Source organism: Alistipes sp. AF48-12 (genome assembly GCF_003477565.1).
GTDB lineage: Bacteria > Bacteroidota > Bacteroidia > Bacteroidales > Rikenellaceae > Alistipes_A > Alistipes_A hominis.
The window spans coordinates 1-57,671 of the sequence record NZ_QUDJ01000003.1 but is presented as its reverse complement, the minus strand read 5'-3'; the positions used below and the strand labels follow the sequence as shown (position 1 = coordinate 57,671).

General features: G+C 55.4%; 50 protein-coding genes and 5 pseudogenes (1 of these 55 running past the window's edge). 18 read left to right on the top strand and 37 right to left on the bottom strand.

Going from position 1 to position 57,671, the window contains the following annotated elements; all coding sequences use genetic code 11:
* From DW082_RS02580 to DW082_RS02505, 18 genes and pseudogenes are all read right to left on the bottom strand, one after another.
* Positions 1-176: pseudogene (locus DW082_RS02580) on the bottom strand (glycosyltransferase family 4 protein); it reaches 975 nt to the left of the window's first position.
* Positions 177-1,308, bottom strand: a pseudogene (locus DW082_RS02575) (glycosyltransferase family 1 protein). It abuts the pseudogene before it with no gap.
* Positions 1,305-2,753, bottom strand: a complete 1,449-nt coding sequence (locus DW082_RS02570; RefSeq protein WP_118457184.1) for a lipopolysaccharide biosynthesis protein — start codon at positions 2,751-2,753, stop codon at positions 1,305-1,307. The pseudogene DW082_RS02575 and the gene DW082_RS02570 overlap by 4 nt, the downstream one beginning before the upstream one ends.
* A gap of 11 nt (positions 2,754-2,764) precedes the next feature.
* A complete protein-coding gene (locus DW082_RS02565) occupies positions 2,765-3,685 on the bottom strand; it encodes a glycosyltransferase (RefSeq protein ID WP_220452627.1) in 921 nt (306 codons plus the stop codon).
* Positions 3,686-3,723: 38 nt separating this feature from the next.
* Positions 3,724-4,335 (bottom strand): DapH/DapD/GlmU-related protein, encoded by a 612-nt coding sequence (locus DW082_RS02560; RefSeq protein ID WP_118457180.1) that lies wholly within the window; start codon positions 4,333-4,335, stop codon positions 3,724-3,726.
* A gap of 5 nt (positions 4,336-4,340) precedes the next feature.
* The gene (locus DW082_RS14860; RefSeq protein ID WP_259335476.1) at positions 4,341-4,538 is read right to left on the bottom strand and encodes a hypothetical protein; all 198 of its coding nucleotides are present in this window, start codon (positions 4,536-4,538) and stop codon (positions 4,341-4,343) included.
* A 61-nt stretch (positions 4,539-4,599) separates the two neighbouring features.
* Positions 4,600-5,529, bottom strand: coding sequence for a glycosyltransferase (locus DW082_RS02555; protein ID WP_259335475.1), 930 nt, complete (start codon positions 5,527-5,529; stop codon positions 4,600-4,602).
* A 9-nt stretch (positions 5,530-5,538) separates the two neighbouring features.
* On the bottom strand, positions 5,539-6,435 hold the full coding sequence (locus DW082_RS02550) for a glycosyltransferase family 2 protein (protein ID WP_118457178.1): 897 nt from the start codon (positions 6,433-6,435) through the stop codon (positions 5,539-5,541).
* Positions 6,419-7,759 carry an O-antigen ligase family protein gene (locus tag DW082_RS02545; protein ID WP_118457176.1) on the bottom strand — a complete coding sequence of 447 codons (1,341 nt, stop codon included), beginning with the start codon at positions 7,757-7,759 and terminating at the stop codon, positions 6,419-6,421. Before DW082_RS02545 ends, DW082_RS02550 begins: the two co-directional genes overlap by 17 nt.
* Positions 7,714-7,881, bottom strand: a complete 168-nt coding sequence (locus tag DW082_RS14435) for a hypothetical protein (RefSeq protein ID WP_182424069.1) — start codon at positions 7,879-7,881, stop codon at positions 7,714-7,716. The genes DW082_RS02545 and DW082_RS14435 overlap by 46 nt, the downstream gene beginning before the upstream one ends.
* Positions 7,882-8,033: 152 nt before the next feature.
* Positions 8,034-8,315: a hypothetical protein gene (locus DW082_RS02540; RefSeq protein ID WP_118457174.1), complete on the bottom strand. Its 282-nt coding sequence runs from the start codon at positions 8,313-8,315 to the stop codon at positions 8,034-8,036.
* 68 nt (positions 8,316-8,383) lie between these two features.
* Positions 8,384-10,066: an exopolysaccharide biosynthesis protein gene (locus DW082_RS02535; protein ID WP_118457173.1), complete on the bottom strand. Its 1,683-nt coding sequence runs from the start codon at positions 10,064-10,066 to the stop codon at positions 8,384-8,386.
* A 3-nt stretch (positions 10,067-10,069) separates the two neighbouring features.
* Positions 10,070-10,714: a TolC family protein gene (locus DW082_RS02530; RefSeq protein ID WP_118457171.1), complete on the bottom strand. Its 645-nt coding sequence runs from the start codon at positions 10,712-10,714 to the stop codon at positions 10,070-10,072.
* Positions 10,715-10,876: 162 nt separating this feature from the next.
* Positions 10,877-12,052 carry a sugar transferase gene (locus DW082_RS02525; RefSeq protein ID WP_118457169.1) on the bottom strand — a complete coding sequence of 392 codons (1,176 nt, stop codon included), beginning with the start codon at positions 12,050-12,052 and terminating at the stop codon, positions 10,877-10,879.
* Complete coding sequence (locus DW082_RS02520) at positions 12,045-12,416, bottom strand: PleD family two-component system response regulator (RefSeq protein ID WP_055206159.1); 372 nt, start codon at positions 12,414-12,416, stop codon at positions 12,045-12,047. Before DW082_RS02520 ends, DW082_RS02525 begins: the two co-directional genes overlap by 8 nt.
* Positions 12,417-12,491: 75 nt before the next feature.
* Entirely contained in the window at positions 12,492-15,251 is a 2,760-nt protein-coding gene (locus tag DW082_RS02515) for an ATP-binding protein (protein ID WP_182424068.1), read from the bottom strand.
* Between the two features lie 62 nt (positions 15,252-15,313).
* Positions 15,314-16,474 carry a hybrid sensor histidine kinase/response regulator gene (locus DW082_RS02510; protein WP_118457166.1) on the bottom strand — a complete coding sequence of 387 codons (1,161 nt, stop codon included), beginning with the start codon at positions 16,472-16,474 and terminating at the stop codon, positions 15,314-15,316.
* Positions 16,471-17,922 carry a PAS domain-containing protein gene (locus DW082_RS02505; RefSeq protein ID WP_182424067.1) on the bottom strand — a complete coding sequence of 484 codons (1,452 nt, stop codon included), beginning with the start codon at positions 17,920-17,922 and terminating at the stop codon, positions 16,471-16,473. The genes DW082_RS02510 and DW082_RS02505 overlap by 4 nt, the downstream gene beginning before the upstream one ends.
* A 356-nt stretch (positions 17,923-18,278) precedes the next feature.
* Here DW082_RS02505 and DW082_RS02500 point away from each other — a divergent pair, with 356 nt between their 5' ends.
* Both DW082_RS02500 and DW082_RS02495 read left to right on the top strand, forming a co-directional pair.
* Positions 18,279-19,226, top strand: coding sequence for a UDP-glucuronic acid decarboxylase family protein (locus DW082_RS02500; protein ID WP_055206167.1), 948 nt, complete (start codon positions 18,279-18,281; stop codon positions 19,224-19,226).
* Between the two features lie 33 nt (positions 19,227-19,259).
* Positions 19,260-20,402 (top strand): hybrid sensor histidine kinase/response regulator, encoded by a 1,143-nt coding sequence (locus DW082_RS02495; protein WP_101573383.1) that lies wholly within the window; start codon positions 19,260-19,262, stop codon positions 20,400-20,402.
* A gap of 186 nt (positions 20,403-20,588) precedes the next feature.
* Here the strand turns inward: DW082_RS02495 and DW082_RS02490 are convergent, their stop codons facing one another.
* Genes DW082_RS02490 through DW082_RS02485 form a run of 3 tightly spaced genes read right to left on the bottom strand, consistent with a single transcriptional unit; the run spans position 20,589 to position 23,881 of the window.
* Positions 20,589-22,094, bottom strand: a complete 1,506-nt coding sequence (locus tag DW082_RS02490; RefSeq protein WP_182424066.1) for an alpha-L-rhamnosidase C-terminal domain-containing protein — start codon at positions 22,092-22,094, stop codon at positions 20,589-20,591.
* On the bottom strand, positions 22,091-22,921 hold the full coding sequence (locus DW082_RS14430) for a hypothetical protein (RefSeq protein WP_182424065.1): 831 nt from the start codon (positions 22,919-22,921) through the stop codon (positions 22,091-22,093). The genes DW082_RS02490 and DW082_RS14430 overlap by 4 nt, the downstream gene beginning before the upstream one ends.
* Before the next feature lie 30 nt (positions 22,922-22,951).
* The gene (locus tag DW082_RS02485) at positions 22,952-23,881 is read right to left on the bottom strand and encodes an NYN domain-containing protein (RefSeq protein ID WP_055206171.1); all 930 of its coding nucleotides are present in this window, start codon (positions 23,879-23,881) and stop codon (positions 22,952-22,954) included.
* A gap of 326 nt (positions 23,882-24,207) precedes the next feature.
* Between DW082_RS02485 and DW082_RS02480 the strand changes: the two genes are divergently transcribed.
* Genes DW082_RS02480 through DW082_RS02455 form a run of 7 tightly spaced genes read left to right on the top strand, consistent with a single transcriptional unit; the run spans position 24,208 to position 29,928 of the window.
* Complete coding sequence (locus DW082_RS02480) at positions 24,208-25,098, top strand: hypothetical protein (RefSeq protein WP_118457160.1); 891 nt, start codon at positions 24,208-24,210, stop codon at positions 25,096-25,098.
* Between the two features lie 5 nt (positions 25,099-25,103).
* The gene (gene rsmI / locus DW082_RS02475) at positions 25,104-25,817 is read left to right on the top strand and encodes a 16S rRNA (cytidine(1402)-2'-O)-methyltransferase (RefSeq protein ID WP_055206246.1); all 714 of its coding nucleotides are present in this window, start codon (positions 25,104-25,106) and stop codon (positions 25,815-25,817) included.
* A gap of 19 nt (positions 25,818-25,836) precedes the next feature.
* A complete protein-coding gene (locus tag DW082_RS02470; RefSeq protein WP_101573389.1) occupies positions 25,837-27,195 on the top strand; it encodes a TIGR00341 family protein in 1,359 nt (452 codons plus the stop codon).
* A gap of 1 nt (position 27,196) precedes the next feature.
* Positions 27,197-27,847 (top strand): inositol monophosphatase family protein, encoded by a 651-nt coding sequence (locus DW082_RS02465; protein ID WP_259335474.1) that lies wholly within the window; start codon positions 27,197-27,199, stop codon positions 27,845-27,847.
* Positions 27,766-27,984 carry an inositol monophosphatase family protein gene (locus tag DW082_RS14855; RefSeq protein WP_259335488.1) on the top strand — a complete coding sequence of 73 codons (219 nt, stop codon included), beginning with the start codon at positions 27,766-27,768 and terminating at the stop codon, positions 27,982-27,984. The genes DW082_RS02465 and DW082_RS14855 overlap by 82 nt, the downstream gene beginning before the upstream one ends.
* Positions 27,981-28,910, top strand: coding sequence for a lysophospholipid acyltransferase family protein (locus DW082_RS02460; RefSeq protein WP_055206178.1), 930 nt, complete (start codon positions 27,981-27,983; stop codon positions 28,908-28,910). Before DW082_RS14855 ends, DW082_RS02460 begins: the two co-directional genes overlap by 4 nt.
* A gap of 7 nt (positions 28,911-28,917) precedes the next feature.
* Positions 28,918-29,928 (top strand): glycosyltransferase family 2 protein, encoded by a 1,011-nt coding sequence (locus tag DW082_RS02455; RefSeq protein WP_118457158.1) that lies wholly within the window; start codon positions 28,918-28,920, stop codon positions 29,926-29,928.
* Between the two features lie 48 nt (positions 29,929-29,976).
* Here the strand turns inward: DW082_RS02455 and DW082_RS02450 are convergent, their stop codons facing one another.
* Genes DW082_RS02450 through prmC form a run of 4 tightly spaced genes read right to left on the bottom strand, consistent with a single transcriptional unit; the run spans position 29,977 to position 33,755 of the window.
* Positions 29,977-30,669: an HAD family phosphatase gene (locus DW082_RS02450; RefSeq protein WP_118457156.1), complete on the bottom strand. Its 693-nt coding sequence runs from the start codon at positions 30,667-30,669 to the stop codon at positions 29,977-29,979.
* Between the two features lie 4 nt (positions 30,670-30,673).
* The gene (locus tag DW082_RS02445) at positions 30,674-32,425 is read right to left on the bottom strand and encodes a M23 family metallopeptidase (protein ID WP_118457154.1); all 1,752 of its coding nucleotides are present in this window, start codon (positions 32,423-32,425) and stop codon (positions 30,674-30,676) included.
* A gap of 2 nt (positions 32,426-32,427) precedes the next feature.
* A complete protein-coding gene (locus DW082_RS02440; protein ID WP_118457153.1) occupies positions 32,428-32,925 on the bottom strand; it encodes a regulatory protein RecX in 498 nt (165 codons plus the stop codon).
* Positions 32,916-33,755, bottom strand: a complete 840-nt coding sequence (gene prmC / locus DW082_RS02435; RefSeq protein ID WP_101573399.1) for a peptide chain release factor N(5)-glutamine methyltransferase — start codon at positions 33,753-33,755, stop codon at positions 32,916-32,918. The genes DW082_RS02440 and prmC overlap by 10 nt, the downstream gene beginning before the upstream one ends.
* 167 nt (positions 33,756-33,922) lie before the next feature.
* Between prmC and DW082_RS02430 the strand changes: the two genes are divergently transcribed.
* Complete coding sequence (locus DW082_RS02430; protein ID WP_118457151.1) at positions 33,923-36,754, top strand: pitrilysin family protein; 2,832 nt, start codon at positions 33,923-33,925, stop codon at positions 36,752-36,754.
* A gap of 70 nt (positions 36,755-36,824) precedes the next feature.
* Here the strand turns inward: DW082_RS02430 and DW082_RS02425 are convergent.
* The 3 genes and pseudogenes from DW082_RS02425 to DW082_RS02415 form a co-directional block, all read right to left on the bottom strand.
* Positions 36,825-37,471, bottom strand: a pseudogene (locus DW082_RS02425) (NAD(P)-dependent oxidoreductase).
* 156 nt (positions 37,472-37,627) lie between these two features.
* On the bottom strand, positions 37,628-39,304 hold the full coding sequence (locus DW082_RS02420; RefSeq protein WP_118457149.1) for a hypothetical protein: 1,677 nt from the start codon (positions 39,302-39,304) through the stop codon (positions 37,628-37,630).
* Positions 39,305-39,310: 6 nt separating this feature from the next.
* Positions 39,311-41,343 (bottom strand): annotated as a pseudogene (locus tag DW082_RS02415) (dipeptidyl-peptidase 3 family protein).
* Between the two features lie 127 nt (positions 41,344-41,470).
* On the opposite strand from DW082_RS02415, the gene panC reads away from it, so the two are divergent.
* From panC to DW082_RS02400, 3 genes are all read left to right on the top strand, one after another.
* Positions 41,471-42,304, top strand: a complete 834-nt coding sequence (gene panC, locus DW082_RS02410) for a pantoate--beta-alanine ligase (protein ID WP_118457148.1) — start codon at positions 41,471-41,473, stop codon at positions 42,302-42,304.
* A 176-nt stretch (positions 42,305-42,480) separates the two neighbouring features.
* Positions 42,481-42,834, top strand: a complete 354-nt coding sequence (panD, locus tag DW082_RS02405; RefSeq protein ID WP_055206200.1) for an aspartate 1-decarboxylase — start codon at positions 42,481-42,483, stop codon at positions 42,832-42,834.
* Between the two features lie 195 nt (positions 42,835-43,029).
* Positions 43,030-43,644: a YggS family pyridoxal phosphate-dependent enzyme gene (locus DW082_RS02400; protein WP_259335473.1), complete on the top strand. Its 615-nt coding sequence runs from the start codon at positions 43,030-43,032 to the stop codon at positions 43,642-43,644.
* 34 nt (positions 43,645-43,678) lie between these two features.
* Here DW082_RS02400 and DW082_RS02395 read toward each other — a convergent pair whose 3' ends face one another.
* The 8 genes and pseudogenes from DW082_RS02395 to serC form a co-directional block, all read right to left on the bottom strand.
* Entirely contained in the window at positions 43,679-44,749 is a 1,071-nt protein-coding gene (locus DW082_RS02395) for a peptidoglycan DD-metalloendopeptidase family protein (protein ID WP_118457144.1), read from the bottom strand.
* Between the two features lie 143 nt (positions 44,750-44,892).
* The gene (locus DW082_RS02390) at positions 44,893-45,450 is read right to left on the bottom strand and encodes a 2-oxoacid:acceptor oxidoreductase family protein (RefSeq protein WP_055206205.1); all 558 of its coding nucleotides are present in this window, start codon (positions 45,448-45,450) and stop codon (positions 44,893-44,895) included.
* A 35-nt stretch (positions 45,451-45,485) separates the two neighbouring features.
* Positions 45,486-46,246 (bottom strand): annotated as a pseudogene (locus DW082_RS02385) (thiamine pyrophosphate-dependent enzyme).
* Positions 46,247-46,251: 5 nt separating this feature from the next.
* Positions 46,252-47,337, bottom strand: a complete 1,086-nt coding sequence (locus DW082_RS02380) for a 3-methyl-2-oxobutanoate dehydrogenase subunit VorB (protein WP_101573453.1) — start codon at positions 47,335-47,337, stop codon at positions 46,252-46,254.
* 16 nt (positions 47,338-47,353) lie between these two features.
* Positions 47,354-47,587 carry a ferredoxin family protein gene (locus tag DW082_RS02375; protein ID WP_118457143.1) on the bottom strand — a complete coding sequence of 78 codons (234 nt, stop codon included), beginning with the start codon at positions 47,585-47,587 and terminating at the stop codon, positions 47,354-47,356.
* A gap of 187 nt (positions 47,588-47,774) precedes the next feature.
* Positions 47,775-49,016: a DUF1015 domain-containing protein gene (locus tag DW082_RS02370; RefSeq protein ID WP_118457141.1), complete on the bottom strand. Its 1,242-nt coding sequence runs from the start codon at positions 49,014-49,016 to the stop codon at positions 47,775-47,777.
* Positions 49,017-49,102: 86 nt separating this feature from the next.
* Complete coding sequence (locus DW082_RS02365) at positions 49,103-50,023, bottom strand: 3-phosphoglycerate dehydrogenase (RefSeq protein WP_055206214.1); 921 nt, start codon at positions 50,021-50,023, stop codon at positions 49,103-49,105.
* Between the two features lie 95 nt (positions 50,024-50,118).
* Positions 50,119-51,192: a 3-phosphoserine/phosphohydroxythreonine transaminase gene (gene serC / locus DW082_RS02360; RefSeq protein WP_101573416.1), complete on the bottom strand. Its 1,074-nt coding sequence runs from the start codon at positions 51,190-51,192 to the stop codon at positions 50,119-50,121.
* A 176-nt stretch (positions 51,193-51,368) separates the two neighbouring features.
* Here serC and DW082_RS02355 point away from each other — a divergent pair, with 176 nt between their 5' ends.
* A complete protein-coding gene (locus tag DW082_RS02355) occupies positions 51,369-52,253 on the top strand; it encodes a YicC/YloC family endoribonuclease (RefSeq protein WP_259335472.1) in 885 nt (294 codons plus the stop codon).
* A 20-nt stretch (positions 52,254-52,273) separates the two neighbouring features.
* Here the strand turns inward: DW082_RS02355 and DW082_RS02350 are convergent, their stop codons facing one another.
* On the bottom strand, positions 52,274-54,148 hold the full coding sequence (locus DW082_RS02350; protein WP_118457137.1) for a beta-L-arabinofuranosidase domain-containing protein: 1,875 nt from the start codon (positions 54,146-54,148) through the stop codon (positions 52,274-52,276).
* A 245-nt stretch (positions 54,149-54,393) separates the two neighbouring features.
* Between DW082_RS02350 and gmk the strand changes: the two genes are divergently transcribed.
* Genes gmk through DW082_RS02325 form a run of 4 tightly spaced genes read left to right on the top strand, consistent with a single transcriptional unit; the run spans position 54,394 to position 57,436 of the window.
* Positions 54,394-54,966 (top strand): guanylate kinase, encoded by a 573-nt coding sequence (gene gmk / locus DW082_RS02340; protein ID WP_101573422.1) that lies wholly within the window; start codon positions 54,394-54,396, stop codon positions 54,964-54,966.
* Positions 54,967-54,977: 11 nt separating this feature from the next.
* Positions 54,978-55,817, top strand: a complete 840-nt coding sequence (gene nadD, locus DW082_RS02335) for a nicotinate (nicotinamide) nucleotide adenylyltransferase (RefSeq protein ID WP_118457135.1) — start codon at positions 54,978-54,980, stop codon at positions 55,815-55,817.
* Positions 55,818-55,874: 57 nt separating this feature from the next.
* Positions 55,875-56,855 (top strand): D-alanine--D-alanine ligase, encoded by a 981-nt coding sequence (locus DW082_RS02330; protein WP_118457133.1) that lies wholly within the window; start codon positions 55,875-55,877, stop codon positions 56,853-56,855.
* Positions 56,852-57,436, top strand: a complete 585-nt coding sequence (locus DW082_RS02325) for a DUF3109 family protein (RefSeq protein ID WP_055206227.1) — start codon at positions 56,852-56,854, stop codon at positions 57,434-57,436. Before DW082_RS02330 ends, DW082_RS02325 begins: the two co-directional genes overlap by 4 nt.
* The last annotated feature ends 235 nt before the right edge of the window (positions 57,437-57,671 follow it).

Here is a 57,671-nt window from a genome sequence, read left to right as displayed (position 1 = left end):
GTTTTGACCTTCGGCGAAAGCGGATAATAGAACGGCTTGTCCTTCTCTTCGGTCAGGATCACCGTCACGTCGTAACCGAACTCGTCGGCCAGATAGTTTGCCTTGAGCGTCAGTACCCGTTCCATGCCGCTCGGAAAATGGAGCCCGGGAATCAGATATACGATTTTTTTTGCCATTTACGCCGTCTTTAACGATTCGTCGAGCACTTTGCGCATCTGATTCTCCCACGAAAGAAACCGCACGGACTCCCGGATCTCCGCGGCAGAGAAACGGCGTCCGGAACAAAAGGCCACCAATGCGCCGACGTCCAGCGGCGACTCGTCGGCCGGCGCTTTCAACACATAAGGCATCCGCTCGAAATCGCTGTCGCACTCGGAATAAACGAACGGGATTCCCCGAACCGCATACTCCCTGTTCTTCAAAGTTTTGATATATGAGATTCCGCTACGGTGCCGCCCGAGACTGCCGACGGCCATATCGGCCCGGTCGAACTCCCGATCCAGCGCTTCTCCGAACAGCGGGCCGGTAAAACGCACCCATCGTTCCAATCCGTTCTGCCGAACGGTCCGGCGCAGTTCGTCGAGCGTCTCAGCCCGGCCGCGGCCCACAATGCTCAGGTACACGTCGGCCGGGCGCTGTTTGCAAGCATAATAAGCCGCCATCCCCCGTACCAAACGGTCGAACCCGTGCCAGAAACTGATATCGGCTACTGCAATCAGATGCACTTCGCCGCGAACCGGATCGTGTTCCCGGCGGACCGGAATGCGTTCGAAACTGACCCCGTTGGATATGCGGATCGTCCGCTGTCCGAAAATCGAGCTTAGATCACTGAATGTCACCACAGCGCGTAATTGGCGGGCCAGCGCGCGCCGGTAAATACGGTCGATCGCCAGTTCCGTTTTTTCTTTCAGCCCCAGCGTCCGGTACTCCTGATCGTAGGGATAAGTCGGAATTTCCATCACCATCGCGATGCCGGCCCGGCGTACACGCCGGGCCATCCGAATCGTAAACGGATTGGCGTTATGATCGGAACGCATGTAAACGAAATCGAAACCGTCCTCTACGATGTAACGGGCGAGCGAACCGTAACGCCATCTTTTTTTTTAATTTCCCGACGATCCCGGCGCCGAGATCCTCCACGACCCGGTCGCCGCCCATGCGTTTCCAGCGTCCCCGTTCGTCCACAGCGAGCGAACCGAGCTCGACCTGATGACCGAGTATCCGCAACGCCTCGATCTGATAGCCGATCTTCTTACTGATTCCGTTGAACGCATCGAAACCGTGGAATACGAGGAACAGGATTTTCATGACGGATTACCTTTACGTTTGAGTTTGGCCAAAATATCATATTCCCCGCTAACCTGCAGGTATACAAACAAAGTTAGTAAAAAAACGGCCCCTTTCGCCAGGATGCCGACAAGTTCCGGAGAATCTTTCGTCAGGGCCGTCGTCGCTCCCAGCAACAGCACGAGTATCCCGCTTACCGCCAGCGGCGAAACGAGCTGTCGGCAGAACCCCGACAGGCGGCTTTTCGCGAACGTCACCCGGTACATCATCCAGTAACACTGCACGAAATTGATCGTAAACGTCACGCAAATGCACCATGCGACCGCCTCCAACGACCGGAAACCGAATATCCCGACCAGAATGCCGGTCACGTTGAGCGCTGCCGAAAACAATCCGCATACGAAAAGGCTCCGCGTATCGTTGGCCGCCTGGAAAATTCCGCCGGACGACGCCAGCACGATCTGCACGCCGACCGAAAGGGACAGGATCCGGAAGACCGGCACCGACGGCGTCCACTGCGATCCGAAAATAATCAGCACGACTTCCTGAGCGGCGAACCACAGAAAAACCGACAGCGGGAAACCGATGAAAGCCAGCAAACGGACAATCTTCTCATACGACGTGCGCACCCGCTGCAAATCGTGCTGGAACTCGGAAAATACCGGATGCATGACCGGACTGATCACATGCGTGATGTTTTGCAGCGGCAGCATCATCAGCCGGTACGATTTCTCGTAATAACCCAGCGCAGTCATCCCCATATACTTACCGATCAACAGTTTGTCCAGGTTCCGGCTGAAATAGTTGATCGCGTTGAACAGGAACTGGTAAGCCGAAAAACTGAATATCTTCCGGATCGCATCCAGCCCGAAGGTCGGCCGCAGCCGCTGCGGGTAGGCCCGGTACGAAAGGACGAACAGCAGGACGCTCGACAGAATCGGATTGACGATCAGCGCGTACAAACCGGCTCCGCACAGCGCCGCTACGATCGAAACCGCTCCGCCTCCAACCTGAACGACCAGATTCCGCACAGCCAGGAAACGGAAACGTTTCGCCTTGTGCAGCAGAGCGTTCGGCACGATATTGACCGAAGCGAACAGCAGGTTGACCGACAGCCACTGACACAGGCTTTTCAGGATACTTTTTTCATAATACGCGGCAATCGGCCACGATGCGGCGAAAAACAGTACGGCCAACAACACGCCCGTCCACACCGTGAACGAGTAAATCTTCGACAGATCTCCGTCGGTCAGGGTCTTGTTCTGTATCACGGCGGCCCCGACTCCCAGATCGCTGAATATGCCGAAAAAACTGATAATTACGGTCGCCACCGCTACGACACCGAAATCCTCCGGCGGAATCAGGCGCGCCAGTACGCCGGCGATCACCAGTGAGACGATCAGGCCCGAATACCGGGCGACCGCCGTATAGAATACCCCCGAAAACAAATCTTTCTTTAGCGACATGCCCCGTTCCTTCAGCGTTTGAACAAAAATACGAATAAGGTTCTCACTTTCACGTAACCGAAATAGAGAAACCCGGCCCGGACGACCCGCCATTTGTCACGCAGCGGCAGCGCATGGGCTTTCCAGATCACCGGATCGACGATATAGGAGAACCACAGCCCGACCAACCGCTTGTCGCCCGGATGCGAGCGTTTCCAAAAGCGCATCTCACGGAACGCCGTGAAATACCCCTCCATATTGCGCCGGGAAATCCGGTTCGTCATAATCGAACCCTCGCGGACCCGGCGCTTGAAAAAAGCGCGCTCGATACAGCCGACTCGCGCGGCATACAGATACAGCATCGGCGTATAAAGTTCGTCCTCGTGCAGCATGTCCGGGTAAAAACGGAGTCCGGATTCCCGCAGCAGACCGAGACGAACGAAACTCAAACAGGCCGAAGGCAGGTAACGCCCTTCGCGCAGCAACAGAGCCAGCAGCTCCCGGCCATCGTAGACACGATCCCGCATCCCCTGCGTTCGTTCGTACCGGATCCCCGGAATATCCGTCCCTTCGTCGGAAAACGCCTCTGCGTCGAAAATCACGAAATCGAGACGCTGTTCCGTACATTTCCGATAACATGTCTCCAAAGCGTCTTTCTCCAACAGGTCGTCGCTGTCCATAAAATAAACGAACTCGCCGGAGGCCCGTGCGATCCCGGCATTCCGCGCCAGGGACAATCCCCGGTTCGGTTGCGAAACGAGAACGATCCGGCCGTCCTCGTCCGCGGCCCGGCGGACGATCTCCGCACTGCAATCCGTCGAACCGTCGTCGATCACGATGATCTCGATTTCGCAACAAGTTTGATTCCGGATGCTCTGCAACGTAGCCTCCAGATACTTTTCCGTATTATAAACCGGAATCACGACGCTCACTTTCGGCTTACCTTTCTCCATTTCGTTTTCCATTCCGAACGGATCCACAGGCCCTTCGGTCAATTTTTTTTCCACAAACCGGCCTCCCGGTCGTAATACTTTACGATCCGCGCCGGGTTTCCGGCCGCCACACAACACTCCGGGACGTTTTTCGTCACAACGGCGCCGGCTGCAACGACGCTGTGAGAACCGATACTGACTCCGGCCAAAATCACGGCGTTGGCTCCGATCCATACGTCGTCGGCGATCACGACTTCCGACGTCGAAACGCCCTGCGCCGCAATCGGAGCGCAAATATTTTCGAAATTATGATTCAGCCCCGACACGGTAATTCCTTGGGCCAGATTGACGTCGTCGCCGATACGCACCGGCCCGATGATCGTATTGCCCAGTCCGATGCGGCTCCGGTCGCCGATACGCACCGCGCCGACCGCATTGTTGACCGTACTGAAATCCTCGATCACCGAACGCGCGCCGAGCGAAAACGGATTGAACGGAACGATATCCAACCGCGCGTTGCGGCAGACGACCGAGCCTTTCCCGCGTTCGGTATAAAACCGCCGGAACAGGCGCAACCATCCCCGCGGCCGAGTTTTGACCGGATGCACCATCGCATTCAGCAGGCGGCGCTTAAGCTCCGGATTCTGCTTTATTTTCTCTTTCAAACTCATAATAATCAGTTTACGACAGATTCGTCACCGTGTTCGGTATGAATAAAACGCTTGTTTACGCCCCGCAACCGGAAGAGGTTCAGCACCATCCCGGCGGCCAAGCCAGGCACCTTCCGCAGCGCCCCGCTCAGTTGCCTGTCCGCATGGGAATCCGGGATCGCCATCGCCACCGCCAACCCGAGCAGCCACAGCAGGATCCCCATTTAATCCCCCAAACGGGATCGGCCGCCGTAAACAGTACCCCGAAAAAGAGAATGCCGGCAATCAGCACCGCCCGCGGCAGCAGCATCCACTGGAACAACTTGTCGGCGTAATCGAAATTACCGCCGGCAATCGCCCCGGGCAGGTCGCGAAGGCCTTTCGCCAACGCGCCGAACTGCGCCGCCAGCCAACGCCTGCGCTGGTTGCCGAACGCCTCTCCGCGCTGGGTTTTCTCGTCGTAGACGGAACGTCCGGCAGGTAATGAATATATATTCCCTGCTTCAACAACAGGGCTTCCAGCTCCTTGTCCTCGCCGGCCGTACACGTTTTGCGGATATTATCGCGAAACCATCCGTAATCGAAAGCCATCCCCGAACCGATCAGCGCCGACGAAAGCCCGCTGCGGATATGCCCGGCCCGGAATACCGCATTGTTGATCTCCTCGCTGACGGCGTCGAGAACGGCCGTCGGCGTATTGCGGTTTTTGGCCTGACGATGCGCTTGGACGGCCCGCGTACCCGTCTCGAACGTTTCGTTCAGCCGTCGCAGGAAATCGGGCTGCACCGTATTGTCGGCATCCATCACTACCGCGACGTCGTACCGTTTCCGATCCAGCTTATCGACGGCGAACATAAGCGCCCGGGCCTTCGAACTGTTTTCGAAATCTACCCTGAGCAGCGTTACCGGCAATCCGGACAATCGTTCGTTCGTCCGATCCTGCATCCGATCCGAGATCACGACCACTTCGTAAGAATCGGCCGGATAATCCTGCCGCAAAAAAGACTCCACAGTCTCTACGATCACACGGTCTTCCTTGTAGGCCGGAAAAAACACGGCGAAACGCCGCTTGCTGCGGACTGGCCGCCGCACGGCGCTCCACGGTCGCAGCATCCCGCCCTTCCAGGCGAAAAACAACAGATACGCGACCTGCACTGCAAACACGATCCACAACAGGATATCGGCCCAACCGGCTATTTCGTACAAAACCGCCATGACATAAAATTATAAGATTTTCCAAAAATCCCGCCACCCCCTCAGCACCGCCGAGACGTTCCGCCGGTCGCCTTTCAACGTCGCCGCAAGGCACGCTTTCGGAACCGCCACCGCCGTCTGATAGAGGATCGAAAGCCACCTGTACGCTCCCTTCAGGTTTCGCCGCGCGAATAGCAGCCGGTTGCGGGTCAGGTAATAAGTCCGCAGCGGACTGTTCTGTCCGGCGGAGCGGCTTTCGCGATGAAATACGGTGGCTTTCGGCTCGTACCACAACAGGTATCCGGCCTGCGCGATCCGAACGCACCAGTCCAGCTCTTCATAGTAGAGGAAATACGCCTCCGGCATCGGTCCGACCCGTTCTACCGTCTCCCGGCGGAACATCATGGCGGCGCCGTGACAATACGGAGTGACATGCGAAGCCTGATATTGTCCCCGATCGGGTTCTCCAAAACCGATCAGCGAATTTCGCAACGTAATGCGGCTGAGCGGAGTATACCCGGCGAACTGAATATCGCGCGGAGAATCGGCAAAACGGATCTTCGGGGAGACGCATCCGATCCGGGAATCGTTTTCCAACACGGCGATCAACTCCCGCAGCGAACCGTCCTCGACGAAGGCGTCGTTGTTCAGCAACAGCAGATAATCGCCCCTCGCCGCTCCGATCCCGAGGTTATTTCCTCCGGCGAATCCGAGATTCCGCTCGCTACGAATCAACACCAGCCGCTCCTCGTCCGGAAAATGCCGGCGGATAGCTTCCGCTTCGTCCGTACGCGAAGCGTTGTCGACGACGATCGCCTCGAACGGAATATCCGCCAGATATTTTCTCAGGGAGTCGATCAGCGCTACCGTATCCCCGTATCCGTTATAATTGACGGTAATGACCGACAGCTCAGGCTTCGTCCCCATGCGACAGTTCCTTTTGTTTCCTTGCGGCCAATTCCCGGTCGTACCAGCAACCGGCGAATACGAACGCTTCGCAGATATAGACCATCGGTCCGTTCGGAAAATTCATGATCTCGTTGGCATAACACCCCGCCATCATTCCCCCGGCCCCGGCCAGCAGGGCTCCCAGCAACCCCTTCAACTGCGGATCCCGTATCCGGAACATGATCCGCCACGCCCCGACCCCGAGAATCAAAGCATGCAGAACCAAGTACAGCACAGCGCCTACGGCTCCGGTTTCGACCCATACCATCACATACCACGAGTCGGTCGCAATCCACGACGTAACGGCCGTGTCGTCGAAACGGCTCGCCTTGCCTCCGCCCAACCCGAGCCCGACCCCGAAAGGCTTATCGGCCATAACCCTCCTCAGCCTTTCCTGATTTTCGAGCCGCACCTGGAAAGAAGCGTCTTCGGTCGGATTGAATGCGGAACGTATCCGATAAATCATGACATTGCCGTCCCCGATATGCGTAAATTTAAAGAAGCCGAACAGGATGGCCAACGTCACGACACCGGCCAACAAGATCCGTTTGTTCTTCGTGGTCAGAATATACAGCGCGTAACCTACGAACGGCACGATCACCGCGCTGCGGGTACCCGACAGTCCGAAACCGTAAGCGGCGGCGACAGCGACAGCCAGATAGTAAAACCGCAGCCACCCCCGGACGTAAACCGAGGCGATCGAAAATACGACCATCGAAAACACCATTCCCGAACCGAAATTCGCCGCATCGGTGAAAAAGGAAAAATAACGGGTTCCCGACCAGATGATGTGCGTACTGGCTCCGCCTTCCTGATACAAAAAAATCTTCTCGGCGGTATCGAATCCGACCGTTTTCTGCCACAGCGCCTTGCATACGGCCGTCAGAGTAAGCAACGAAAAGACGAACAGGAAAATCTTCAGGTCGCGGTACCTGCGGAAAATAATCGGCACCGCGAATACCAGCAGCAAAGGGATAAAAGCGTACAGGTTGATCGCAATCATCCAAGCGTCGAAATGAGCGCTCGGCAGGAAAGCGAGCACCGTACAGTACACGAACCAAATCGTCCAGTAAAGGGTAAGCTGATTGAATCCCCTGCGCCACTCCACCTTTCCGAGCCATTGGCTGACGAACAATACCACCAGCAACAATACGGAGAATTCCATCATCAGCATACCGCCTTTCAGGTCGACGTAACGGGTCAGACCGAGGATGTAATAATTGACGGCGATATAAAGCCACAGCGTGGCATACGGTCTCAGTGCGAAAGCGAAACCCAGCAGCGCGAAAATCGGCAACAGCATGAATGCAACGCCTGTACCGTTCCCGCACGCACCAGCAATTCGTTTACGACCAGTACGCCAAGCAGCAGGACGACGATCACGAAAAAGCGAGGACGCTCTTTTATCGCACCGGACGATTTCATTGCGGCATTTTCTGTTTAAACTCCCGATTCGTTCTTTTTCGTATCCCGAGCGGTAAGCCCGAGCTGGGAAAGCCGGTAAAGCCAGCGACGGAAACGGGAATAAGGCGGCAACAGCCCCGTGAAATCTTCCGTAACGTCCCAGGCCGTCTGATTCAACACCAGGAACAACGGAGTTCCCCGCTCTGCTCGCCCACTTTCTCGAAGACTTCCTGATCGATGGTTGTCCACGTCCTGTCCGAACGGGCGATCATCAGGTTCAGGTTCGCACTTTCCAACAACGGGGACGGCACGCTCTCCTCGGTCAGCGGCTGGTGAACGACCAGCACGATCATCGCGTCGCCCGCCTGACAGTAATCCGTCAAATTGTTCGCCAACAAGTAAGATTCGCTCCGGCAATTGAATTCTTCGCGGTAGGACAGCAGGCCTACCTTCAAACCCGACTTTTGCCAATAGTCGCGCAGGTATTGCGCTACGAAATGCTTGCCGTCGCCTTCTTCGGTACTCAGTATATTGATAACAACCGGTTTTTCCCGTCCGAAATAGGGTACGAGGCTTTAGCCAAGCAATGCATGGCAATCTCTTTGGCCTGCTGATTGAACGGACGGTAACGCCGTGAATTCCGCGGCATGACGCCGAGCACCTTACGGCCGGTAATACGCTCCGCCCGGATGCGGTCGCGCAGCGTGCGGTCGACCAACTCCAGAAACAGAAAATAAGCCACTACGAAAATCGCCGTGCAAACAAAGGCCAGCAGCACCATCATCTTCCGCTTGTGCGGCAGCGGAGATATCGGATAAGACGGTTCATCGGTCACTTTCAGCGTATTGGTCGTCATCTGCAACTGCCTCAACCGCAGGATGGCCGAATTCAAACCTTCCAACAACGAAAGGTAAGTCCTTTCGGTAAAGTCGATTTCACGCTCCTTCGATTTGATCGTGGAACCGATCGGAGCGTAATACGTATATTTTTCGTTCAACTCCCGCCGCCATTTTTCCATCACCTCCTTCTGCGCTTTCGCCTTGGATAATTCCAACGTCTGCGCCAGCCAATCCTGAACGAACCGATCGCTCACGATGCCTTCTTTCGAATACTTGTTTTCATTGATGGTTTTGGTCAATTCGGAGACGCTCCGCTCTTCGGCTTTCAGGGCTTTTTTCAGTGTAGCGAGTTTCTCCAGATTAGCCTCGTTTTTCTGCCCGAAAGCATCTATATTGGTAATCTGCGTCTGCAACTCGGAGATGAGCTTCAACTTCTCCATAAACGCCGAATTACTACGCATATTATTGATATTCATATCAATCCGACCTTCCAACTGCGAAACGGCCGCATCCGCCTTCGCATAGTTCATCAGCACGTCCTGATACTGGATCTCGAACTCTTTGTTGATCGAAGCGACCTCTTTGGTTTCGTCGGTATAATTGATTACCCGTTTTTCGACATTGTAACTGGTCAGCTCGTCTTCGGCGGCTTTCAACTTCGTACCGGCTTCGGCCAGCTCCCTGCGGAAATAAGCGATCGCATCGTTCGTTTCGCCGAAACGCAACGCCTGGTACTGATCGAAAAACTCCTTGACCAGGATCAGTACCGTATTGTAAGTGATCCCCGGATCGCTGTTCTGATACGAAAGTTTCAGCATGTCGCTGGAAGCGATCCGGTCGACGCGGATCTGTTCCAAATCCTTATATCCGAAATATCGGCTGGCTTCCCACATGAACAGGCCGTACAAATGATCTCGGTTGTCGGGTTTCATGTTGTCGAAGAAATTCTCCACCGTCTTGTCTTCGTCGCCTTTTACGATCAAATCCAACACATATTTGGGCGTACGGTCCATCAACCAGCGGTAAGTGTCCGCATTGATGTACGTATTGTTTTTCATCGAATCGCCGTTCATCAGGCAGCGGGCGTACAACCGCATCGATACCCGGCGCAACGTGGCCTCGCTCTTGAGGATATCCATCATATTAACGATCGTGCTGTTTTTCGTATTCCAGTCGGCCTCGCGGACTGACGCCTGCTCGATATCGTACCCCGACACGACGCCCGTATAAACGGTCGTACGCACCTCGTAGTAACGGGCGATATCGCGGGTCTTCCAGATCATATAGCAAGCCGCCAGCACGGGCAGCAGGATCAGCCAGAAACGAATCCGGTAAAAGAACCGGAGAATATACAGCACGTATTTCATAATTTATTTTTTCGAAATGATTTCGGTATTCGACAGAATCTCCAGTTGCAACAGCAAACCGTACAGTTCTGAACGCACATTCTCGTATTCGGTGATGGCCTTAATCTGACGTTCCTTTTCGACATTGATTTCCGACGCTCCGATTTTACTGTTGATAAAATCGTTCTGGCTGATGGCATACTGAGCATCGGCAAATACCCTTTTCTCGGTCGTCGCCTTCAGAATAGGCATGTAACTGAGCACTTTCGAGTAGATCGTTGCGATGGTTACCCGCCGCTCCTCGATCGCGCTCTGCCGTTCGTATTCGACCTTTTCCACCTGTTTGCGCTGACGTTTCACGCTTCCCCGCAAATCGAACAACTTTTCCAGCGGAATCGAAACCGATGCGCCCAGGTTGTAATTGGACTGCGACTGCCGGGAATAGTTTTGCGGAATCGGCATACCGCTCTCATCGTAAAGATGACTGCTCATCGTCCCGTTGCCGTAATAATAATTGGCATTGACGTTCAGAAAAGAGAGGAAATTCCGTTTCTCGCGTTTCAACTGCAACTCCTCGAATTCTTTCTGTTTTTCCAGCGCCAGCACGCCGGGGTTCTGCTCCGCATTGGCATAGAGCTGCTCCAGCGACGGCAGAACGACCTTGCCCAACTCATAGCCCGAGGCCCGAAACCGGCCAGGTCGTCGATCGTATCCGTGGCGGCGGCGCTCGCCGGAACCGCTCCATCCAAACTATCAGGTTGCTGGGCCGTAACCGCCCCGCAACACAAAATCGCGGTCAGCGCGATCAAACCCGAAACTCTTTTCGACATACTATACATTTTCTTTTTGTACGAACGCTGATATCGTTTTTAAGATTATCCGGAAATCCATCCCGAACGAAAAATCCCGGGCATATTCGATGTCCAGTTTCTTCCGCTCTTCGGCGGACATACCGCCCGAATCGCCCCGCTTCTCTACCTGCCATAACCCGGTCAGCCCGGCCGGAGCCATAAAACGGTCGATATATTCGTCGCTGGTCAGCCGTTCGGCTTCGTACAACGGCAGCGGACGGTTCCCCACAACGGACATATCTCCTTTCAGGATATTGATCAATTGCGGAAGTTCGTCGATGCTGTATTTGCGAATGAACCGCCCGACCCGCGTAATCCGCGGATCGTTTTCCAGTTTCACGAATGCATTTTCCTGTTCATAGCTTTTCTGGTCGATGTATTCCTTTTCTAAAATCACCTCGTCATCGGAAACCAACACCACGTCGTCGTCGCCGACCAAAAAATCTCCGGAAATATTCAATTTTCCGCCGTCCTCATCGGTCGTCTTCTCGAATTTATACTGGTTCAACTGCTCGTAATGCTTCAATTGCTTTTCAGCCCCCGCATACATCGACCGGAATTTCAGGAAATCGAATACCCGGTAGTTGCTTCCCACCCTCTTGGAACGATAAACCGCCGCGCCTTTGCTTTCCAGTCGGATTGCCAGCATCGTCAGCAGCAGCAACGGCGACAGCGACAGCAAAGCGACCGACGAGAAACAGATGTCGAAAAGCCTTTTCCATAAAGGCAGGCGAAAATGGCAGATCGCTTCCTGCGACGCTTTCTCCCTTTTTCCGAGAATCATCTCCCGGGTCTGCTGTATAAACGAAAGCCGGCTTACGAACTGTTCTTTCGGAATATGCCGGAGCATGGTATCGTTCACGCCCGCTTTCAGGTATCCGCTCCTCTCGTCCGGCGTCAGTTCATTTCCTATCAGAATCAGGTAAACATTCCCGCGGGTTTTCCGAAAAGCCCTGATCGCGGACAAATCCCTGTCTATCGTCGTTTTTTCCCAAAGAACGACGATTTCGCTTTTCGAATCGCCTGATCCGACCTGTTGCAGGGAATTACTGCCGTCGGCCGCTTCACGAAACGAATACCCGTCGGCAATATCGCGAAAATACTCTTTCAATACGGAATCCGGTCCGACAAAAAGCAGATCGAACTCTTTACTCATTTTCGATGATCTTCCGGATTCTGATTTTCAACTCCATGGGATTAAACGGTTTGACGATATAATCGGAAGCGCCCACTTCCAGCAGGCGTATCCGTTCGGAGGTGCTTTCCTCGCTCGACAGAATAATCACAGGGAAAGATTTGAACAGCTCGTTGTTCTTGACATATTCCAGAAACTCATCGCCGCGCATAACCGGCATCCGAATGTCCGAAATTATCAGATCGGGCTTATTCCCCTCCTGTAGCCACTGAATCCCCTTCAATGCATTGTCGAAATAAACGACATCGTATTCGCCGGATAAATAAACCGCCACCACTTTCGCTATGGACTCCTTATCGTCCAAAAGCAAAATCGTTTTCTTCATAACTTCCGATTTTAAAATCGCAATATTCCCGGCGGAGCGCAACATACCCGAATCCGTCAGACAAATGTAAATAAATTATTTAATAATCGTTCTTTTTTTAATCCTATAAGGTAATTTAAACCAAAAATAAGAACCTTTGCCCGTTTTCGACTCGGCTCCGATGCGACCGCCCAGTTGCTCGATCAAACTTTTACAGATAGGCAGTCCCAATCCGGTTCCCTGAATAAAACTGTTCAACTTCACGAACCGGTCGAAAACATGACCGAGCTGCTCTTTGGAAATCCCGACGCCGGTATCGCGGACATAAAACACCACATCGTTCTTATGCGGCACGAGTCCCGCATGAATACTGCCCTTCGAAGTAAACTTGGCGGCATTGTTGATAAAATTCACCAGCACCTGGGCAATCCGATTCTTGTCGCTGTGTACGACGCATTCCGCCGCCGGTTCGTCGAAAATCAGCTCTACGCCGGGCTGCGTTTTCATCCGTAGCGACATAACGATTTCACGGCATAGCCTGTTGCACGGCACGTCCGCATAATTGAATTCGAAAACGCCCGCTTCGATCTTCGACAGATCGAGAATATCCGAGACCAACTGCAACAACAAATCGCTGTTATCCTGCACGATCTGCATATAATGCTCCCGGTCTTCCTTCTCGAAAGCTTCCTGACTCAGTAACATCTGGGAGAAACCGACGATCGCATTCAACGGAGTGCGGATCTCATGGCTCATGTTCGCCAGGAACGCGGATTTCAACCGATCCATTTTTTCCGCTTTCTCTTTGGCCACGATCAGGCTTTGCTGGGTCTCCTTGATCTGGGTAATGTCGATATTCACCCCGATCACCTCGGTCGACCCGTCGGCAAGGGAGTTTACGATCATGTCGATGCGCAGCCACCGCCATTTCCTGTCGGCGGGCCCTTTGACCCGGACTTCCCGCTGGTAAGAATCGACTCTACGGTTCCGGGCCGCAGCGAAGAACGCATACATGTGTTTGCGATCCTCCCGGTGCACATAGCGGAATCCCCGGCCGGCCACCTCCCGCACGCTCGAATGGACCGGCTCGCCCAGATTTCGGAACCACTGCGGAATGGCCGTTCCAGTCTGCGTATCGAAATTGTATTTCCCATATCCTACTTTCGCAAAATCGGCGACCAACGAGAAGATATGCTCGAAATCGTGGATCCGGTTCTGGATATTGACCGTATCGGTGTTATCGATCACGATGCACAGATGGTAAAGCAGGCGGTTGCCGCCGTCATAAAGCGGAACATACTTGGCGACGATATCCTTACGGGTATCCCGGTCTTCGAAAGACGTATTGTAATAATCGCTGAGCAGACCGAACCGGTAGTCCAGCCGGAAATCGACCGGTTGCCTGTTCCGAATCTTCTCTTTCACCTGCTCCGGCACCAGCGGGTTGTCCATAATATTGATTCCCAATACCTCGTCCGGCCGGACGCCGAAAATCTCGCAATCTTTCGGATTGATACTTCTCAGACTGCCTTCCGGATCGTACAGTTCAATCCCGACCGGAATGTTCCGGAACAAGTTATCGAGCATTCGTTCGTGCTGCTTGGATTCTTCATTGGCTTTTACGGTTTCCGTCTCGTCTTTCAGCAGGGTAATCACCTCGTCGGGACCGGATAAATAATCGATCTCCTTGCAGTGCACTCCCGTCCGTTCGATATAACGATCGCGCTTGTACTGTAATTTTTGCTCCGGAGAAGTCGACCGGATGATCGACAGGCTGGTGTTCACCTCCTCCTGAGAAAGTATATCCGAAGCCCGGAGACCGGCCAGTTCCTCGCAGGCAAGACCGATCAGTTTTTCAGCCATCTGGTTGGCGTATTCGAACCGGCAGTCCGTAACTTTGCCGGAACCGTCGCGCACCAAACGGCTGCGCAAGAATCCGATCGGCATGTGACTGTACAGCTCCTTATAATACAAACTTTCCCGTTCCGCCTTTTTTCGACTGTAATAAAGCCCTATGCAAATGGAAATGATGTTGGCCAGAAAGGAGAACCACTGGTAATCCTCCCGGCTCCAGTTACGGGACTCCCGCACCATATCGATCCCCATGTATCCGTAAACGGATTCCGTAGACATCATAGGCACCACCATCAACGACCGAATGTTCTGTGCGTCAAGAATATTTCTTTCCTGAACGATCTGCGGCGGAAGATCGTCCAGCGTATTGAGAATAATCGGCCGTTTGTTCAGAATCTGCCCGCTCCACCACGGACTCTCTTCCAAAGGCATCTTCTGCAACATGTCGATCTGCGGCGAAGTGCCTTCGGCGACTGCTTCGTAAACGCAACTATGATATTTTTCCGACTCGTTCAGTTCGAAAATATAGGCCCGGTCGGCATGGAAACGCTTCAAAAGCTCTTTCAGGATATTTTCGCATACATGTTTCAGATCCTTTGTCTTGAGGAAAGAGAACAACAAACGGGATATATGCTTCTGCTGCTGCAATATATCGTTGACCTGCCGTCTGCTTGCTTCACCTCCCTTCGGCAACAACAACACCGAGAAAAGCGCCTTTCCGCCGTGTTCCCCGGCATACGCGCACCTCACCCACTGTTCCCCGGCCGAAACGGCGATCGGAAATTCAATCGCCGTTTTCGAATCGCCGTGATCGGACAGCAACACACTGGTGTCCACTCGGCTTCTGAAATCCGTCCGGACCAACTGCAAAAAATCATTCTGGCTCAACGTATCATTCGATAGATCAAGAGCATCCCCCAGCAATGAAGAAAAACGGCAACGCCCTCCTCCGGACTCTTTTTCGATCCATCCCACCTGCGCCGCGTCCAGCAGACACTGCATTTTCCGAATATCCAAATTATCTTCCGACAATTCCATAGCGCGAAATAACCTACAATCCGAATTTAAAGATACTTGTTAAACAACCGTTCGACTTGTTCCCGGCTCCAGGGAACAGCCATGAAATCATCGTAACAGTCCGTCGGCGCAGAATTGCCGAATGCGACGACCGGAACCCCGGGAGATACCTCTTTAATGATTCCGGCGACCTCGGCGCAGTTTATATCCGTCACGGCGACATTCAACAAAACCAACTGGGGGCGGTACTGCTCGAACAACGTAACCGCCTCTACGCCGCTGTCGGCCCGTACGAAAAAGATCCCGTCTCCGAAAGTATCGCACAGCAGATCGAAATCCGACGGCTCGCTCTCCACGACCAGCACCGTCACGGTACCGGAAACAGCCTTCCGTGCCCCGGCTTTCCGGACAGACGTTTTCAGCCTGCCCGGATTTCCCGAACCGACACGCTCGTTCACCGGCGGAACATATGGAATCGTAAATACGAACTTCGTGCCTCTTCCTATCGCCGACTCCACGCCGATCCGTCCGCCCATCTTTTCGATCAATACTTTACAGATAGGCAGGCCGAGTCCCGTTCCCTGAGCGAAATCGTTTCCTTTGACGAACCGGTCGAAAATCTTATCCTGCTTGTCGGTCTCGATCCCCGATCCCGTATCTTCCACATAACAGACGATATTCGGTCCGTCGAGCCGGTACCCGAACGTCACACGCCCGGAATCTGTAAATTTGAACGCATTGGTAATCAGGTTCGCAAAAACCTGGAACAGGCGGTTCGGATCGGTACGGGTCACCAGATTCGGACTCGATCCGTCGAACGAGAAAATCACATTGCCCGGACAACGGAACAGGTTGGCATTGAGCAACTCCCCGCACAGCACCCGCATATTGACCGGCTTGGACGACAGTTCCAGCATCCCCGCCTCGATCTTCGACATGTCCAGGATCTCATTGATCAGCGACAACAACCGTTCGTTGTTGGTCTCTACGATCTTATACATTCCGCGGCGTTCTTCCATATCCTGAGTCTCCGCAATGATATTCGAAAATCCGACGATCGCATTCAGCGGAGTCCGGATCTCGTGGCTCATATTGGCCAGGAACGCCGACTTCAGGCGTCCCGACTCTTCGGCTTTCTCTTTGGCCTCTACGAGTTCTTTCTCCAAAGCGACACGGGAAGTAATATCCCAAAACACACCGATAATCAAAGGCGTGCCGTCTTTCTTCTCTGATAGATACGCACCTCCTCGTACGTGACAGGAGAACCGGAGGCTCCGCCGACCTGCCCGGTACGTTCGATCTTCGTCCGGTCGGAAACAAGCTGCAGGTCTTCATTTCGGATGGCTTCGGCTTTGCTGCGGCCGAATATCTCAAAATCGTTCTTTCCGATCACGTCCTCGCGGCCGGACCGCAGGAAATCGAATGCCGACCGGTTGCAGAACAGGTACTTGAAATCATCGGCGACGTCCTTGACATACAGGCCGACCGGAATATTATTGATAATCGAATTGGTCAGGTATTGCAGACTGTTGATCTCGTCTTCCCGCTTCAGACGTTCGGAAATATCCCGGGCGAACACCCAGATCAATTCCTGGTGCAACTGATTCTCAATCAAGTAAGAGTAATTCTCGAAAGTCATCGCCTCTCCCTGACCGTCCGACACCCTGTCCTGCGTAAAATTCCAACTGCCGCCGTTTTCCCGGAGACTCCTGAGCCAATCGCCCCATTGCGTCTTGTCTACCAGCGTTTTATTCAGGTCGAACACCTTCTCGCCGATGACATCCCGTGAGCGATCGCTCACGTTATGTTCCAGAAACGTTTTATTGGCGAATGCCAACGAACCGTCGGATTCGACGGCGAAAACATCCTCAGAAACGGAATCGATAGCCTGCCGCAACATCTCGATGCGCGTCTGTCCGGTAATCAGATCCGTAACATTCTGCACATAACCTTCCCACAGATAGCCTCCGTCGGAAGGCCGGCAACTGATCGGCTCGACCCGCAGCACCACATCCCCGTACTGGTAATGCATCATATACTGGATACTCTCTTGCCGACGGCCGGCGTCCAACCCCCGGATATATTCCTTGACCTTTTCCACGTCCGTCACAGACATCCGAGAAAAATATTCGGCCATATCCATCTCCCGGTATTCGCCCGGTTGGAACATAGGATCGGCATACCCCTTCGATTCGAGCCGCTGCTTTTTCGAATCGTACTTCCACACGCCGATCCCGGCGAGCCTTTTCAGATCTTCCACCTTTTGTTCCTCCTGCCGCAGCAGTCGCTCGTGCTTATTGATATAATAGGAAATATTCCTCAGCCGGATCATAGCGTGGAAGTCGTCGTATCGGCTCATCGAAATCACATAATAAACGGACAATTCCCCCGTTTCCCCCGCACATTCGTAAAGATCTTCGCAAAATCCTTTCCGTCCGCTCCACAAGGTTGAAAATCCGGCGCGCAACGAGCCCGAAGCCGAAGCCGGAAAAAGGTCGAAAATATTCTCCCCCACCATCCGATTGCTCAGATAGCGGTCTTCGGTCTGGAGCTGGGCATGCACACACATCCCGCCCCGATCGACCAGCAATAAATTTCCCGAGCACAATCCACGATCCCTGGACGGACATTGTATCTCAAATCTAAACGTTTCCATCGACAACCTTTTAAGCCTCGCCACCATACCGACCTCGCAAAGATAAAAGAATATCGCAATATAATGACACGAAATTGAAAAAACCCAATTCCCATTTTTTCAATATTCCAAATGACCGATCCCCGCACATTCAACACCTTAATTTTTATCGTCATATCAGACCTTCGGAAAACGCCGTTTTCCATATAATTTTATTAACATTTAAAAAATACAATCGTTCAGACAGAAGAAAAAATAATAACTTTGTCGTCAATTCGGACGTTCATCCGTCCATTCCGGCCTGCTTGCTCCGGGGCGCCATCCGGGTCAACCATGCAGTGTAACGATTTTAGGCAATTTAAATTCGCTCTGTTTTTATGAAAAGAATATTGGTTACGGGAGGCGCAGGTTTTATCGGATCGCATTTGTGCGTTCGACTGCTCAACGAAGGTTGTCAGGTTGTCTGCCTGGATAATTTTCTCACCGGATCGCCGAAGAACATCCAACACCTGACCGCCAATCCGAATTTCCAAATGGCGGAACAGGATATTACGACCCCTTATTGTCCGGACGGTCCGATCGACGAGATCTACAATCTGGCCTGCCCGGCTTCGCCTATACATTACCAGTACAATCCGATCAAGACACTGAAAACGAACGTACTCGGCGCGATCAACATGCTGGATCTGGCCATTAAGAAACGCTCGAAGCTGCTACAAGCATCTACCAGCGAAGTCTACGGAGACCCGGCCGTGCATCCCCAACCCGAAACGTACTGGGGGAATGTCAACCCGATCGGGCCGCGTTCATGCTACGACGAAGGCAAGCGTTGCGCGGAAACGCTGTGCATGGATTACTACCGGCAATACCGGATTCCGATTAAAATCGTTCGCATATTCAATACCTACGGCCCGAACATGTGTCTCAACGACGGACGCGTAATCTCGAATTTCACCATACAGGCACTGATGAACCAGGACATTACGGTCTACGGAGACGGCTCTCAAACCCGCAGTTTTCTCTATATCGACGATCTCGTCGAAGGCCTGGTGCGCACGATGGCGACGGACGATGATTTTACAGGCCCGGTCAACCTGGGAAATCCGCGCGAATTCACGATCCGCCAACTGGCGACGCTCGTACTGGAGATCACGCGGTCGAAGGCGAGCGTCATCCTCAAACCGCTGCCGGCCGACGACCCGCAGCGCAGAAAACCGGACATTACGACCGCGCAGGAAAACCTCGGATGGAGTCCCACCATACTCCTCGAACAGGGACTGGTAAAAATGATGAAATATTTCAAAGAGGAATTGAAAATCAAATAACCGGACCGGAAGCCCTACTTAAACTGATTTTCAATGGATACAAGCCTGGATTTCAACGCTGCGGAATATAAAATTCTGATCGTGGACGACGTCGTATCGAACGTGTTGCTCCTGAAAGTGCTCCTAAAGAACCTGAACTACCAAATCGCCACCGCGAACGACGGCCTGCAAGCGCTATCGGCCGTAGAGACGGAAAAGCCGGATCTGATCCTGCTGGATGTCATGATGCCCGGTCTGAACGGATTCGAGGTCGCCGAAAAGTTGAAAGAGAATCCGGAAACAAGAGACATCCCGATCATCTTTCTGACCGCGCTGAACGCTACGTCCGACGTCGTCCGGGGTTTCAAAGCCGGGGCCAACGACTTCATATCGAAACCTTTCCACAAAGAGGAACTGCTGATCCGGGTATCCCATCAGATCTCGCTGATCGCCGCCAGGCGGATCATCATCCGGCAAACCGAAGAGCTGCAGCGCACGATATCGGGACGGGATAAACTGTACTCGGTCATCGCGCACGACCTGCGCTCGCCGATCGGTTCGATCAAAATGGTTCTGAACATGCTGCTGCTGAACCTTCCGGCTTCGTCGATCGGAAAGGATATGCACGAAATGCTGAACATGGCCAACCGCATGACCGAAGAGGTCTTCTCGTTGCTGGACAACCTGCTAAAATGGACGAAAAGCCAGATCGGACGGCTGAATGTCGTCTATCAGCAATTCGACCTCGTCCCGATCATACAAGGGGTCATCGAAATATTCTCGATCGCGGCCGAACTGAAAAACATCCGGCTCCGGGTCGAAATTCCCGACACGCTGGAAGTGTACGCCGACTGCGACATGATGAAAACCGTCATCCGGAACCTGATCAGCAACGCGATGAAATTCACGCCAGAAGGGGGCGACATCACGATTCGCGTCCGGCAGGATGATGCACAGGCGGCGATCGTCGAAGTGTCCGACAGCGGATGCGGCATCAGCAAGGAGAATCAGGCCAAACTGATGAAACCGAGCACTCATTTCAGCACGTTTGGCACCAAAAACGAAGAAGGATCGGGACTCGGCCTGCTGTTGTGCCAGGATTTTGCGACGAAGAACGGAGGACGCCTCTGGTTCGAATCGGAAGAAGGCAAAGGCTCGACGTTCAGTTTCTCGATCCCGTTGCAGAAAACGGAATAAACGACAAACTGTACCGTATCGAAAAAGGAGGGAAAATTTCCCTCCTTTTTCGATATTCTAACCGGATTTATTTCATTTCCGAACCGAAACGTTCTCCGGCTTTCCGGACGCCCTTCCCGACTCCGTCCCGTTCGCCTCGAAAGAAATCTCCCGACAGCATCCACCGATATTCCGGCACAGCCAAGGTCAACGGACGGCTATCAGCTTGTAAGCGCCACCCTTCACTTCGAAACTCAGGTGCAGGTCGCTGGGCTGTTTTTTGATGAAACGAGCCACTTTATTGCGTACCGGACTGCCGTTCTTCCAGACGGTCGTCCCGTTGATCTTCACTTCGCGCACGCCCTGTTTCGGAGCGCCGATCACCCCTTCGTACTCTTTCGGAAACTCCGTATCCAACACAAATACGTTCGGACTGGATTCGAAAGCCGACGTTACCCGGCCGATCGGAGTGACCACCGAAGCTTTCGCCCACGACAGGCCGGACGGCAACGGCAACACCCCGACCTTGTTGTAAGCCACGTCCATCGGACGGATACCGCAAACATACCGGTAGGCCACCGTCAGGCCTCCCCCGCTCCACGCGTGGTTGACGCTGCCGCCGCCGAATCCTTCGCTACCGATCCCCCACCCCTCGAAAAGCGTGGTGAAATAGTCGTTCCGCACCATATTCGAGAAACGGCGGTTATGCCGCGCAAAACCTTCGTCGCCGTTCCCCATCTGCATCAGGGCTTCGAAAACGTATTTTTCCATATAGGGGCTCGCGTTCTCCTGCGAACGAAATACGTTCAGGATAGCCGGATATTTGTCCGGATCGGCCAGCCCGGATACGACCGCCAACGCATGAACGCGGTCATCGGTCGCTTTTTTGTACTCCGGATCGCGGTACTCCTTACCGTTCCAGAAATGACTGTTGAACGCCTGCTTCAGCGCCGCCATCTCTTCGGTATACGACCGGGCGTCGGCCGCATGGCCGAGCACTTCGGCCGCATTGCGCATCCCTTTGATCATCAAGTAATACCACGCATTTTGCAACGGCAGAATGTCGATATTGTCGCCCCAATCGCCCCAATTCCATCCGCCGTCGCGCAGCAATACGGTTCCTTTGGGGCCCTTTTTCCATAGGGCGATGTAACGCTGTACGGCCGGATACACTTCGGCGAGCGTCTCCTTATCGCCCGTATACCAATAGTAGTTCCACAACCCGTAGTAACCCAGCGAAGCCATCACCTGGCCCGGCAGTTCCTTGTCCCAATTCGACGACGGAACGGGGGCATAAATCACGCCGTCGGGCTTCTGCCATCCGGCAAGATTATGGAGCCATTTGCGGGTCAGTCGGTTGGCCGACTCGGACAGGGCGTAAAACGCCTCTCCGGATTCATTGACCACATCTCCCGTCCACTGCGAACGCTCGCGGTCGGGACAATCCATGTAGGTATCGCGCATCGTAATATACAGCGTGCGCACGGCTTTGGTCAGGAAACGGTTGAACTCCGGATCGGAGCATTCGAACGTACCGACGAATTCGGTATCGTAACCGCTCTCGCGGAACTTCAGCTCCATCACCTCCGCATCGGCAGGCACTACGTAGTAAACCCGGTGTCCGTTCGTCCACCCTTTGTTCTCGTAGTCCTGCACGCCGTCGCGGGCGATGTATTCGCAGCGCAGGTAATTATCCCCACCGTTGTATTTCAAATAGTTATCGGTAAATATCTGCACTTTATCCCCGGACGAGGCCTCAGTTTGATATAAGGCGTGATCTGTGCATTGTAAGGCAGCGTACAAACGATCGTATCGCCGTTGCGAACCTGAGACGGGTAGTCCTGCAACTCGCCCACCTTCCACAGCGGAATCGGCCGCAACACCAGCTTGTTCCATGGCCGGCTGCCTGCGGTTCCGTTTTCGACGGCCTGCGGCATCTCGTCGGCATTGAAGTCCGGCTGGTGCCATGCCCGTCCCGCCTTGCGGGCGTCGTACCGGATATTGGACTCGGCGAGCCGCATGTTCGGATCGGGAGGCGGACAGGTTCCGTAAGCCGGATTCGCCTCGCATTTCCACGAATCGTTGCTTAAGATATCGAACGAAGGGGTCTGGCAATCGAACAACAGCCCGGCTTTCCCGCTGTCGTTATGCGAAAACGACGGCCGGCCGAAGTACCACAGCAACACGGCGATCGTATTCTCGCCGCGTTTTAGGTAAGGAGCAATCTCCACCTCATCGTAATAGGTATCGAGCGGATTGGGGCCCCGTTTCAGTCCGCCTTCGAAGACCACCGGCTTCCCGTTGATCCATAGCCAGTATTTGCTGTCCGCCCCGATCCGTGCGATCACGGAAGTCGGTACGTTCGGCAGGTTCACCTCTTTGCGGAAATTAAGCCAGGTGTTCGGCTGCTCCCGGGTAGTCCCCGAACTGATCCATTTGGCTTTCCATTCGACATTCTGTTCGGAACTCTTCGCCGTCGCACGGTATCCGCACAACGACAACAGCAGGCCCATCACGATGGACAACACTTTCAGATTCATGGCTATTTATAGGTATGAGTTAAATCTCTGCTACAAATCGGGCTGCTCGTCGGACTCCAAATTCTCCACCTCCTCGGGCGTAAGTTTTCGCACGTTCTTGGCAACGTCCTGCTTCTGGGGATTTTGCTCGACGGTAAATTCCACCTTGTCTCCGACGGAGAGATCGCTGAACTCGCCGACCACGTCCTGATAATGGAAAAACAGGTTGTTGTTGGGATACTTGATAAACCCGAACCCGTTTTTCAGGCTCAGCACTTCGCTGACCTCGTACGATTTGGTTCGCTCGGTCTGCTGTCGGGAAGGATCCACCGGAACAAACAGGTCGTTAATCAGCGGATTGTTCTGCTCGATCCCGTAATCGATCACGTCGTGCATCGCGACCGGATAAGTCGCCATCGACAACAGTTCGTGCGAAGTTTTGGTAATCATCCGCACCCCTTCGTCGGTAGTATACTCGAAATCCCAGCTCAGCAGCATGACCCGCACGCCGAAGGACATCAATTTGCGCAGCAGAGGCGTATAATCCGTATCGGCGACGATCAACACGACGATATCCAGCCGCCGCATCATCACCAGTTCGAAAGCCTCCAGCGACAGCCATACGTCTATCCCTCGCTCCTCGCGTTTTCCGAGCAGGTTGCGCAGGGGCAGGTAATGCGGATGTATGCCCTCGGCCATCAGGATATCGTCGAAAACGCGGTCATTGTACAATTGGTTGCCGCGCTGAGCCGCATCCGCAGCGTTCAGGCGCCCCCTGAAATAGTGCGCTTCGGCAATCTGACACTGCAACGGTTCGACCCCTTCCTCCTCGGCGACGCGATGCTGGATAAAACGGTGCAATCCTCCCAACGAAAGGCGCCGTTTCATGTGATGAATATAATTGTAATAATTCGATGCGTGCAACAAAAAATTCCCGTCGTAAAAAATGCCGATCCTACGGGATTCAAAAGGTGATATCATACCATTTATCTTTTCTCAATATTTGTTCTATAAATCAGTAAAAACCATTTATTTACACGCAAATTACCGGGATTGCGTATGAATTAAGATTTTCAAAATTATAATAATTTATTGAAAATACAATCTCCGATTCATTTTTTATCATTTCACAGTCCGCATACCGAATTCCTTTTTTGCAAAATGAAGCATACAGGTGTTTGTAATAATCGGTATAAAGTTTAACTTTGAAAAAAATTTCGCCGTCCGCTACGGACGCACATCCGGCGGCCCGTCCGGCCCGGACAAGTCCGTCGGCAACGGAATGAATCGCCTAAAGTACTGTAAAGATGGATATTCGGAAATTGATTGAAGAGATTGACAGCATCCGGCAAATTGCCGAAACGTGGAAGGAAACGGACAAAACGCCCGAAATCGAAAAAGGGATCGTACTCGATAAACTGAAAAAACTTTACGAAATGCTACTGCTGCTGCCGCAGCCGACGCCGACCGTTGCGGAAACAGAATGTGCTATTCGCGCGGCGGAAGACACGGCAGCGCCCGCCGCAGTGCCGATCCCGGCAGCGGAACCCGTCATCGAGAACGAAATCGTTCCGGAAACGGTAAACGTCCCGCCGATCGTAGAACCGACCGCGCCGCCGATCGCGGAAATCGAAACGACGGTCTCCGTCGAACAGCAGCTTTTCGGAGACGAGCAGACCGTCCGTCCGCGCATGGACAAACAGGTGATCCTGTCGTTGTACGGGGACGCTCCGACGCAGCCGACCCACCCGCATAACCCGACGCCGCAGGCACGCTCCTACGAGGCTCCGCATCCGGCCCCGCCCGTTGCTGCGCCGGAACCGGCCGGACAAAACGGCCCGGCTTCCGATACGGCCGCCCACAAAAAAGTGCTCGGCGAAACTTTCGCCAACGGAAATGGAGTCGCGATGAACGAAGTGCTCGGAAAACAAACGGCACACGCCGACGTGGCTTCCAAACTACAATCGCAGAGCATCAGCGGCGACCTGCGCCAATGTATCGGGATCAACGACCGCTTCATGCTGATTCGCAGCCTGTTCAACGGGAATGCCGACCAGTATGCGGCGGCCATCGCGCAACTGAACGCCTTTACCGACCTGAACGACGCGCTGCTGTACATTCAGGAAAACTATCAGTGGGATCCGGACAGCGAAGGAGTGCGGCTGCTCGTGGATCTGCTGGAACGTAAACTGGGTTGATGCCGATGGCCAGGCTGTATCTCGTCCCGACCCCGATCGGAAACATGGATGATATCACGCTGCGGGCGGTCAAAGTCCTCTCGTCGGTCGATGTGATCCTGGCCGAGGACACCCGAACTTCCCAGGTATTACTAAAACATCTGGGAATCGAGAAAAAGATGTGGAGCCATCATAAGTTCAACGAACACGCCGCCGTCGAAGCGGTCGCGCAGACGATCGTCGGCGGACAAAACGTAGCGCTGATCTCCGACGCAGGCACGCCCGGCATCTCCGATCCCGGTTTCCTACTGGTACGCACCTGCATCGAACACGGCATCGACGTAGAAACATTGCCCGGCGCTACGGCATTCGTTCCGGCGCTGATCGACAGCGGATTCCCGTGCGACCGGTTCTGTTTCGAAGGCTTCCTGCCCCCTAAGAAAGGCCGCTCCAAACGGTTGCAACAATTGGCGACCGAAGAACGCACGATGATTTTCTACGAATCGCCTTACCGGCTGGTAAAAACGCTGGAGCAGTTCGCGGAACTGTTCGGCGGCGACCGTCCCGCATCCGTATCGCGCGAACTAACCAAAAAATTCGAAGAAACCGTACGCGGCTCCCTCGCCGAACTGACCCGCCGTTTTTCGGAACGCGAGCCTAAAGGCGAAATCGTCCTGATCGTCGCCGGCAAGCCGCGCCGGGAACGCACGGACGACAGGAGCAATCACGAGACAGAATAAAATATCTTAGGAAAGAACCATGAGCAACCGTTCCCCGCACCACTTGTCCGAAGCCCTCCGCAGCTTTCTCCGCAGCCGGTTCGATCTCAGCGCCGACAAGGCTTCCGAGGAAGAGGTGGTCGACAACATCCGCAAGGGCGTGGAGTTCAAGGGCACGAACCTATGGGTGCTGATTTTCGCCACGTTCGTCGCTTCGCTGGGACTCAACGTCAACTCGACGGCCGTTATCATCGGAGCCATGCTGATCTCGCCGCTGATGGGGCCGATCATGGGCATGGGACTGTCCGTCGGGATCAACGATTTCGAGTTGCTGAAACGCTCGCTGCGCAACTTCGGTTTCATGGTGCTGGCCAGCATTTTCACCTCGACGCTCTACTTTTTCATTTCGCCGCTCAGCGGGGCCCAGAGCGAACTGTTGGCACGCACGACACCGACGACCTACGACGTGCTGATCGCCTTTTTCGGCGGCCTGGCCGGAATCGTCGCCCAATCGCGCAAGGACCGTACGTCTACGGTCATCCCCGGCGTAGCCATCGCTACGGCGCTGATGCCGCCGCTGTGTACGGCCGGATTCGGATTAGCCACCCTGCAATTCAAATACTTCATCGGAGCGTTCTATCTGTTCTTTATCAATACGGTCTTCATCGCGATCGCCACGTTCATCGTCGTGCGCTTTCTGCACTACTCGAAAAAGGAGTTCGTCGACAAAAACCGCGAAATGCGGGTCAGACGCTCGATCCTGCTGATCGTGTTGGTCACGATCATCCCGAGCGTAGTGATCGGCTACCGGATCGTCAAACGCAGCCTTTTCGAAAACGACGTAAAACGATACGTGAATACGGTATTCCAGTTCCCGAAAACGAAGGTCATCGAACATACCGGCATTTACCGGCCCGACAACGGGGAGAGTTACGTGGAGATTTACCTGATCGGCGAACCGATCTCGGACGAAATGATCGAAAACGCACGACTGCAAATGCCGCAGTACAACCTGCGGGACGTCCGTCTGGTCGTCCGCCAAAGCGGCGAAACGGACAACCTGAATTTTTCGACGCTGCAAACCGGTTATCAGGAACTGCTATCCGAAAAAAACATTCGGATCAGGGAACTGGAAACGAAACTGTCGGCCTTTGCGACCGACACGCTGGCCGTCCGGGACATCACGGTCGAAATGCGCACGCTGGTGCCCGATCTGCACGACGTAACGCTTTCGAAAGCGGTGCGTTACAATACGGACAAAACGCCGGCCGACACGCTGGTGCTCTGCGTCATGCATCTGAACAAAGGAAAAAAACTCGCAGCCGGAGAACGGGAACGGATCGAGCAATGGCTGCGGGTACGAACCAAAACGGACAGTTTAAAACTATATACGGAATAAAATGCTGGATTACCGAGCAATATGCCTCAGCGCATGCGACCTGGCGCGCGAAGCGGGCGCCTACATCGCCGAACAGCGCAAAAGTTTCACGTTCGCGGACGTGGAGTTCAAAGGCGCGCAGAACCTGGTCTCATATGTCGACAAGCAGACCGAAAAGATGATCGTCGAACGGCTTCGCGAACTGACTCCCGACGCAGGATTCATCACCGAAGAAGGGACCGTGACCGCCGCCGTCGAAGGACAGCCGCTCAAATGGATCGTCGATCCGCTGGACGGCACGACCAATTTCGTGCACGATTTCTCGCCGTATTGCGTCAGCATCGCGCTGATGGACGAAGACGAGCTGACGGCGGGCGTGATTTACGAAGTGACCCGGGACGAACTGTTTTACGCCTGGCGCGGATCGTACGCCTATCTGAACGGGCAGCGCATCCGGGTTTCGGCGACCGACAAACTCGAAAACGCGCTGATCGCCATCGGATTCTCCTACGCGGCGCTGAACAAGACCGACGGGTTCGTGGACAGCCTCGTCCATTTTCAGAACACCACTAATGGAATCCGACGCGTAGGATCGGCCGCCGCAGACCTCGCTTATGTGCCTGCGGACGCTGCGACGCTTTTTACCATACGGGACTCTCCCCGTGGGACGTAGCCGCAGGCGTTCTGATTGCCCGGCAGGCCGGAGCGCGGATCACCGACTATGCAGGCGGAGACGACTATCTGTTCGGACGGCAGATTATCGCTTGCACGCCGAACATTTACGAAGACTTCAAGCAAAAAGTACGATGACTACGGGCGGCAGGATACAATATGCGTTGCTGATGGGCGCATGCCGGATAACGGGCATGTTCCCGAACCGGCTGTTGTATCATGCGCTAGCCCCTTTCATCTGTTTCGTCCTGCACCGGATCGTCCGCTACCGGCTGACCGTCGTGCGCACGAACCTGTCGAACTCATTCCCGGAAAAAAGCGCAGCGGAACTCCGTGAGATCGAAACGAAATTCTACCGCCACCTGTCCGAAGTCTTCGTGGACACGATCAAACTCGCGACGATCTCGCGCAAGGAGATCCTCGAACGGATGGTTTACCGCGACGTGGAAGCGCAGGAAGAGGCCATGCGCGGACGCAACTGGATCTCGGCGATGTCCCACTACGGATCGTGGGAACTGACGATCAACTACGCCTGCCACAGCGACCACCGGGTACTGGCCGTCTACCGCCCGCTGCACAGCGAGGCGTTCGACCTCTTCTACCACAAAGCCCGATCCCGTTTCGGCACGCAGCCGGTTCCGATGAACAACATCCTGCAGGAAACGCTGAAATCCAAACGCAAAGGGGCCCGGCCGGTCAGTGTCGCGCTGATCGCCGACCAGACGCCGCCTTGGCACGAAATCAAGCACTGGTACCGGTTCCTGGGACAGGACACGCCATTTTTTTCGGGCGTGGAAAAAATGGCGTTGCGGTTGAAAATGCCGGTCTACTTCATGTATGTCCGCAAAACCTCGCCGCAGCATTACGAAGCGGAACTGCAACGAATCTACGACGGCGAAGAAGCGGTCGCTCCGCACGAAATCACCGAACGCTACATCAGCCGGCTCGAGGCGATGATTCGGGAAACGCCCGAATTGTGGATGTGGTCGCACCGGCGGTGGAAGCATAAAAAACCCGCGGATTACGACATCACCCATTCCGAAAAAGAAACCGAAGCCCGATAACCCGCCTATGAAACCGGTCAAAGTCGTTATCCTAAACTGGAACGGCCGTTCGCACCTCGAACGGTTCCTGCCGGTGCTGGTCGCCCGTACCCCCGGCGCAGACATCGTCGTCGCCGACAACGGATCGACGGACGATTCGGCGGATTTCATCCGGGCGCGGTTTCCGCAGGTTGAACTGCTGTTGCTGGATCGGAATTACGGCTTTGCCGAAGGATACAACCGGGCCCTGGCCCGGATCGAAGCCGACTACTGCGTCCTGCTCAATTCGGACGTCGAGGTGACCGAAGGATGGCTCGCTCCGCTGGTGGAACTGCTCGAACGGGACTCGGCGGCGGCGGCCGTCGCTCCCAAGATCCGTTCCTACGCCAATCCCGGCAAATTCGAATACGCCGGGGCCGCCGGCGGCTTCATCGATTTTTTGGGCTATCCGTTCTGCCGCGGGCGAATCCTCGACACGATCGAGTCCGACCGGGGGCAATACGACGCCCCGCGCGAAGTGTTTTGGGCGTCGGGAGCGTGTATGCTGGTGCGCAGCGAAGTATTCCGACGACTCGGCGGCTTCGACGGCGATTTTTTCGCCCACATGGAGGAGATCGACTTCTGCTGGCGGGCGCAACTGGCCGGATACCGGATCCGGGTCGAACCGCGCAGCACGGTGTTCCATGTCGGCGGCGGAACGTTGCCGAACAACAGTCCGCAGAAAATTTACCTGAATTTCCGTAACAATCTCTGCATGTTGTTCAAGAATCTGTCGCCCGGCACTTTCTGGCCGGTACTGTTCTCCCGGATGGTACTGGACGGTATGGCGGCGCTCGTGTTCCTCGTTCAGGGCCACCCCGACTTCTTTAAAAAAGTATTCCGGGCCCACATCGATTTTCACAGGCAGCGGAAATCGCTGCACGAAAAAAGACGTGCGATCCAACGGCACCGCGTCGCGCGCCCACACGGTATCCTGCGCAACAGCATCATCCTACTGCACGCCTTCGGCTACCGCACTTTCGACAAAGTCATGCGGTAGACCATGCTTATTCCCAGGTAAATTTCCTGCCGGAAATCCGCCTGCTTCCTATGCGCCAACCGTTAAGAGATTTCGGTCGAAATCGTCGAAACTGCGAATCACCCGGGCGACGCCGTCCAGTCGCGCCAGCACCGCAGGGTCCGTCGCCCCGGAATCCATTGCCACGATGTATCCGGCGCCGGCCCGCCGGGCGGCTTCGATCCCCGAAACGGCATCTTCGACGACCACGCAGCGAGACGGAGCAAGCCCGATCGTGCGAGCCGCTTTCAGGTAAATGTCCGGATTCGGCTTACCGGGCAGTGTTCCGTCGTCATAGACGATCTTTTCCGGATCGAACCAACGCTCCAAACCGAAACTACGGATGAAGAAGGTCACGTTGACGATCTCCGAAGCCGTCGCGATCGTACGGGGGATTCGACGCTCTTTGATCCAATCCAGCAATTCGACCGCTCCCGGAGCCAGGTGAAAACGCTCCCGGTCTTTCAAACACAGTTCCCGGTAAATCTCCTCTTTCTCGGCCATCAGCCGCAGCACTTCGTCGTCGGGCACGTCGCGTTCGAGCAAGTATTCGAAAATCGACTTGCCGCTGCGGCCGTGCATACGCCGCTGCATCTCCTGTTTCCCGAACGCCCGCCCGCGCAAACGCATCGAAATAATCTCCCACGACTCTTCCTGCTTGTCCGAATCGAAAAAAAGCGTGCCGTTGAAATCGAAAATGATCCCCGAATAGCCCGTTTTCATTTTTTCACCTTCTGTAATTGCCTTTAAATACGGTTTTGTTCCCCTTGCCGTCGGCCACAGTCAGCACCAGGACATGCGTCGTTTCCCGACTCCAACGGCCGTCGTCGAAATAGTGCGTCAGCGTAGCGGTCTTCGGGTCGTATTCGAACAAAGCCCATTTGCCGTCGATGGTCGCACTGTAAGAACCGATCCCCGAAAAATCGTCCGATATCTTAAACGACAGCGTTTTGCGAGACGCGAAGTCGTCGCCGCTCTTGAACTGCGGCGTAATCCGCGGAGCGACCGTGTCCACCGCAATGTAATACGTTCCGAAACTGCGCGTCTCGGTCGTCACGCGCCCCTCTTTCCAGGCTCCGCCGGCGGCGCTGCGACCGCCGTCGCGTCCGACCGTCGCAAGCAACGCTTTGCTACGCAGTTCCGCGGGCAGTTCCGACGCGTCGATGCTGACCGTCACCGCGCCCTGCAACGGCACGTCCGGCGTATGGATCGCATACAGCGGCGAGTAGGCGTATCTCTGCTTCGGCTTTTCCGAAAGATCCAACAGAATCGATTCGTAAAGCGCGCCCCGGGGAACCGACAGCGACAGGCCGCCTTGCTGATGGCGAAAATCTTTCGTCCAGTCGACCGGAATCCCGTCCGGAACGACCTGAGGCGCCGACAACCCCCGAACGACCCGGAAAGCGAGCCGCGACGCATTGCCGCAATCGTCCGTCAGTTCGATCCCGACCTCGTGACGACCGTCGTCGTCGAGCGTCAGCAAGCCGTTTCGCACCGTCTTACGGTACACCGGCAGGCGGTTGTTCGGCAATTTGTAAAGCCGGTAAACCCCGTTGCGCGTAGCGCGGGACTGCGGATAGAGCGCCGCCGCGTAACAATAGCGCCCCACGTCGAACCCGATCCGATCGACAACCATCGAAAAAGCCGGCTTACCGTCGTAAGTCACGTCGAAAGCGTAAATGCCCATCGGGTTGTCGGTGCCGTTCTTCTTCTCCTCGGCTTCGACGGCAAAATACCCGTTGCGGGCGACACGCAACGCGGCCGTATCGAGCAGCGTATAATTTCCCCGCGCATCGCGGCGCACCGAAAGTTTCCAGCGCACCGTATGTACCGGAACACCCTGAACCGTGTCGACCCCGATGTAATAAAGCACGACCGGTTTCGGCGGAATCGTATCCCTAACCTGCAACATGCCGCGCGCAAGCAGGTTCAGCGGACGCTGCGAATCGGTTTCGCGCACTTCCAGATGCAGGTGCGGGCCGCCCGAAGAACCCCGGTTGCCCGACAGGGCGATCTGTTCGCCCTGCTTGAAAACGAATTTGCCGGCAGGCGGCGTAACATCCACAGCGAACGATTTGCGAACATACTGTATCTCATGGATATACCGCTCGATCGAGTCCGAAAAACGTTCCAGGTGACCGTAAACGCTCGTCGTGCCATTCGGATGATTTATGTAAAGGGCCTTGCCGAATCCGGACGGACTGACGGCGATGCGGACGACCGTGCCGTCGGCAATCGCACGGATCGGCTTGTTGATTACGCCCTGGGTCTTGACATCGATGCCCGAATGGAAATGGTTGCCGCGCAACTCGCCGTAATTGGCCGACAACAGCACCGGAAAAGAGACCGGCGAAACGAACCCGAACTCGGTAGCCATCGCCGGATGCGGCGTATACTGAGCCGGCAACGCGCCGGCATAACAGACTGCCGCCGACAAAACAATCCATTTTTTAATCCTGCTCAATTTGCTATTTCTCATCTTCAATCGTTTTTTACATATTCCCCGTCGCCAACCAGCCGGTCGACCAAATCGCCCACCGTTTCGAAATCGAAACCGAGTCCGACGCCATAACGCAACAACTTGCCGCGCAATTCGTAACCGTTGCGGGCCCGGATCGCTTGCATCTTCCGGCGCAATTGCTCTTCGAGCTTACCGCGCATAAACTGCGGATCGACCTGACGAAGGGCCTCTTCGATCAACATTTCGGGAATCTGTTTCGCCCGCAACGCCGCGCGGATCTTGTAAACGCCCCAACGGCTCAGACCGGTCTTTTCCCGGACATAGGCCTCGGCGTAGCGCCGTTCGTCAATAAACCTTTCGCGCAGCAGCGTATCGACGATCCGCTGCCGGTCAGCCTCCGCAACGCCCCACCGAACAAGCGACCGACGGGCGTCCGACACGGCTACTTCGCTTTTGGCGCAACGTTCCATCAGCATCCTCAAAGCCTGTTCCGGCGTTTTCGTTCTTTTTACTTCCATACGGCCTCCGTTATTCTCGGCTTTCCGAACAGGTCGGCCGTCAGTTTCACATCCGCATAACCGAGCGAGCCGAGCAGCGCGGTCACTTCGTCCCCGAAACGCTCGTTGATCTCGAACCAAAGCGCTCCGCCGGGCGCCAGCAAACTCCTCCCCCGTTCGGCGATTACGCGGTAAAACAGCAACGGATCGTCATCGCCGACGAACAGCGCGCGGTGCGGCTCGTGCTTCAGTATGTTCGGACGCATCCCGGCTTTCTCGCCGAGGGTCACATAAGGCGGATTGCTGACCACCAGATCGAATCGCCCCCCGGGTTGCCGCGTCAGGATGTCGCAGCATTCGAAACGGACGCGGCCGCCGCAAAGGCTTCCGTTTCGCCCGGCGACGGCCAGCACCGTCTCGGAAACGTCGATCCCCGTCACTTCGGCGTCGGGCAGTTCCGCCGCAAGCGTCACGGCGATGCAACCGCTTCCCGTCCCGACGTCGAGAATCCGCATTCCGCTGCGTCCTTTGTATCGGTCGACGATGCGACGCACCATCTCCTCAGTCTCCGGACGCGGAATCAGCACCCCTTCGCGGACGGCGAACTTCCTGCCGAGAAAATAGGCGAACCCGGCAATATACTGGGCCGGGCGACAGTCGCGTATCTCGGCCAGGATGTCGGGCAGGTCTTCCCGGTCGGGACAAGGAGCGTCCGGCTCGACGATCACATCGGTAAACCGCATACCCAGCCGTCCTTCGCAAACGAACGCTGCGAACGCCCTCGCCTCCCGCCGGTCGTAAACGCCGGCGGCGGCATCGTATATGCAGTCCCACAATTCGCGTCGGGTCATAGTCGCTCTTTTGACGCAAAGATACAAAAACCGGCTGCGCCGGAAAACAAAAAATCCGGTCGGCGGCCAGGTTTTTCACTCTTTTTCTTCATTCGGAACCATAATATGCTAAATTTGTACGTTCCTTTAAAAGTGAAACCAAATGACGTTAAACACAGATCGGATCCATGAGAAACAAACTGATGCTTCCGTTGCTGGCATGTACCCTTTTGAGTATGAATAGTTGCGGAAATAAAAACAACGACGACAGCGTATCGCTCGATTACGAGAAATACGTCCTCGCGAACGGCCTCGAGGTCGTTCTTCACCACGATGACTCCGACCCGGTAGTGTCGGTGGCCATCCAGTATCACGTAGGCAGCAACCGCGAAAAGCCGGGCAAAACCGGTTTCGCGCACTTCTTCGAACACATGCTGTTCCAGCGCTCCGAAAACCTGCCGCGCAACGCCTTTTTCCAAAAAATCGACGCGATGGGCGGAACGTTCAACGGCGGCACGAGCAACGACGGCACCGTCTACTACGAAACCGTCCCGCGCGATGCGTTGGAAAAAGTGCTGTGGATGGAGTCCGACCGGATGGGCTATTTCATCAACACGGTGACCGAAGGCGGACTGAAACGCGAAATCGACGTCGTATCGAACGAAAAACGACAGGGCGAAAACGCTCCGTACGGACTGGCTTTCGACCTGGTGTTCAAAAACCTGTTCCCCGAAGGACATCCGTACAGTTGGACGGTGATCGGCGAAATTCCCGATTTGAGAAGCGCGACCGTCGAAGACGTCAAGGAGTTCTACGAACGGTATTACCTTCCGGGCAACGCCACGTTGGTCGTCGCCGGCGATTTCGACCCGGCTCAGACCAAAGCGCTGATCGAAAAATATTTCGGGGAGATTCCCGCCCGGCCCGTTCCGGAGGCCCCGAAAACATGGAACGTCGAACTCGACGCGACGCGCAAAATTTCTTACGAGGACACGTTCTGCAATGCGCCGATGCTGATTCTCGCCTACCCGGGCGTCGAAGCCTACCACCGGGACGGTTATGCGCTCGACTTTTTGACGAACTTGCTCGCCGGAGATAAAAAATCCCCGCTGTACAAAGTACTCGTCGAGGAGCGCAAACTGGCGCCCGAAGTGGAGATGTTCAACTACCAGCTCGAAATATCAGGCATGATCGTATTCGACGCCAAGACATTCCCCGGCGTAAAACTGGACGACGTGAAGGCCGCTTACGACGAAGCGCTGGCGCGTTTCGAGCGGGACGGCATCGACCCGAAAGACCTCGAACGGTATAAGATCACCGAAGAGACACGCACCTACAACCGGCTGACTTCGACCAACGGCAAGGCGCTCGCCATGGCGCACGACAACGTATTCGGCGGAACGCCCGACCGGATGCTAAAAGAACTCGACGCTTACCGCTCCGTAACGGCGGACGACGTAATGCGCGTCTACGAAAAATACGTCAAAGGCCGCAACCTACTCGCCGTCAGTATCTACCCGGAAGGAGAAGCCTCTCTGGCGCTGACCGGATCGACACAGATAGCACCCGAGCAGGAGACGATCGGCGAGCAGCAGATGAACGCCGAATCGGGAGCCGTCGCAGACGATCCGTACGAAAAAACGCCGTCGCGGTTCGACCGCAGCGTCGAACCGGACCTGCTGCCTAACACGCCCGAACTGAAAATCCCGGAAATATGGAGCGCAGTGCTCGGCAACGGAATGACGGTCAAAGGGATCGAATATTGCGAACTGCCGCTCGTGAATTTCACGATCGAACTGAACGACGGTATGCTGCTCGACGATCCGGACAAGGTGGGAGTCGCCTACCTGACCGCACAGATGCTCAACGAAGGCACCGCTTCGCGGACGCCCGAAGAACTCGAAGACGCGATCGGGCAACTCGGCGCCCAGATCCGGGTCGCCGCCGCGCGCGAATCGATGACCGTCTCCGGAAATTGCCTGAAGCGGAACTTTCCGCAGGTCATGGCGCTGGTCGGAGAAATGCTGCTGTCGCCGCGCTGGGACGAGAAATCGTTCGCCGTGGTCAAAGAGCGGGCGCTCGACAACATCCGCCAGCGCAGTACCGAACCCAAAGCGATCGCATCGGACGTATTCAACAAAGTCATTTTCGGAGCGAACAACATTCTTTCGAACAACGTGACCGGAACCGAGGCGTCCGTACAGACGATCACGCTGGACGACCTGAAAGCGTTCTATGCGGCCCACTTCACGCCAAAAGCGGCCCGAATGAGCTTCGTCGGGGGACTGACCCGCCCGGAAGTCGAACGGGCGCTGGCTCCGCTGACCGAAAAATGGGAAGCGACAGCGGTCAGCATACCGCTGATCGACGATAATGCGGCGCGACCGGCCGCCAAGGTCTTTTTTGCGGACTACCCCGGCGCCCGCCAGTCCTACGTTATCGTCGGATCGAAAGCCATGCCCATCGCCGATCCGGACGCCTACCCGGCCGTGATCGTCAACGACAAACTCGGCGAATCGGCGGGCAGTCTGCTGTTCGAAATCCTGCGCCTGCAGCACGGATATACTTACGGGGCCTATTCAGGGTTTTCGCAAGGCAACCTGATCAACACGTTCCAGGCGTGGTCGAGCGTACAGGCGACTGTCACGCGGGAATCGCTGACCTTGCTGCGCGACATTCTGAAAAACTACGGGACGGATTACTCGCAGCAGTGGCTCGACCATTCGAAAGAAGCCATGCTGCGCACGATGAACGGCGCCCTCGAAACGCCTAACGCACAGCTAAACATGCTGCGCACGATCGTGCTGTTCGGCCTGCCGGACGATTACGTCAAACAGCGCGAAAACACGCTGAAAACGTTTACGCTCGACCAGGCGAAAACCGTGATCGGAAAGTACCTGAACTTCGACGACATGACCGTCGTCGTCGTGGGCGACGCCAAAACGCAGTTGGAAGGGGTGAAATCCCTCGGACTGGGCGATCCGGTGCTGGTCGATTTCAGCGGACGGCCGATCCGGTAAACGCTCCCTTTACCAAACGACGAAGCCGTTCCCATTGCGGAAACGGCTTCGTCGTTTTCGTAACCCCGGATCAATACCCGATCGTAAAACGTTCGCGGTGGTGCATCTCTTTCTCCAGTTCATCGATCATCGCCACGGCATAGTCCTCTACCGATATCCGGCTCTCTCCGGAAACGCTACGGATCAGGTCGTCCTTGCCCAGCCTGAATTTTCGGGTGCGTTCGCCCGGAACGAGGTTGGCGGCCGGACTGAAAAAGACCCAATCCAGCTCCTTTTCCGGGATCAGGTACGAATAGTAGACCTCGGCCAGTCCCTTGACGCCCGGAGCGAACGCTTCCGGAACACCCCGGTCCATCACGCGCACCCCCGGCGCAACGTACAGGCTTCCGGCCCCGCCGACGATCAGCAACCGACGGACGCCGGCTTCCTTCACGCTCCGGATAATAAGCGGGTAAACCCGCAACGTTTCCCGATAGATATCCGGGTTCCGCCAACCCGGATTGTACGCGCTGATCACGCATCGCTGCCGGAAACCGCTCCTGCAAGGAATTGCCGGTCGGAAACGTCGCCGGAGACGACTTCGAGTTCGGGTCGGCGGACGGTCATTTTCTCGGGATGGCGCACGATCGCCGTCACCCGGAATCCCCTTTCCAGCGCTTCGCTCAAAATGGCCGAACCGACGAATCCGCTCGCACCGATAATCACAACTTTTTTCATAATCATTCCGTTTTTTCGAAGTATAACGAGATAAACCGCTTCGAACGCGACTTTCCCGGCCGCAGGCGGTTCCCCTTTCGCTACGGAATACCAAATGTTTGCCAAAATGAAAAAAACAGGGAAAATTCCGGAATTTCGTCCGGTACGGAACGAGAATTACCGGCCGACCGATCCGAAAAACAACCGCCGGATCGCATAGGCCAACGTCACCTGGTGATAGTCGTATTGCGAGGCCAGTCGTTTCCGGTAAGGGGCGATGTGCCGGCTCAGGTATCCCGGAAGCACGGAAAACGGAGCCAGCAACCGCTCGATCGGAATATCGCCGTACAGGTCGTGCAATCCCTCGTTGATCCGGAATTTGCGCGTATAACCGGTCGCACGCAGCAATCGCGACAGGACGGACGGCGGGACGGCTTCGATGATCCGGCGGCTCAACGGTTTGGACGCACGCGGCGGACAAAGTTCGTTTTCGAACGGGATACCCTTCAGCTTCGCATCCAACCAACCGTGTTTCTCGCCGTAAAAAAAGAAGCTCCGGTTCAGTTTGGCCGGCACGTCCATATCCTGCCAAAAAGCGGTCAGGTCGTTATCCCACCACGGAGTGCGCCATCCGTAACCGAAAAATTCGTATACCCTCAGGCTGTGCATGATAAACTTGGCCTGCCGCTCTTGCCAGTCGAAACATTCCGGAAAACCGTTCGACGAAACGCCCGTATCGTTCAGTATCCGCCCGATTTCGCGTTGCAGCGCACGATCCGGCCGCCGGGAACCCCAATTAGAGAAATGCCCTTGCACGGCTTCCGCCGCCTGTGTCGACGTCTGGATAGCGCAAACCTGCGGGGTCAGGTGGCTGCCCGCCAGAAAATCGAGCGTATGTCCCGGAACGAACAGATCGCCGCGCTGTAGAATGCCGCGCCGGCCGAGTTCGTAAACAGCCGCGAAATCCTGCGTATGAGGCATACTCGACGCGCAACAGGACGCGAAACGGAAATACCGATCGAGCAATCCCTGCTCCCGGATCGCATCGAACAGTCCGCGCGTATACTCTACGAAATGCCATTCGTACCCGAACGCTTCGGCCACTTCGCGACTCAGGCGAGACTGCGGGTTTTCCGGAACGCCGTACGAATAGCAAACGACGTTACGGATACCGGCCTTATACAAATAATTGACAATCAATCGGGAGTCATGTCCCCCGCTCAACGGGACGATCCAGTTTCGCACGTCGGGGGCGCTCTCGGTCATCCGCCGGATCGCCTGCGCGAAAAGCGTATCCGCTGTCCGTACCCCTTCCGCCGGGTCGGGCGTCACGTTCATTTTCGGATCGTAAAGGAAATAGCGTTCGGATTCCGTCTCCGCATCCCGCAGGCGGACTATCTCGGCAGCCTGCACGGCAAAAATGTCCCGGAACACCGTCCGCTGTCCAATGACGAAACCCGACAGAAGAAACTGCTCCATTGCCCCGGAATCGATTTCCGGTTGCATTCCGGTATCTTCCATCGCCCGCAGCAGGTCGTCCGTCACCAGCCATGCGTCCCGGAACCGGGTCCGGCACAACGGAAAAGAACGAAGTCGGTCGGTCGCCGCACACAATGCGCCGTCCCGCTGTAGGACGATGGCAAAACAGCCGTTCAACTCCCGAACGAACTCCCCGAAGGCGCCGGCATCCGCAGCCGCGGAAGCGACCAGTCTACAGAAAGCGGCCCCTTCGTAAACGGCATCCCGGTAACGGACATTTCCCTTCACGCAAACCATACCGGCGTCATGCTGCTCGGTAAACCAGTCCAGGCCGTAAAGCAAGATACGATTTTTCGTAGCGGAGACGGTTCGCATTTCCGGTCAGTTTACCGAAGGCAGGAACGAATATTCGCGCGAATACTCCATCATCTGACCGGCATAGTCGTCGGTATATTCGACATTGACGTCGACGATCTCCCCGTTTTCCATGACCGGTTGGTAAACCGGATTGACAAAGCCGCTGTAAGGCGCCAGACCGAGCTTTTGATAACGGTCGAGCACTTCTTTGTGCAACTCGGGATCGATCTGCACAGCGTAGGTTTCGACCAACTCCCGGCCGCTCTCGAAATCGCCGGTGCTCTTGATCCGCTGAATCTCCTTCAGCAGTTCGCCGAAAAGCCCCCGCAATTTCTGATAATCGTTCACCACGATATAGGTTTTCCCGTCTTTCACCGCTTTTTCGACGACCCGCTCGTCTTTGCCTCTCTCATAGCACCACTCGGCGATCAGCTTCCGATTGCGCATGTGCGCCTCCTCGACCGTCTTGCCCGGCTCGATCCGCGCGAACTGGGTCATCATTCCGTTCATCATGTAAACGGCATACTCCGTCTTGGCCACGTCGAACGACGGAACGAGTCCCAGTTCGACCATTTTCGGATCGCCCAGATAGTACAGCGCGAACAGGTCGGCGCGCGCCTCTTCCAGCGTCGAAGAGTAATTTTTCAGTTCGTCGCCCTTCACGCCCGGCGCCAGTTGTCCCGAACCGTGTCCGAGGCACTCGTGCAGATCGGTATGCAAGTCGTCGGCCAGCGAGCCGTACTTTTTATGTAGTTCGATCGTCTCCGAATCGAATATGAACTCTTCGTCGAAACCGTTACCCTTGGCAGCCTCCGCATAAGCGGACGTGATATTGCCGACGGTCACCGATTTGGAACCGTGATCGCGGCGGATCCAGTCTGCATTCGGCAGGTTGACGCCGATCGGCGTGGCCGGATAACAGTCGCCGCCAAGTATGGCGGCGGTAATTACCTTTGCCGAAACGCCTTTCACCTCTTTTTTCCGGAACTGTTCGTCGACCGGGGAATGATCCTCGAACCACTGGGCGGCTTCGCAGATGATCTTCGTCCGTTCGGTCGCATCCTCGTCCCGGAAGTTCACCATGCTCTCCCACGAACCGCGATACCCCAGCGGATCGCCGTAACTCTCGATAAAACCGTTCACGAAATCGACTTTAGAGGCCGTATCCCCGACCCACAAGATGCTGTACTTATCGAATTGCTTCAGATCGCCGCTCTTATAAAAAGCGATCAGCGCATCGATCGTTTCCTTCTGACGGCCCACAGCCACCTCCGAAGCCTTCTGCAACCAGTAAACGATCTTTTCGATCGCCGGAGAATACATGCCTCCCACTTTCCAAACCTGCTCCACTAACCGTCCGTCGCCGCCTTTGACCAACTTGCTGTTCAATCCGTAGGAACCGGCGTCCGGTCGTTCGGGTCCATCCGGGCGGCATAAAACTCCTCGACCTCTTGCTGGGAGACCCCTTCGTAATAATTGTTGGCCGACGCCCGGATAATATCTTCTCCGGCAGCGAGATTCACCCGTTTGGGCATCACCTCCGGGTCGAAAACGACCGGTTTGATCTCGGCTATCACCCGTTCCACGGAACCGAAATCCATCGGAAAATCCGTTTTCGGCGTACCGGCTACCAACTCGTCGAAATAGGCCTCGGTAAATTCCGGCCGAAACTTGTCGGTCGAATAATGATGGTGGATGCCGTTGGCGAACCACACTTTCTTAAGGTATTTCTCGAACTGCTTGAAACGCGGATCTTTCCGATCGCCGGCATATCCCTGATAGATGGCTTCCAGCGTACGGCGGATCCGCAGGTTGTAACGCCCGTTCTGGTCGAACAAAATGTCGCGCCCGCTCAGAGCGGCCTGACTCAGGTAATAGATCAGCAACTTCTCGTTCAGGGCAAGCGTATCGAACCCCGGAACCCGGTATTTCAGCACCCGGATGTCGTCGAAGCGGTCCGCCACCCAATTGAATTTTTCTTCGGTTATCTTTTTCCGGCATCCCCCGACGCCCGCAGCAAGTATCGTCATAAGTAAAACAGTAAAGATTCTTTTCATAAAAGAAAACTTAGGTTCTTCGCAAAGTTACAACCTTTTTCCCGAAAAAATTAGATTATTATAAGCAATTTTCTACCTTTGTGCCGTTAAAATAAAGGCGGTAATATCGCCTGAAAAAACGATTTCGATGAAAGTTTTCACAAGGAACGCAGCGCTTTCCGACGAACTGAAACGGCACCCGGGCACGTGCGGTTTCGTCCCGACGATGGGAGCGTTGCACAACGGGCACTTGTCGCTGGTCGAACAGTGCCGGCGGGAATGCGACACGGTCGTCGTCAGCATTTTCGTCAATCCGACCCAGTTCAACGACCCGAACGATTTGAAAAACTACCCGCGAACCGTGGAAGCCGACCTGGCACTGCTCGAAAAAGCGGGCGCCGACTTCGCGCTGACCCCTTCGGTAGAAGACATTTATCCGGAAAAAGACACGCGAGTATTCGATTTCGGGCTGCTGGACAAGGTGATGGAAGGCGCGCACCGACCGGGGCATTTCAACGGCGTAGCCCAAGTGGTGAGCCGCCTGTTCGACATCGTCCGCTGCGACAAGGCCTATTTCGGTGAAAAGGATTTCCAGCAGATCGCCGTGATTCGGGAATTGGTACGTCAGTGCGACTACCCGCTGCAAATCGTCGCATGTCCGATTGTCCGCGACACCGACGGACTGGCGCTCAGTTCGCGCAACGCGCTGCTGACACCCGCACACCGGGCCGCCGCGCCGCTGATCTACAAAGCTCTGAAGGAAGGGGTCGAAAGCGCGCGCAGCATGTCGGTGGACGAAATGAAACGCCGGGTCGTCGAACGGATCGACGCCGACCCGCTGCTGCAAGTCGAATATTTCGAAGTGGTCAACGCCGATACGCTGGAAGGGATCGACCGGTGGAGCAACACGTTCCCGATGCGCGGCTGCATCGCCGTCCAGGCCGGCAACGTGCGGCTGATCGACAATATCGCGATCTTGTAACAGGATGGTATATAAACGCTTATAATAACACGCAAACGACTGCGGCCTAAGAAAATCGCACGAGGCCGATAAAAGATTGGGGATTTAAATATATTTGTTAAATTTGCCGATCGGTAACATGTTTTTATCAGGAGAACTGCGGCCTACGCCGCACTAACTAATTGGGGAACAAAGCAATGCAGATAGAGGTATTCAAGTCCAAGATACACCGGGTGACCATAACCGAGGCCAACCTCAGTTATGTGGGGAGTATCACCATCGACGAGGATTTGCTGGATGCTGCCAATATGATCGCCGGGGAGAAAGTTCAGATCGTGAACGTCAACAACGGGGAACGTCTCGAAACTTATATCATCAAAGGGGAGCGCGGCAGCGGAGCCGTGTGCCTGAACGGGCCGGCGGCGCGCCGTTGCGTAGTCGGCGACGTAGTGATCATCATCTCGTACGCGCTGATGGACTTCGAAGAAGCCAAAACGTTCAAGCCGTGGGTCGTTTTTCCCGACACGGAGACCAACAGGCTGATCAAATAGGTTTCCGGCGAAAACGCCTGTTCGGCACAGACCGATTCCGACATACGCCGTCTGCATGAATTTCGTGTGCAGAAAAGGAGTATCGTCGGTTTTTGTTTGCCGTTTTTTCGTTAACTTTGGATACTGAAACGTTACAGGAAATATCATGTCGATTGCCGAAAAAATCACCGGCTCCGCGCGGCGCTGCCGCAACACGTGGAACTGATCGCCGTATCGAAAACCTATCCGCCGTCAGCCGTTCTGGAAGCCTACCGGGCCGGGCAACGCGCTTTCGGAGAAAACCGCCCGCAGGAACTCGTCGAGAAGTACCATGCCCTGCCGAAGGACATCCGATGGCATCAGATCGGCGGCCTGCAATCCAATAAAGTCAAATACATCGCCCCGTTTGTCGCGATGATCCATTCGGTGGAATCGGCGAAACTGCTGGACGTGATCCAGAAAGAAGCGGTCAAAAACGACCGGACGATCGATGTCCTGCTCGAAATACGCATCGCACGGGAAGCGTCGAAACACGGATGGAGCGAGAAAGACCTGATCGACTACCTGCAAACGGGCGCCTACCGGAACCTGAACTCCGTTCGTTTCCGGGGACTTATGGGCGTCGCGACCCATACCGAGGATCAAGAGACGATCCGCGCCGAATTCACCCGTCTGCACGAATTGTTCGTCAGGTTGGGAAACGAGTATTTCGACCGCGATTTCGATACGCTTTCGATGGGCATGACCTCCGATTATCCGATCGCCGTCTCATGCGGCAGCACGATGGTGCGTATCGGAAGCTACATCTTCGGAGCGCGCAACTACCTATAAGACAAAAATGTCATAAAAACATCCGGATTCAAAGCTACTTGATCCGCAGACGCCGGCCGAGCTTCAGCACGGTTTTCGGAGTGATGTTATTCAGGCGGCATATCTGACTGACCGAAACGCCGTATTTAAGCGCCAGCCGACCGAGAATATCGCCCTGTTTGATCGTATGGTAAACGGCGTTGCTGGAACTGACGGTCGCCGTTTTAGTCTGTTGCTCCTCCTTTTTCTGGGCGGCGGCGATCCGTTCCAGAATGTCGCCGGAGGCAGTATCCCCTTCCGCAGAAGCCAGCAACGGAAAGTCGTCGTCGTCCTCTTCCAGAATTTCCGAAGCGCGGGAATGAATGTTGAAGAACTGTTTTTCGAGGGCGAAAGTCTGGTATTTCAACTGCCCCGTCTGGAAATCGACGATAAATTCGGGATCGAAGGTCTGATCGCAGTAACGCATTTCGAAATGCAGATGCGGTCCCCGGCTGCGCCCGGTCGAACCGCAGAATCCGATTACCTGCCCGCATTTAACGTAATCGTTCACCTTGACATTGAGCTTCGAAAGATGAGCATGCCAGGTTTCCAGGCCATTTTCATGCCGGACGATCACCAGATTCCCGAAACCGCCCGTATTGTACTTCGCATAACGAATTTTGCCGTCGAACGCGGCGTAAATCGGTTCGCCGATCTTCAGCGGAATATCCACGCCGTTGTGGTTGCGGCGGCCGCGCGGGCCGTATTTCGACAGCACCGAGCCGACTACCGGAGCTTTGAATCCGGACAGATCCTTTACCAGATTCAGATCCACCACCGACGGTAGATCCTCGTAAGCGATGCTTTTATAAGCGAAAACCTGCGAGGTATCCCAATACTGCATATAGACCGGCAGCGAATCTCGCACTTTCAGCGCAGGACGGTAGTAACGCCAGGTATTATTGCTGAAAATAATGATCCGGGTTTCGGGATCGTCGGTCGCCAGCGTATCCAACGGCTGCTGCGGCAGATCTTCGATGTGCAACGTCGCCGGAACGACCGGACGGCGCCTGCGCGATTGGCCGTGGAGCGTGGCTGCGGTCAAAACAAATAACAGGGATACCGTTATCAGATATCTGAAATTCATGCTCGTTCGGAATTATATCGTTACAAAACTAACAATAATTTCCGACAATTCGGCATTTTTCGAAAGGCTGATACCCTCCGTGCGCGAGAAAGCCGTTCCTCTCCCTCAGCGGACTCCGGAACAAAAGGTCAGCTCCCGGCAGTTCAGGCCACCATTTCGGGCACCCGGATAATCTCCATGCCCTTCTGTATGGCCGCTTCGTTAGCGGGGATCAGCGACGCCATCCGTTCCGGCAGCGATTTGGCCAGTCCCCGGAAAACGTTGTCGAGCGATACGACCGGCTTCACTTTCAGGTAGCCGCCCAGGATCATCGTATTGAAAACGCGTATGTTGCCCAGCCGGGCAGCCTCTTCGGTCGCCGGAATCGCATACACCCGGATATCCTTGCGCTGCGGTGGGCGCACCACCCCGTTCGGATCGTAAATCAGCACGCCGCCCGGCTTGACACGCGGCTCAAACTTATCCATGCTCTGCTGGTTCAGGATGATCGCCGTATCGTAATCGTGTACGATCGGCGAACTGATCTGCCGGTCGCTCAGGATCACCGTCACATTAGCGGTTCCGCCGCGCATTTCCGGGCCGTAAGACGGCATCCAGCTCACTTCGAGTCCCTGCATCACGCCCGAGTAGGCGAGAATTTTGCCCATCGACAGCACGCCCTGTCCGCCGAAACCGGCTATGATAATCTCTTCTTTAAACATATCTCTACGATTAAACGCGTTCGGTAAACAAATTATTATCCTTTGATATCCCCCAGCGGATACAGCGGCAGCATGTTCTGCTCCATCCACCGGTTCGCCTCGGTCGGCGACATTTTCCAGCCCGAATTGCAGGTCGCTACGAATTCGACGAACGACATCCCTTTCCGCTGCATCGAATTCTCGAAGGCCTTACGCAACGCCTTTTTCGCCTTACGGACGGCCCCGGGAGTGTGGACGCTCTGCCGCGTCAAGTAGCACACCCCGTCGAGATGCGCCAACATATCGGCCACCTTGAACGGGTAACCGTGCAACTGCGGATCGCGTCCTTCGGGAGTCGTCACGGTCTTCATGCCGAGCAACGTCGTCGGAGCCATCTGCCCGCCGGTCATGCCGTAGATCGCATTGTTGACATAGATGATCGTGATGTTCTCGCCGCGGTTGCACGCGTGGATCGTCTCGCCGGTTCCGATCGCGGCCAGGTCGCCGTCGCCTGGTACGTAAAGACCAGCTTCGACGGATTCAGCCGTTTGATCGCCGTAGCTACCGCCGCCGCGCGCCCGTGCGCCGCCTGCACCCAATCGATATCGACGTAGTCGTACGCCAGCACCGCGCAGCCCACCGGCGTAATGCCGATCGCGTCGTGCTCGACCTGCATTTCGTCGATCACTTCGGCGACCAGTTTGTGGATCGTTCCGTGGCTGCACCCCGGACAGAAGTGCATCACGGCATCGGTCAGCAGCCGGGGCTTCGCATAGACCCGGTTTTCCGGGATCAATTTTATTTCAGATTCAGCCATAAACTCTACTTTAACGAAAAATTCTTTTTCAGCGCCTCCAGCACCTCGCTCGGCGAATGCACCACGCCGCCCGTGCGCCCGAAATGGAATACCGGAACGCGACACCGGGCGGCCAACTGCACGTCCTCGATCATCTGCCCGGTGCTCATTTCGACCGACAGGAAACCTTTGACGCGCTGCGACAGTTCGTCGATCGCTCCGGTCGGGAACGGATAGAGCGTAACCGGCCGTAGCAGTCCGACTTTCAGTCCCTCCTCGCGAGCCAGTTCGACCGCTTTCTGGGAAATACGCGCGGAAGACCCGTAAGCGACCAGTACGTAATCGGCATCGTCGCACTGCACGGCCTCGTAGCGCACCTCGTTTTCGCGGATCGTCCGATACTTTTCGGACAGTTTCAGGTTGAACCGCTCCTGGCGCAGCGGATCGAGTTCGACGGACGTAACGATGTTCCGTTTGCGGTCGGCCGGCTTGCCGGTCGTAGCCCAGCCGCCCCAGTGTTCGGCAATATAGGCGTCGCTCCAGCGCGGCCGGGGTTCGGTCAGCATCACTTTCTCCATCATCTGGCCGATCACGCCGTCCGACAGAATCATTACCGGATTGCGGTACTTGAACGCCAGTTCAAAACCCAGCGGTACGAAATCGTACATCTCCTGCACCGAATTGGGAGCCAGCACGATCAGGTGGTAGTCGCCGTGGCCGCCGCCCTTGACCGCCTGAAAATAGTCGGCCTGCGACGGCTGGATCGTCCCGAGCCCCGGCCCGCCGCGCGATACGTTCACCACCACGCACGGCAGTTCGGCGCCGGCCAGGTAACTGAGCCCCTCGCACATCAGGCTGATACCCGGACTCGACGACGAGGCCATCACCCGCCTACCGCAGGCCGCGCCGCCGTAAAGCATGTTCACCGCCGCCACTTCGCTTTCGGCCTGCAACACGACCATACCGGTCGTCTCCCACGGCCGCATCGCGGTCAGCGTTTCCAGTATTTCGGACTGGGGCGTAATCGGATAACCGAAATAGCCGTCGCAACCGCAGCGCACGGCGGCTTCGGCCACCACTTCGTTCCCTTTCATCAATCGTATCTCTTCCATACCTTTTCTTTCTAAATCAGACTCCCGGATTTTTCTGCCGGTAAACCGTAATACAACAGTCGGGACATACCAGCGCGCACGACGCGCAACCGGTACAGGCGTCCGGATCGACCATCCGCGCGTAATTATATCCCTTCGCATTCACTTCGGCCGCCAGATCGAGCACCCGCATCGGACACGCCTCGACGCACACCCGGCAACCCTTGCAACGGTCGCGCTCGATCACTACGGTTCCTTTGATTTTAGCCATATCCAATTTTTAATTTCAGTCAAAAATAGTACGCCGGACTGCAAAACGGAGACGCTTTCCGGACTTTGCTACGACACCAAAAATGACGCTGCGGCAGGGTTTCCCGCTTGCACTCAGCCGGGTACCGAACAAAAAAACAGGAGGCTTAACGCCCCCTGTTTTCGGTAAAAAAGTATTTTCAGCCCGATTATTCCAACGAATGGATCACCAGTCCCGAACGCAGTTTCGGTTCGAACCAAGTCGTTTTCGGAGGCATGATATTGCCCGTATCGGCGATGTCGATCAGTTGCTTCATCGACACCGGATAGAGGGCGAAAGCCACCTGCATTTCACCGCTGTCGACGCGGCGCTGCAACTCGCCCAACCCGCGGATACCGCCGACGAAGTCGATCCGCTTGTCGGTGCGCAGGTCTTTGATGCCGAGCAGTTCGTCGAGCACGAGGTTCGACAGGATCGTCACGTCGAGCACGCCGATCGGATCGTTATCGTCGTACGTCCCGGCCTTGGCCGTCAGGCTGTACCAGCGGCCGCCAAGGTACATCGCGAAATTATGCAACTCGGTCGGATGATAGATTTCCGTACCTTTGTCCTCCACTGCAAAACTTTTCTCGAGCGCCGCGAGCAACTGCCCGGGCGTCAAGCCGTTCAGATCTTTTACGAGGCGGTTGTAATCGATGATCTTCAATTGACTGTCCGGAAAAATAACGGCCAGAAAAAAACAATACTCCTCGTCTCCGGTATGCGCCGGATTGGTCTTCATCTTCTCCTGCCCGACCCGCGCGGCGGCGGCCGTACGGTGATGCCCGTCGGCCACGTACAACGCCGGAATTTGTTCGAAAATCTCGGTAATCCGTCGCTGCACGGCCGGATCGTCGATCACCCAGAACTGATGGCGAAACCCGTCGGCTGCAGTGAAATCGTATTCGGCCGCGTTGTTTTCCACCACTCCGCGCACGATCATATCCATCTCGGTATCGGCCGGATACGAGAAGAATACCGGTTCGATATTGGCATTCTGATTGCGCACGTGGATCATCCGGTCTTCTTCTTTGTCGGGACGGGTCAGTTCGTGCTTTTTAATCTTACCGGTCAGGTAATCGTCGAAATGACAGGCGGCTACCAGCCCGTACTGCGTCCGTCCGTCCATCGTCTGGGCATAGACGTAATATTTCTCCGTATCGTCCTGCACGAGCCACCCTTTTTCACGCCATTTCTTGAAATTCTCGACAGCTTTATCGTAAACCTCGGCGCAATGTTCGTCGGCGATCGGGCTGAAATCGATCTCCGGTTTGATGATGTGCAGCAACGATTTTTCGGTCGCTTCCTTGCTCGCCTCCTCCGAATTGAGCACGTCGTACGGGCGCGACGCCACCTCGGCGGCATACTCCTTCGGCGGGCGAATCCCTTTGAACGGTTTTATTCTTACCATGAAATCACTATTTACAATTAATCCTCAATTCAATAAGACAAAAAGCCCCCGCACACTGCCGGGGGCCCTGTTGTTAAAATTCAGGTCTATTTGTTGACCTGGAAACGACGGTTGCCGTTCTTCAGGAAATCAACCACCTGATTAGCGGCGGCAAGCCCCGCGTTGACATTCGCTTCGGCAGTCTCGGCTCCCATCTTTTTCGCCGTTGCGAAAACCCGTTTACCGAACTTTTCGGCCAGTTGCGGCTGCGCATCGGCGGCAATGTCGGTGATGTATTTCAGGTCGGGGCGTTCTTCGAGCGCCTGCATCAAGCCGGCCTCGTCGATCACCTCCTTACGCGCCGTATTGACCAACGTAGCGCCCTTGGGCATCGAGGTCAGCAACTTGTAACCGATCGACTTCCGAGTCTGATCGGTAGCCGGAATGTGCAGCGAAAGAAAGTCGGACGAAGCATACAGCTTTTCGACCGAATCCGCCACTTCCACGCCGTCGGCTTTGAAAACGTCGGCCGGGACGAACGGGTCGAAAGCGCACACCTTCATGCCCAACGCCTTGCCGTAACGGGCCACGATGCGGCCGACGTTGCCGTAAGCCTGGATTCCGAGCCGTTTGCCGCTGATCTCCGATCCGGTGCCGGGGGTGAACTGATTGCGCGCCATAAAAACCATCATGCCCACGACCAATTCGGCCACGGCGTTCGAGTTCTGCCCCGGGGTATTCATCACGACGATCCCTTTGGCGGTGCAGGCGGCCAGGTCGACGTTGTCGTAACCGGCACCGGCGCGAACGACGATTTTCAGTTTCTCGGCGGCGGCGACTACTTCGGCCGTCACTTTGTCGCTGCGGATAATCAGCCCGTCGGCATCTTTCACGGCCGCCAGCAGGTCGGCCTTGTCCGCATATTTTTCCAGCAAGGCCAGTTCGTAACCCGCCCCTTCAATGATTTCGCGTATTCCGTCGACCGCCGCTTTCGCAAACGGCTTTTCGGTAGCTACCAATATCTTCATAGTTTCTACATTAATTAACGATTGAAAAAACACGGCCTTTTTCGCAACGTAGGTCGTAATGTCGTAACAAGGCCCATAACTTTCGTTTTTACCGATTATTTTACGTGCATTTTTTCGAATTCCCGCATACAGTCTACCAACGCCTGAACGCTTTCGATCGGCAGCGCATTGTAGATCGACGCACGGAAACCGCCCACCAGACGGTGTCCCTTGATGCCGACCATGCCTTTGCCTTTGGCGAATTCGAGGAATTCGGGAGCCAGGTCGGCGTATTTTTCCTGCATCACGAAGCAAACGTTCATCAGCGAACGGTCTTCCTTCACGGCCGTACCGACGAATACCTTGCTGTTGTCGATCGCGTCGTACAGCAGCTCAGCTTTCGCCCGGTTACGTTTCTGAATCTCTTTCACGCCGCCGATCGACTTCAACCACTTCAGGGTTTCTTTCACGACGTAGATCGCGAATACCGGGGGCGTATTGAACATCGAATCGTTGGCGATGTGGTTGCGGTAATCGACCATCGACGGAAGCGGACGGGACACCTTGCCGAGCAGGTCTTCGCGAACGATCACGAACGTCACCCCGGCGGGACCGATGTTCTTCTGCGCGCCGCCGTAAATCATGCCGTATTTCGAAACGTCCACCGGACGGCTCAGGATATCGGAACTCATGTCTGCGATCACCGGCACCGGCGAGTCGATATCGGTGTGGTATTCGGTACCGTAGATCGTATTGTTGGTCGTAATGTGCAGGTAATCCAAATCGGTCGGGATCGCATATCCTTTCGGAATATAAGTAAAGTTTTTATCCTCGGACGAGGCGAGCACCTGCACTTCGCCGAAATTTTTGGCTTCCTTGATCGCTTTTTTGGCCCATACGCCGGTGTTCACGTATCCGGCCTTCTTTTCGAGGAAATTGTACGGCACTTCGAAAAACTGCGTGCTGGCGCCGCCGCCCAAAAAGAGGATCTTATAGTTGTCGGGAATATTCAGCAATTCGCGGAACAGGGCCATGGCTTCGTTGTTGACAGCCTCGAAGTCTTTGGTACGGTGCGAAATCTCCAGCAACGACAATCCGGAACCCTCAAAATCCAAAATAGCTTTTGCCGCATTCTCAATCGCCACGCGCGGAAGAATCGAAGGACCTGCATTGAAATTGTGTTTTTTCATAGTTTTAAGACATATTAAGTTTAGTATTCGGAATCGGAATTAACAGGTTCCAAAGTTATTAAATTATTTCCAAAACACGCAAAAAAAACGTATTTTTAATCGGTTTGCGAGCTCTTTTATTTTTTTTAACCCATTTTTAAGCTACTTTTGCAGACCTCATCTAACAACGCATCCCGATGATAAAATCCATGACCGGTTACGGCAAAGCCGAAGCCGTCCTCGATCACAAAAAGATAACCGTCGAAATCCGTTCGCTGAACAGCAAGCAGCTCGACCTGACGGTAAAAGTTCCGGCCGTCTACCGGCAAAGCGAATACGAAATCCGCAACCGGATCGGCAAGCAGCTCCAGCGGGGAAAGATCGACGCCTACGTCTCTTACGAAATAACCGGCGACAGCGTCCCGGTCAACATCGACCGGAAGACCTTTACGGCTTATTTCGGGCAAATCCGCGAAATCGCCGCCGAAAACGGGATCGACTGGAACGGAAGCGCGCTGGACGCCGCCGTCGTACCCGCCGTCTTGCGGCTGCCCGAAGTGATCCAGAACGACCAGCAGACCGTTTCGGAAGCGGAAACCCAAGCGCTGAAACGGTGCGTCGAAGAGGCGGTCGACCACATGGAACAGTTCCGTATTCAGGAAGGCGCGATCCTGATCGCCGACCTGTTGCGCCGGATCGACCGGATCGAACAGCTCAAAGAGGAGATCGTCCCGTTCGAAAAGGCGCGCGCCGAGACGATCAAAACGCGCATCCGCGAAAACATCGAATCGCTCGGCATCCCGTTCGACGCGAACCGGCTCGAACAGGAGATGATCTATTATATTGAGAAACTGGATATCACCGAGGAGAAAGTACGGCTTCAGAACCATTGCAAATATTTCCGCGAAGTAGCCCGCGGCGAAGAGGCTCCCGGCCGCAAGCTCGGCTTCATCGCGCAGGAACTCGGCCGCGAGATCAACACGCTCGGGTCAAAAGCCAACGAAGCCACGATCCAGAAAAAGGTCGTCGAAATGAAGGACGAACTCGAAAAAATCAAGGAGCAGGTACTCAATATCCTTTAACCCTCGCTCCACAATCCCGGTTACGGCCGGTTGCTCCAAACCGGAATCGTGTCCCGGCTGAAAACGACGGGAGTCAGGCCGGTATCGACATTCAACCAGGTCGTATACGGAGTATTCGCGGGTTTGGCGGCATAGTCCTCGACGGCAACGGTATGTCCGTCGGCAGTAGCTACCCGGGCATAAAACCAATGTCCTGGCCGTTCATCGAAGGCCAGTGCGTCGAACGATTCCGGAGTGAACCGGTATTTCACCGCTTCTTCGGAAGGCTTTGCTACGGAAAGCAATACCGGACCGTAATAAACCGACGTACGACCGGCCATGTTTCCGTCCCCGACCCAGTAGTGGACGCGCATATCCAAATCGAGTTCCACGACGTCGCCCGACCTCCACTTTCGCTCCAACCGGTAATAATGTCCCGGAGTTACGCCGCTGCACGGTACGCCGTTCACCTTCACCGAGGCCCGGGACGACCACACGGGGATTCGCAGGTTCAGTCCGAAACGTTCGGCGCGGCCGGGATCGAGCGTAATCCGTACGGAACCGCTTTTCGGGTAATCGGTTTGCTGCACGATTCCGATCGGATGCCCTTTCGGCGTAAGCGTCCGGACGTTCGACTGTCCGTAATAATTCAGATAAATATCCCGGTCGTCGTTCAGCACGCCCCACTGGGTAAACTGGCTCAGGCCCCGGTTACCGCTTGCCTGGCAGCAGTTCATTTCGCGCCCTCCCTCATAACTGTGGGGCGCCAGTTCGATCTGCGAACTGACACGCTGCCCGTCGGACGAGTTCATGTAGACGAACTCCTTGTCGCCCAACTGACTCCCCAGCGTAGCGTTGAAATACGAAAGCTCCAGTTCGTCGGCCACGTAGGAATTTTTACTCAACTTCAGGTACTCGGTTGAAAAAGTCATCCAAGCCACCGTATTGCAGGTTTCGCTGCCCGCGCCGTAAATATCGCCGGTAGCGCCCTCGCCGGTTCCGAAACTACCGGTATTGTGGCGGTCGTGGCTCACGATCCCCCACCACAACGACTCCATCGCGTCGGCATAATCCCGGTTGCCGGTTACTCGGTAGAGAACGGCCAGCGTGGTCAGCGTATAGAGGCTTTCCCAGCGCTTCTGCGCCGAATAACAGAAAGGGGTCCCGGCCAGGGACGACTCAAGCCAGTTGCAGGACAACGTACTGTTCGTATAAAAATCATGGTAAGGAAGCGTCCATTCGGTACGGACAATGTATTCGGCCGCTTGCAGATAGCGCGGATCGCGGGTCTGTTCGTACAGCAGGGCGAACATGTGGCTCGCGGCAAAATTGCATTCTCCCCAATTCTGCGAGGCGAAGGTCCGCTTACCCAGGATGAAATAATCGTACAGGCAATCGGCCGCCCGGCAGACGACCTCCAACGCTTGTCGGTCGCCGGTCACCCGGTACCATTGATACAGTCCGTACAGGCAGTGGTAATGCCCCCAGGTATCCCATTTTTCAGGAGGATTGTCGAAACGCTCCCGGTCGGACCAGGGGCCCAGGTATCCGTCGCTGCGCTGGGAACGCGCCAGCAGTTCCGTCATCCGCCGACCGACGGTCAGCGTAGCCGGGTTCCGGGTAGCCAGGTAGGTCTGCGCCACGCCCGCAAGTATCTTACCGGGAAATTCACCGTGCCACATGCACTTGAACAACGTATTCGAATCGGGACGCAGGAACGCGCCGAACAGGTCGGGATTGTTTTCCAGCAGCGGAACGAGCCACGTCTTTTCGTTCGCAGACAACCGTTCGCCGACATGTCCTCCGACTTCGAAAGAGAGCGCCTCGTTACGCAGGATATTGGGCATCTCTTCGCCCGAAGCGGAAAAAACGGCGCAAAAAAATGCCGAACAAAACAAATGACGCAGGTATTTCATAGCAAAATAAAAAACGGGTTAGGAAAACGGTCTTTTTACAAAGATAGACGCGCTATACGAAAAAACAACCCGTTCCGCAGCAATTCCACAGATTCCGGAGCGCGAGATACGGTTTTTTTGACTTTTCGGTCAAAAGTAACTACATTTGTTTCCGAAAATCCGGCAGAAAGTTTTCTGTCGAAATCCATCGAATCCATCAGCCGGCGTTTCGGAATCGGACGTCGCGCCAACACAACTCAGGACACATGCAAACAGTCTCCGGAAAAGTACTGATTTTCTCCGCCCCGTCGGGATCGGGCAAATCGACGATCATAGGCCGTCTGCTGGAACGCTTCCCGCAGCTCGAATTTTCGATCTCGGCGACCAGCCGCGCGCCGCGCGGGACGGAAGCCGACGGACGCGAATACTATTTTCTGAGTAACGACGACTTCAAGGCGCGGGCCGCCGCCGGGGAGTTCGTCGAATGGGAAGAAGTCTATGCCGGAACGTGCTACGGCACGCTGCGCAGCGAACTGAAACGTATCTGGGACAAAGGACACGTGATCGTGTTCGACGTGGACGTCAAAGGCGGCGTCAACCTGAAACGGATTTTCGGCGCGCAGGCGCTGTCGGTATTCGTCATGCCGCCGTCGGTCGACGAACTGCAACGGCGGCTCGAAGGACGCGGCACCGACTCGCCCGAAACGATCGCCCGCCGCGTGGCGAAAGCCGAACAGGAACTCGCCTTCGCGCCGCAGTTCGACCGGGTGGTCGTCAACGACTGCTTGGCTACCGCCGTCGCCGAGGCGGAGCGGATCACCGAAGCGTTCATCGGATAACGGGCCGTTCCATGCAGGCGGAAACGATACTCTATTTCGGGTCGTTCAACCCGGTGCACCGGGGGCACGTGGCCGTGGCCGATGCCGTATTGGAATCGACGGAAGCCGAAGCGCTTTGGTTCGTCGTATCGCCGCAAAACCCGTTTAAAGCGGGCAAAGAACTCGCCCCCGAAACCGACCGAATCGAAATGGCGCGCATCGCGCTGCAAAGTGCCGTCCATAGCGACCGCATGGCCGTCTCGGACATCGAATTCCGGCTGCCGAAGCCGAACCGCACGATCCGTACGCTCGAAAAGCTACGCACGGAATATCCCGGCCGGAAGTTCAGCCTGCTGATCGGCAGCGACAACATGGCCGGTTTCCCGAAATGGGTGCATTCCCAAGAGATTCTCGACAGATACCGGGTACTGGTCTATCCGCGTCCGGGTTATCCAACACCGGAATCCGCCCGGTCGGACGGCTTTACGATCTTAACGAATCTCAAAGAACTGCCGCAGGCGGCGACCGACGTCCGGACACGGATCGCACGGGGGGAAAACCCCGGAGCGGAACTGCCCGGCGGCGTGTGGGAATATATCAAAAAACACCGGCTTTATGGATATTCCGCAGGAACTGAGGAACTGACCGATGAAATAACAGCGCTGAACAGCGCCATCGAGCAGCGGCCCGACGACGCGAGGCTATTGATCCGACGCGGCAAATTGCTACACCGAACCGGACGATTCGACTGCGCGTTGAACGATTTCCTACGCGCGAAGCGACTCTGTCCGGACAACCCCGAAGCGGACGCCTACATTGCGCTGTTGCGCGAAATTTTCGCCTTCCGTCACTTCGATTTGTACAATCCGTAACCGGAGTTCCGGGCGAAAACATTATCTTTGCGTCGTTTCAACTCAAACCCGGATTTTATGAAAAACATCGCACTGATCGCCGGAGGAGAATCGTCCGAATGGCAGATCGCACTCGAAGGAGCCTCGCTGGTCGAACAAAATCTCGACCGCACCAAATACAACGTCTACAAAATCATCCTGCACGACGGCCGCTGGAACTACATGGACGAGGACGGCGTCGTCTCGGAACTGGATCGCAACGATTTCACGATCGAAGTAAAAGGCGAAAAGATCAGACCGGACTATGCGCTGATCCTGATTCACGGCACCCCCGGCGAGGACGGACGCCTGCAGGGATACCTCGACATGATGAAAATCCCCTACTCTTCGTGCGGATTCGTCACATCGGTCATCACATTCGACAAATCGGCCTGCAAACGGGCTCTCGCCGGAACAGGCATCGACCTGGCGCGGGAAATTCTGGTCGGCAGGAATACGAAAATCGACCCGGCTGCCGTTGCCGGCGAACTGGGCCTGCCGCTGTTCGTCAAACCGAACGCCAGCGGCAGCAGTTTCGGCGTAACGAAAGTCAAAAGCGCGGATCAAATCCTGCCGGCGATCGAGAAGGCATTCGCCGAGAGCGATCACGTGCTGATCGAAGAGTATATCCAAGGACGCGAAATCAGTTGCGGCGTATTGATCGCCGGCGGCCGAGAATACCTGTTCCCGATCACCGAACTGGTATGCGAAACCGAATTTTTCGATTACGACGCCAAATACAAGGGCCTTTCGAAAGAGATCACCCCGGCCCCGCTCGACGCGGAGATCGTCCGCAAAGTGAACGCGATGACCCTGTCGGCCTATAAAACGCTCAACTGCCGCGGCGTGGTGCGGATCGATTTCATCGTCAAGGGAGACCGCCCCTACCTGATCGAAGTCAACACGATTCCGGGCATGAGCGCGCACAGCATCATTCCCCAGCAAGCGCAGGCGATGGGCATGACCGTCGGGCAACTGTACGACCTAATTATCGAAGACACTTCAAAACAGGCAGAATGATCCAGATCGACGACAAAATCGTCAGCACCGACCTGCTGACCGAAAAATTTTGCTGCGATCCGTCCCGCTGCAAAGGCGCCTGCTGCGTGGAAGGCAACGCCGGGGCTCCGCTCGAAGCCGAAGAGATCGAAATCCTCGAACGCGAATACGAAACCTACAAACCCTACCTGAAACCGGAAGGGATCGCCGCCATCGAACGACAGGGATTCATGGTCGTCGACCGCGACGGCGACTACACCACCCCGCTGATCGGCGACGCCGAATGCGCCTTCTCGTTCGAGGAGAACGGGATCACGCTGTGCGCCATCGAGCGGGCGTACAACGAAGGTCGCACCGGATTCGTCAAACCGATCTCGTGCCACCTCTACCCGATCCGGGTCGCCGTATTCGGCAACGGATCGGTCGGCCTGAATTACCACCGCTGGAACATCTGCAAAAGCGCCTGCCTGCAAGGCCGCCAATACGGCGTTCCGGTTTATCGCGCGTTGCGCACGGCGATCGTGCGCCGTTTCGGAGAACCGTTTTTCCAGGCGCTCGAAGAAGCGGAATCCCTGCTGAACCGACAGAACGATAAAAAATAACCGCCCAACGACCATATAAATAAAAAGCGTATAAATATTTGAATTAGTTTTTTTATTGTTTAATTTTATGAACGGGTTTCTAAATTCGTTCATTATGAAAAGTCTCTCCCGGCTGTTCGTGTCGGTCTGCCTGATGCTGGCGACTGATCTTTTCGCACAGATATCGGATTCGTCCGATCCTACCGACGATCTTTTACCGTCCATCGAGTCGTTTTTCCAGCGCACGGCACGCCAG

What these genes read in the sequence shown, in the direction of transcription:
- DW082_RS02395 (WP_118457144.1), bottom strand. Translation starts at nt 44,749, where the DNA reads ATGAATTTCAGATATCTGATAACGGTATCCCTGTTATTTGTTTTGACC.
- DW082_RS02325 (WP_055206227.1), top strand. Translation starts at nt 56,852, where the DNA reads ATGATCCAGATCGACGACAAAATCGTCAGCACCGACCTGCTGACCGAA.
- DW082_RS02350 (WP_118457137.1), bottom strand. Translation starts at nt 54,148, where the DNA reads ATGAAATACCTGCGTCATTTGTTTTGTTCGGCATTTTTTTGCGCCGTT.
- DW082_RS02445 (WP_118457154.1), bottom strand. Translation starts at nt 32,425, where the DNA reads ATGAGAAATAGCAAATTGAGCAGGATTAAAAAATGGATTGTTTTGTCG.
- DW082_RS02370 (WP_118457141.1), bottom strand. Translation starts at nt 49,016, where the DNA reads ATGGTAAGAATAAAACCGTTCAAAGGGATTCGCCCGCCGAAGGAGTAT.
- DW082_RS02450 (WP_118457156.1), bottom strand. Translation starts at nt 30,669, where the DNA reads ATGAAAACGGGCTATTCGGGGATCATTTTCGATTTCAACGGCACGCTT.
- DW082_RS02495 (WP_101573383.1), top strand. Translation starts at nt 19,260, where the DNA reads ATGGATACAAGCCTGGATTTCAACGCTGCGGAATATAAAATTCTGATC.
- DW082_RS02545 (WP_118457176.1), bottom strand. Translation starts at nt 7,759, where the DNA reads ATGCTGTTGCCGATTTTCGCGCTGCTGGGTTTCGCTTTCGCACTGAGA.
- DW082_RS02480 (WP_118457160.1), top strand. Translation starts at nt 24,208, where the DNA reads ATGGATATTCGGAAATTGATTGAAGAGATTGACAGCATCCGGCAAATT.
- DW082_RS02525 (WP_118457169.1), bottom strand. Translation starts at nt 12,052, where the DNA reads ATGAGTAAAGAGTTCGATCTGCTTTTTGTCGGACCGGATTCCGTATTG.
- serC (WP_101573416.1), bottom strand. Translation starts at nt 51,192, where the DNA reads ATGAAAAAACACAATTTCAATGCAGGTCCTTCGATTCTTCCGCGCGTG.
- DW082_RS02565 (WP_220452627.1), bottom strand. Translation starts at nt 3,685, where the DNA reads ATGGAGAAAGGTAAGCCGAAAGTGAGCGTCGTGATTCCGGTTTATAAT.
- DW082_RS02440 (WP_118457153.1), bottom strand. Translation starts at nt 32,925, where the DNA reads ATGGAAGTAAAAAGAACGAAAACGCCGGAACAGGCTTTGAGGATGCTG.
- DW082_RS02355 (WP_259335472.1), top strand. Translation starts at nt 51,369, where the DNA reads ATGATAAAATCCATGACCGGTTACGGCAAAGCCGAAGCCGTCCTCGAT.
- DW082_RS02380 (WP_101573453.1), bottom strand. Translation starts at nt 47,337, where the DNA reads ATGGAAGAGATACGATTGATGAAAGGGAACGAAGTGGTGGCCGAAGCC.
- DW082_RS02520 (WP_055206159.1), bottom strand. Translation starts at nt 12,416, where the DNA reads ATGAAGAAAACGATTTTGCTTTTGGACGATAAGGAGTCCATAGCGAAA.
- DW082_RS02485 (WP_055206171.1), bottom strand. Translation starts at nt 23,881, where the DNA reads ATGATATCACCTTTTGAATCCCGTAGGATCGGCATTTTTTACGACGGG.
- prmC (WP_101573399.1), bottom strand. Translation starts at nt 33,755, where the DNA reads ATGACCCGACGCGAATTGTGGGACTGCATATACGATGCCGCCGCCGGC.
- DW082_RS02470 (WP_101573389.1), top strand. Translation starts at nt 25,837, where the DNA reads ATGAGCAACCGTTCCCCGCACCACTTGTCCGAAGCCCTCCGCAGCTTT.
- gmk (WP_101573422.1), top strand. Translation starts at nt 54,394, where the DNA reads ATGCAAACAGTCTCCGGAAAAGTACTGATTTTCTCCGCCCCGTCGGGA.
- nadD (WP_118457135.1), top strand. Translation starts at nt 54,978, where the DNA reads ATGCAGGCGGAAACGATACTCTATTTCGGGTCGTTCAACCCGGTGCAC.
- DW082_RS02535 (WP_118457173.1), bottom strand. Translation starts at nt 10,066, where the DNA reads ATGAAATACGTGCTGTATATTCTCCGGTTCTTTTACCGGATTCGTTTC.
- DW082_RS02375 (WP_118457143.1), bottom strand. Translation starts at nt 47,587, where the DNA reads ATGGCTAAAATCAAAGGAACCGTAGTGATCGAGCGCGACCGTTGCAAG.
- DW082_RS02570 (WP_118457184.1), bottom strand. Translation starts at nt 2,753, where the DNA reads ATGTCGCTAAAGAAAGATTTGTTTTCGGGGGTATTCTATACGGCGGTC.
- DW082_RS02505 (WP_182424067.1), bottom strand. Translation starts at nt 17,922, where the DNA reads ATGGAAACGTTTAGATTTGAGATACAATGTCCGTCCAGGGATCGTGGA.
- rsmI (WP_055206246.1), top strand. Translation starts at nt 25,104, where the DNA reads ATGGCCAGGCTGTATCTCGTCCCGACCCCGATCGGAAACATGGATGAT.
- DW082_RS02465 (WP_259335474.1), top strand. Translation starts at nt 27,197, where the DNA reads ATGCTGGATTACCGAGCAATATGCCTCAGCGCATGCGACCTGGCGCGC.
- DW082_RS02390 (WP_055206205.1), bottom strand. Translation starts at nt 45,450, where the DNA reads ATGTTTAAAGAAGAGATTATCATAGCCGGTTTCGGCGGACAGGGCGTG.
- DW082_RS02560 (WP_118457180.1), bottom strand. Translation starts at nt 4,335, where the DNA reads ATGAGTTTGAAAGAGAAAATAAAGCAGAATCCGGAGCTTAAGCGCCGC.
- DW082_RS14430 (WP_182424065.1), bottom strand. Translation starts at nt 22,921, where the DNA reads ATGAATCTGAAAGTGTTGTCCATCGTGATGGGCCTGCTGTTGTCGTTG.
- DW082_RS02330 (WP_118457133.1), top strand. Translation starts at nt 55,875, where the DNA reads ATGAAAAACATCGCACTGATCGCCGGAGGAGAATCGTCCGAATGGCAG.
- panD (WP_055206200.1), top strand. Translation starts at nt 42,481, where the DNA reads ATGCAGATAGAGGTATTCAAGTCCAAGATACACCGGGTGACCATAACC.
- DW082_RS02365 (WP_055206214.1), bottom strand. Translation starts at nt 50,023, where the DNA reads ATGAAGATATTGGTAGCTACCGAAAAGCCGTTTGCGAAAGCGGCGGTC.
- DW082_RS02420 (WP_118457149.1), bottom strand. Translation starts at nt 39,304, where the DNA reads ATGCGAACCGTCTCCGCTACGAAAAATCGTATCTTGCTTTACGGCCTG.
- DW082_RS02430 (WP_118457151.1), top strand. Translation starts at nt 33,923, where the DNA reads ATGAGAAACAAACTGATGCTTCCGTTGCTGGCATGTACCCTTTTGAGT.
- DW082_RS02455 (WP_118457158.1), top strand. Translation starts at nt 28,918, where the DNA reads ATGAAACCGGTCAAAGTCGTTATCCTAAACTGGAACGGCCGTTCGCAC.
- DW082_RS02550 (WP_118457178.1), bottom strand. Translation starts at nt 6,435, where the DNA reads ATGGGGACGAAGCCTGAGCTGTCGGTCATTACCGTCAATTATAACGGA.
- DW082_RS02515 (WP_182424068.1), bottom strand. Translation starts at nt 15,251, where the DNA reads ATGCAGTGTCTGCTGGACGCGGCGCAGGTGGGATGGATCGAAAAAGAG.
- DW082_RS14860 (WP_259335476.1), bottom strand. Translation starts at nt 4,538, where the DNA reads ATGGGGATCCTGCTGTGGCTGCTCGGGTTGGCGGTGGCGATGGCGATC.
- DW082_RS02460 (WP_055206178.1), top strand. Translation starts at nt 27,981, where the DNA reads ATGACTACGGGCGGCAGGATACAATATGCGTTGCTGATGGGCGCATGC.
- panC (WP_118457148.1), top strand. Translation starts at nt 41,471, where the DNA reads ATGAAAGTTTTCACAAGGAACGCAGCGCTTTCCGACGAACTGAAACGG.
- DW082_RS02500 (WP_055206167.1), top strand. Translation starts at nt 18,279, where the DNA reads ATGAAAAGAATATTGGTTACGGGAGGCGCAGGTTTTATCGGATCGCAT.
- DW082_RS02555 (WP_259335475.1), bottom strand. Translation starts at nt 5,529, where the DNA reads ATGGCGGTTTTGTACGAAATAGCCGGTTGGGCCGATATCCTGTTGTGG.
- DW082_RS14435 (WP_182424069.1), bottom strand. Translation starts at nt 7,881, where the DNA reads ATGAAATCGTCCGGTGCGATAAAAGAGCGTCCTCGCTTTTTCGTGATC.